The following is a 56,815-nucleotide window of genomic DNA, read 5'->3' on the forward strand; positions in this document are numbered from 1 at the left end:
AGACTTCCTGCGCCATATGATGCTCTATCGGGATCGAGAAGAGCGTGCGGAAGATCACATCCGCCGCCGCATGGGATGTCTCAGCCTCGATCTCGATCGGCGCGTCCGGTATCTCGTGCACCTGATCGCTGAGACGGGTAACAGCCGCCTCAGCGGCGGCGTGGATGGCCGGGTAGATCTGACGCAGCCGCCCCCCTTCAAAGGCGGGGTCGATGATCCGGCGCTGCCGCTTCCAGACCTCACCATTGGTGAGAAAGACCGAATTCCCAAGCAGAGGGCGCAGTCCCTCGCCAATGCGGTTCGATTTCGGGAACACCTCCGGGCGGTCTTTCAGAACCGTGCGAACCAGATCCGGTTGATTGACCAGAAAAGAGCGAAAGAAAGGCGTGCGAAACTCTGCCATCCAGGCACGATAAAGCTTGGCCGGCTGCGCCGACAGAAGATCCGCGCGAAACAGCCCCAGATAGCGCCAGAGCGAAACCCTGGCAGCGCGGGCCGCAGGCTTTGGCGGTATGATCGCGAGGCCTGCGACTGGCGCAACAGGCGCGCTGTTGGGATGGTCATCCGATTGCGGCAGATCAACCATCACCCACCAACCGAAGTATATTTGGACGCGGTCACATCAATGCGTGAGCGCGATGGGTTGCGGTTGCGATAGCGGCTTTCCAATGTGCGCGGCCCCGCCGTGATCTGGAAATAGTCGTAGTCTCCGGGCTGATCAAAAGCGCAGAGATATTGAAAATGCAGCCGGAAGAAGCGCCAGCGCAGCGCCGCCCATCGTGCCGGGCTGAGGGTTTGGGTAAAGGCCGCCGAGACGACCAGCGGCCAGCGCTTTTGCGGTGGGGAAACTCCCGTGACCGCGACCGGATCACACAGCGCAAAGGCGCAGCCATCCCCCGGTGCGGTGACATCGACCCAGCAGATATCCCCCCGCCCGGAGAGGTCGCGCAGATCACGGCGCAGGCGATGCGCGTCAGGCAGGAAGGAGACCATCGGCACCACCTGCCCCAGGCTCAGAAATCCCAGCACCGCATGGCGCGCCGCCAACCCGCTGCGCTGCACATCTGCCAGAACGCTGACACCGACATGCGCCCCGGAAGAATGCCCCACCACCAGCACCTCATCATAGTTGGGATCGCTGAGCGCCACGGCGATCTCACCTGCGAATTGGGCGATGCGCTGCTCCAGCTCGGGTGCATAGGCACCGCGCAGGGCTGCGGAATGGGCATAATCATGCATCAGATAATAGGCAAAGAGACGACCATCCTGCCGCCGGAACCAGCGCAACAGCGCTGCTGCCGCGACCAGACCAGCCGCCCAAAACACCAACGCCGCCAGCCCAGTTCCCAAGGGAGAGCTCAGCCCAAGCCGGGTAACACCACCCTGCCCCAGACGCGCAATGACCAGCGCCAGGAGGAAGGCCAGAACCGCCTGTAGCAACAGCATTCCCACCGGGTATAGCGCAGCAATGACCGGCCCCTTGCGCAGCCACATCAGCCGTCGTAGCGTTCCGGTGGAAATATAGATCCAGGCGGTACGCACCATCTGCCAATAGGTCTCGGCAATGGATGGATCCATGCTGTCCTGCACGATGTCGGACCAGACCAGCACATCAACATCGGTGTCGACCTCATGCCCCTCAATCTGCGCGTGGACCTGCCAGCCAAAGCCGCCTGCGCTATCCGTCTCCGTGGCGGTCTTGGGACGCGGCAGGAGAGACAACTGATAGCCGGAAATCTCGGCCTGCGCTGCGCCCTCGCTGCGGTACAGCTCCCGGTAGCGACGCGGCGGCATGGGATCGTAGCCCGGAATATAGAACAGTTTGCGGCGCCGCACCGGCGGATCCTGCGGCGCGGCGCTTGGATCCGGGTGCGGCCTTCTGGCTGCGGATGTCTGGGTGGTCTGCTCTTGCACGGATTGCGCGGCCCGATTTGCCTGTTGTTGTCTGCCCAGCTTAGCCGCGCTGCATCAAAAGCGTAAGCCCCGCCGGTTATCTGCCGAGCGGGGCGTAGGTTTGGTTCACAAGCCGTCCCGATACGCGCAGGTCAGCCGAGGGTCGCCAGTGCCGGGAAGGTCTCCAACAGCCAGAAAGAGAACTCAGAGAACAAGCCGGTGACCAGCATGAACCCGACAACAATCAGCAACCCGCCCATGAATTTTTCGATCACCCCCATGTAAGGCTTGATCCGGTTCATCAGCACCATTGAGCGGGTGAGGAAAATCGCTGCCAAGAGGAAGGGCACGCCCAACCCCAGCGCATAGATCCCAAGCAGCAATGTCCCGCGTGTCACAGACGCCTCTGTTGCGGCCAGCGACAGGATCGCGCCGAGCTGAGGGCCGATGCAAGGGGTCCAGCCAAAGGCAAACGCCAGGCCAAGAATATAGGCCCCAACCGCCGAGCCGCCGGACTGATCGGTTTCCATCCGCGCCTCACGGTCAAGCAGCGGAATACGGAACACGGAAAGGAAATGCAGCCCGAAGACAATCACAACAACGCCGGACACCTGCGCAAAAAGCTCCTGATTCTGCAGCACAAACGCCCCAAAGGCCGAGGCGGTGAAGCCCAGCAGCAGAAACACCGTGGACAAGCCCATGATGAAGAACAGCGCGGCCACAATGGCCTTGCGTCTGGCCCGTGCCGTTCCCTGTATCTCTCCAATGGAAACGCCGCTCATATAGGCCAGATAGGGTGGCACAATAGGCAGGACACAGGGTGACAGAAAGCTGACCAATCCAGCCGTCAGCGCCACCAGCATGGCAGGGATCAGCCCTGCGTCGATGATTTCAATTCCAAACATGCCCAACCCTTAGACCAGCCTCTGTCAAAGGTCACGGGGGGAGCTGGTCACAACCTTGTGGACAGGATGAAACAACCGGATTATCTGCAAGGCATGACCGACGAAAACGAGATCCTCGACGCCCTTGGGCTGCTCTGTCCTCTGCCTGTGCTGAAAGCACGTAAACGTCTGAAACCATTGGCCTCTGGCAGGGTTTTGGAGGTGCATGCCGATGACCCGGCTGCGGTGGTGGACATCCCGCATTTCTGCCATGAGGCTGGCCATGAGCTGTTGGAAATCCGCGACAATCCGCAGCATCAGATCTATGTGATCCGCAAGGGTGGCTGAGATCAGGGGAGCGGGTTTGTCGCCCCTTCCGGCAGGGCTTCGGTGTCCTGACTGAAGATATTGATCCAGCCGCCATCCTGACGCTGCCAGATCGAGCTGACATACATTGCGGCGCCTTTGACCTCCCCCTCTGTCTGCCCCGGACGGGTGTAGGTGGCGCGATACGCCAGCAGTGCTGTCTCGGGGCCAAGCGGCAGGACACGCGCATCCGCGATGCTGAATTCTGCCACCGTCGGTCCCTGTTCAAGCTGCTCGGTATGATCGTCCCGCCCGGCAAAGCCGCTTGGATAGACGCCCAGAAACTGCGGATGCAATGCGGCCCGGTCAGCCGCGATATCGCCCTGTTGCAATGCGGTCCAGACGGCGGTTTCTGCGGCTAGAAGCTCCCGCAGCAGTGTCTTTGTCCTGGTGGTTTCTGCCTGCATGTCGGTGTTCATGGCGGTCCTCATAGCGATCCGGGATCCTGACATGAAAAAGGCGGGCCAGATGCCCGCCTTTTCACTCTTTTACGATCAGCTGCCAACCGACCACCAGCCGCGCCGTTTCGGCTTGGGCGGGCTCGCCGGTTCGGCTTCGGCTGTGGCCAGTGCCGGTTCCGGGGCTGCCTCCGGCTCTTCCGTCGGAGCGTCTGCAGCTTGCGGCTCTGCAGCCGCTGGTGCTGATGCCTCAGCGGCTGGTGTGTCCTGATCCGCGACAACGTCTTCAGCGGTGGCCTCATCGGCCACTATCTGGGCCGGTGCGGCCTCCTCTGTCGCGGCGGCTGTCTCAGCTTCGGCAGCGGCGGGAACCTCTGCGGCGGCATCACCGTTGAGCACTGCCGGTTCCTCAGCGCCCTCGACCGGCGCCTCTGCGCTCGCAACCGGGGCTTCGGATTCAGCAGCATTGCTGTCCTCGGCCTTGGCCTCTGTCACGATTGCTTGGCCCTCAGGCTCTGCTTTGGCGTCTGTCTCAGCCGGGGCCTCAGCCTCTGCCGCGACTGTCTCGTCGGTCCTCTTCTTGCGGCTGCGCGAGCGGGTCCGGGTGCGGGTGCGTTTCTTCACCTCGCCGTCGCCCTCGGCCTCCTTGGCGTCGGAGCCCTCTGCAGGCTCAGCTTGGGCGTCGGCGTCGTCCGCAGCGGCGTCATCCGAAGCCTTCTGGTCGTCCGCGTTCGCATCACCCTGAGCGGTGTTATTGCTGTCATCCCCGTCAGCACCGGAGGACTTCCGCCGCCGCCGACGACGACGCTTGCGCTTGGGTTTGTTGTCCCCCTCGCCCTCATCACCTGCGGCCTGCACTTCTGCGACGTCGGTGTCATTGGCCTCGACCTCGGCCTCATCGGCCTCATCACTCGCCTCATCCGCATCAACCTGATCCATGATCGAGGTATCGACGGAGACCACCGGCGCTGTGGCAACAGGCACCACACGGGACGCGGTCTTGAACTTCTCAAGCGAGAAATCCGGGCTGACCAGATGCGGGTCCCCTTCGATCCGCACGGAAAGACCGTAGCGGGTTTCGATCTGGGCGATATGCTCGCGTTTCTGATTCATCAGATAGTTGGCAATGCTGACCGGGCAGCGCACCAGCACCTCGCGGGAGCGGCGGCGGGTGCCTTCCTCCTCGATCTGGCGCAGGATCGACAGTGCCAGCGAGTCATCCGACCGGATCAGACCGGTGCCATGGCAATGCGGACACGGGGCGGTGGTCGCCTCAATCATGCCGGGACGCAGACGCTGACGCGACATTTCCATCAGACCAAAGCCGGAGATCCGGCCTACCTGAATGCGGGCGCGGTCGGTCTTCAGCTTGTCCTTCATCCGCTTCTCGACGGCGGCGTTGTTCTTACGCTCGTCCATGTCGATGAAGTCGATGACAATCAGACCGGCAAGGTCACGCAGACGCAGCTGGCGGGCCACCTCTTCAGCGGCCTCCAGGTTGGTCTTGAGCGCGGTTTCTTCGATCGAACCTTCTTTGGTGGCACGACCAGAGTTCACGTCGATTGCCACCAACGCCTCGGTCACGCCGATCACGATGTAACCGCCGGATTTCAGCTGCACTGTCGGGTTGAACATCGCGCCGAGATAGCTTTCGACCTGGAAGCGCGCAAACAGCGGCAGCTGATCCTGATAGTTTTTCACGTTCTTGGCGTGGGACGGCATGATCATCTTCATGAAGTCCTTGGCGATGCGGTAACCCCGCTCACCCTCGACCAGAACCTCGTCAATCTCGCGGCTGTAAAGGTCGCGGATCGAGCGTTTGATCAGATCGCCCTCTTCATAGATCTTCGCAGGGGCGATGGATTTCAGCGTTAGCTCGCGGATCTGTTCCCACAGGCGCTGCAGGTATTCATAATCGCGCTTGATCTCCGATTTGGTGCGCTTTGCACCAGCGGTCCGCACAATGAGCCCGGCGCCAGTCGGCACGTCCAGTTCAACCGCGATATCTTTCAGCTTTTTGCGGTCGGCGGCATTGGTGATCTTGCGGGAGATGCCACCACCGCGCGCGGTGTTGGGCATCAGCACGCAGTAGCGGCCCGCCAGCGACAGATAGGTTGTGAGCGCAGCGCCTTTGTTGCCGCGTTCCTCTTTCACGACCTGAACCAGCAGGACCTGACGAACCTTGATCACTTCCTGAATTTTATAGCGACGTGGACGGGGTTTGCGTACCGGGCGAATGTCTTCGCTGTCATCCTCATCGGCGACGGATTCGATATTCTCATCCTTCGCCGTGGCATCTGCGGCAGCGTCCTTGTCAGCGCTGTCATCTGCGTCTGCGTCATCTGCGGCATCGTCTGCCTCAGTTGTCGCCGTATCAGCAGCGCCTTCAGCCTCACCGCTTTCAGAAGATGCGTCCTGCGCCTCGGGTGTGTCGGAGGCATCTTTGACGGCCTCTTCCACAACCGGCTCAGCAGCGGTCGCGTCATCAGCAGCGGCCTCAGTTTGAGCAGCCTCGGGGACGTCCGCCAGCTTGATCTCAGCAACCGCGACCTCATCGGTCAGGTCGATGGTTTCCATACCCGCGATATCAGCGCCGTTTTCAGCGGTCTCGGGGCTGACGTCCTTGGTCTCGACCACATCAGCGGATTTTACATCCGCAGCTTTGGTCCGGCCACGACGCGACCGCGACTGCCGTCTGGCAGGCTTGGCATCTTCTTCGTCATCACGAGCGCGCTGTGCCTCGGCATAGGCGCGTTCTTCTTCCATCAGCGCCTCGCGGTCGGCGACCGGGATCTGATAGTAGTCAGGATGGATTTCCGAAAAGGCGAGGAACCCATGGCGGTTGCCGCCATAGTCCACAAAAGCCGCCTGCAGCGACGGTTCGACGCGGGTTACTTTTGCGAGGTAGATATTGCCAGCAAGCTGGCGTTTGTTTTCGGATTCAAAGTCAAATTCCTCAACCTTGTTTCCATCGACCACCACAACGCGGGTCTCTTCCGCGTGGGTGGCATCAATAAGCATCTTCTTTGCCATGTGTCCTTGGTGCACCTGCCGCGCACGCGCGCATCTGGCCCGTTGCCGGGCGGACGTGAACGATCGGGGTGGTGTCTTGTCTGGGCGATGTCTTGTGGCGCGCGATTGGCCCATGCAGTACAGCGGTTAGCCCCGGAACATCTGTCCGGCCCTCCTGCCTGTCTGCTGTTCTCTCTCGCGCGCGTCATCGCGTTTCTTCTCCGACAGGTGGGAATATCCGCGCCCTGCCCTGATTATATCCCTGCTGAGAAACCTCAGTCAGGTGCTAAACTGCCCCGAAATACTGCGGGGCCAATCGGTCTGTCTCTGCTTTCTCGGATCTTGCCGGACAAAAACAAAGGCAGCGAATCTCATCAAGAGGGGCAGGATCACAAGGGTCCCGTCCCCATTTGGACAGCATAAGACCTGTGGATAGGTAATGACAATGGTCATTCGTCACCGCCGCAATCTAAATACTATCTGCTTGGTTCTTAGGTGAAAAATGGTGAATAATTCGTTAGTGAAACAACGAGGGCCGCACTCCGGAGAATGCGGCCCTGCCTGTGAATGTCTGCAGATCTGCACTCAGGACAGATAGTCGGAGCGTTGCAGGCCGTATTTGGCCATTTTTTCATTCAGCGTCCGGCGCGGCAGGCACAGTTCGTCCATGACACTGGCGATAGAGCCCTTGTGCCGCCGCATGGTGTTGTCGATCAGCATCCGCTCGAAGGCTTCGACATATTCTTTCAGCGGCTTGCCCTCGGTGGTCATCACCGGCTGCATATCCTCATGATCGGACATCAGCAGAGAGGCAATGGTGCCAGAGCCACGACGCGACTGCAGCACGGCCCGCTCGGCAATGTTGATCAGCTGGCGCACATTGCCCGGCCAAGGCGCCTGCAACAGCTGGGCCGCCTCCTGGGCGCTGACCTGCGGCGCATCACAGCCGTATTCCTCGGAGAACTGCTCACTGAGGCGGGTGAACAGGGTCAGAATATCCTCGCCGCGCTGGCGCAGCGGGGGCACCGTGATGCGCAACGCCGCCAACCGGTAAAAGAGATCCGGGCGCAACGCGTCCTCACAGGTCTTGCCTGCCTCCTGAAGGTTCGAAATCGCTACGATGCGGGTCTCGCCGGGAATGCCCTGCTCATTGATCACGCTAAGCAGCTTGGCCTGCAGCGTCTCGCTCAGCGCGTCGATATCTTCCAGAACCAATGTTCCGCCGCGGGCTTCCTCAATGGCGGGCAGCATACTGTCTTCGGGCAGCATCGGACCAAACAGGCGCTTGGACAGCGCCTCCTCCTCCAGTGCCGCACAGGAAACCAGCACGAATTTCTTGCCCGCCCGGCTACCCACCGCATGCAGCGCGTGGGCCACCAGCGTTTTGCCGGTGCCGGTCTCGCCGTCGATCAGGACATGACCGTCGGCCTGCCCCAGATCGAGGATATCCTCACGCAGGCGCTCCATCACCGGGCTGGAGCCGATGAGTTTCTTCATGATGGTGCTGCCATCAGACAGCTCGCGCCGCAGCACCCGGTTGTCCAGTGTCAGGCGGCGCGCGCCCGTGGCCCGTTTGGCCAGCTCTGACATGCGATCCGGGTTGAAGGGTTTTTCGAGAAAGTCGAAGGCCCCGACCCGCATCGCCTCAACCGCCATCGGCACATCGCCGTGACCAGTAATCATGATCACCGGCAAGGCAGAGTCGCTGCCCATCAGTTTCTTGAGGAACTGCATCCCGTCCATGCCGGGCATTTTGATATCCGAGATGACGATGCCGGGATAATCCGGCCCCAGCACTTTCAGCGCATCTTCGGCGCTGGCAAAGGTCTCGGTGTCATAGCCTGACAGTGCCAGCCATTGGCTGATCGACTGTCGCATATCCTGTTCATCATCGACGATCGCGATTTTCATGGCCTGTGCCATTCGCGTGCCCTCCATCCAGTGATACCGCGCTATTCTGCGGCCTCGATGCCGTCCACAAGGATCGGCAATTGCATTTCAAATACGGCGCCACCGTTCTGTCCGTTGCGGGCAGTCAGCCGACCGCCTAGGTCGTTCACGATACCGGAGGAGATGGCAAGCCCCAACCCAACCCCGTCCCCCGGCTGCTTGGTGGTGTAGAAGGGTTCAAACAGGCTGCCGAAATCCTTGATCCCCATCCCATTGTCGCGCACCGACAGGGTGGCGGTCTCCCCTGCGGCAAGCAGGATTTCGACCTCTGGATCTGCAACTGACTTTGTAGCATCTAGCGCGTTCCGCAGCAGGTTCACCATAACCTGTTCAATTCGCATCCGATCCCCCATCACATAGACCGGTTGTTCGGGCAGGATACGGGCGATTTTGACATGCCGCTGGCGCAGTTGCGGCTCCATCATCGACAGCGATGAGGCGAGCGCATCGCCCATATTTACCGGGCTAAACGCATCGCCGCCCTTGCGCGCGTAGGATTTCAGCTGGCGGGTGATGGCGCCCATGCGCTCAATCAGATCATCAATCCGACCAAAGGAGGCCAGCGCCTCTTCGGGACGGTTGCGATTGAGCAGCAGACGCGCGCCGGCAAGATAGGTTTTCATCGCCGCCAGCGGCTGGTTCAACTCGTGGCTGACGGCGGCTGACATCTCGCCGAGGGCGGCCAGTTTTGAGCTCTGTGCGAGGCTCTGTTCGGCGACCGCAAGCGTCTCTTGCATGCGTTCGCGTTCGGCAATTTCCCGCTGGAGCCGTGCGTTCAATACGCGAAGCTCTGCCGACTCCCGCTGGAACAACGCCATGCGCAGCGCGGTGCGGCGGCTCAGCGCATAGAAGGCCAGCGCCAGCAGGATGGCGAATCCCATGATTTCCAACGCCAATACCGTATTCACGCGCTCCCGGATCGACGCATAGGTGGTGAAGGACGTGAGCCGCCAGCCCTGAAACGGGATCCGCGACTCCAGACGCATCACCGCCTCGCCCTGCAGGTAAGCATCCGCAGGCAGGGCGGTCCAATCGGTGGTGGCACGGATCGCGCGCTGAATGGCCCCCTCCGGGGTCTGCAATTGCAGCGCATCCGCCTCCGACAGGCCGCGCCAGCGCGACTCTGTCGCCAGAATGATTGTACCGGTGCTATCGCTGACCATCACCGCATCGGAAATGCCCGCCCAGGCGCGCTCGAATTTCTGCAGATCGACCTCCACCACGATCACGCCGAGGATACCGGAGGTGTCGACAATGCGGCGCGAATAGGTGAAACGATAGCTGCCGACCTCGCTACGGATGGCCGAGAACACCGTGGTTTTGGAGCGCAGGGCGTCGACAAAATAGGCCGCATTGCGGTGGGTTTCACCCAGTCGGTTGCGGTCCGTCGCTGCCACGGTGCGCCCATCCTGCGCCATCAGCATGATGGAGGCGGCGCCGATTTCTTCAACAAACGAGATCAATCGCTGGGTGGAGAGCGAGAAGTCGTTGGACTGCAGCGCAGAGATCAGCGCCTGATCCCGCGCCAGGAGCTGTGGCACGATGGCATGTCGGCCCAGCTCACTCACCAGGTTGCCGGAGTAGAGCGCCAGACGCAGCTCAGCCCGGTTCCGGGTGCTTTCGGTGAACCGATCAGTCAGCGCCCGATTGGTGACCCAGACGGTCACCGCAGCGACCGCCATCAGTACCAGCAACGCAAGACGCACCCGCCACGATGTCGTGCGGGAGCGCGGTTTTTCAGAAGATATTGTTGCGTCACGCGCGGCAGTCATAGGCAAAACCTAACGCAAGCCGGCGCGGCTTAACAAGTCACGCCGCAGTGACAAGCCCAGCCAATGCGCGGAACACTGCCGCCCCATCGGTGCCGCCATGACCAGCATCCGCCGCCCGTTCGGGGTGTGGCATCATCCCCAGAACCCGACGATTTTCGGACAGGATGCCTGCGATATCGGCGACTGACCCGTTGGGATTGTCGACATAGCGGAACGCAACGCGATCCTGATCCTGCAGCGCAGCCACAGTCTCGGCATCAGCGTAGTAATTTCCGTCGTGATGCGCGATCGGAACGCCGATCACATCACCCGCACTATAGGCTTCGGTAAAGACACTGTCGGCGGTGGCGATTTCCAGATCCACGGTGCGACAGATGTATTTCAAACCGGCGTTACGTAGCAGCGCCCCCGGCAGGACACCGGTTTCGGTCAGAATCTGAAAGCCGTTGCACACGCCAATGGCATAGCCGCCACGGTTGGCATGATCGACAACCGCCTGACAGATCGGCGACTGGGCCGCGATGGCCCCGCAGCGCAGATAATCGCCATAGGAAAACCCACCCGGCACGCCAACGATATCGATGCCCTCAGGCAGCGCGCTATCCTTGTGCCAGACCATGGAAACCTCACAGCCCGCTTGCTCAAACGCCACCGCCAGATCGCGGTCACAGTTGGAGCCGGGGAAGACTACAACAGCCGCCTTCATCCCTGCATCTCGATGCTGTAGGATTCGATGACAGTGTTGGCCAGCAGTTTTTCGCACATCGCGGTGACATCGGCCTCGGTGGCATCATCGGCCAGATCGAGGTCGATCACCTTGCCCTGACGCACGCCGTCCACCTTGTCAAAGCCCATGGCGCCAAGCGCGTGGCGCACAGCCTCGCCTTGCGGATCCAGAACCCCGTTTTTCAGCATTACATGCACGCGTGCCTTCATCGCATTTTCCCTCAGGTTTCGATGGCAAAGCCCGGATTAGGGGCCTCTTCTTTAGATAGTCAAAATCCCGCCCCTCTTGTCAGGACGGGATCTATGGATCAGATCAGTTCACCAGCGTCGGCTTGCCGCCCGCGGGTGGGTTGTTCGGCATCACGCCCAGACGCCGCGCCACTTCGGTGTAGGCGTCGGTCAGGTTGCCAAGGTCGCGCCGGAAGACATCCTTGTCGAGCTTCTGACCGGTTTTGAGATCCCACAGGCGGCAGCTGTCTGGGCTGATCTCATCAGCGACCACAAGACGTTGGAAATCGCCATCATAGATGCGACCTATTTCGATCTTGAAGTCCACCAGCTTGATTCCGACGGCCAGCATCACACCGGACAGGAAGTCGTTCACCCGAAGTGCGAGGCTGAGGATATCATCCATATCCTGCTGACTGGCCCAGCCAAAGGCCGCGATATGCTCCTCAGTGACCAACGGATCGCCAAGCGCATCATCCTTGTAGCAATATTCCACAATCGGGCGCGGCAGTTGCGTGCCTTCTTCGATGCCAAGGCGTTTGGAGATCGACCCGGCGGCATAGTTGCGTACGATCACCTCCAGCGGAATGATCTCACAGCTGCGGACCAGCTGTTCGCGCATATTGAGCCGCTTCAGGAAATGGGTCGGCACGCCGATCTGCCCCAAGCCCTGCATAAAGAACTCACTCAGCAGGTTGTTGAGGACGCCCTTGCCTTCGATCACATCACGCTTTTCAGCATTGAAAGCGGTGGCGTCGTCCTTGAAGTACTGAACGATGGTGCCCGGTTCGGGACCTTCATAAAGTGTCTTCGCCTTGCCTTCGTAGATCTTTTTGCGACGTGCCATGCGGAGCCTTTCGGGAAAAAAGCGGGAATCTCATGCCCGGGAACTGCCGCCCTCATAAGGCAAGGGGGGCGCTGCCGCAAGCTTGGTCCCTGCCCGCCGCTCCTTGGCTGGGTCCGCGTCTGTGCTAAGCTGGAAATACCGAGGTAGAACCACGGTCAGTGCAAGGTCGGGCTAAGGTCTGGGCAATGGGCGGTAAACTATTGTGCCGACAGGATCCCACCTGCAGGCAAAGCGATCACAGCGACGGGCCGACAAACCCGCGTACAGCACTTGCGAGGTTGGCCCTGCGTTCACATATCATATTGAGATATAACCATTGTCACACCAGAGGGGGCCCCATGACCACATTCGACGACCGCGAGCACGCGTTTGAGGCAAAATATGCTCATGATGAGGAAATGCAGTTCAAGGCGCAGGCGCGCTGTAACAAGCTGCTGGGGCTTTGGGCGGCAGGTCTGATGGGCAAAACCGGCGCTGATGCCGAAGCCTATGCGCTGGAAGTCATCAAATCCGATTTTGAGGAAGCCGGGTTCGAAGATGTGCTGCGTAAGGTCAGCGGCGATCTGCAAGGGCGCGCCAGCGCGGATGAGGTGCGTGAAAAGCGAGCCGCCCTGCTGCCGGACGCCAAGGCGCAGGTCCTGAGCGACAACGGCTGATTTTGCGGCATCTTCACGGGTCGGCTGCCGAGATGCCGCAGCCATTAACCCTGTGACAATGCCTCGAGCGTAGGATCCGCAGACCGCGACAAGCTGTTTGCAACAAGGATCCGAATGCCCAGACGCCCGTCTTTTGCCGCCCGTGCCCTGACGCGGGCCGCCACGCGCGCCGCGCGTCTGCTGCTGCCCGTGGCGGTTATGCTCGGCTGTCTGGCGCTGTTGCAGACACATGTTACGCTGCCTGATCTGGCACAGCTGCGCAGTATTCTGGGCAGCCTTGCTGGCTGGCAATGGGCAGGTGCCCTCGTTGCCACGGGGGTCAGTTTCTGGGCGCTGGGGCGCTATGACAGCGTTGCGCATCGCCATCTTGGGACCGGACTGGACGGGCCTCAGGCCCGTCGCGCCGGCATTGTCGCCATCGCGGTTTCCCAGACCCTGGGATTTGGACTGATTACTGGTGCCTTCGCGCGCTGGCGCATGATGAAGGGGCTGCGGCCCTTGCGAGCCGCCCAGCTCACCGGCATGGTCGCCATCACGTTTCTGATAGCCCTGGCCGGGATCTGTGGCGCAGCCCTGCTGCTCAGCCCGCCGCCTGTCTCCAGCCCCTGGCTGGGCTCTGCCATCCTTCTGGGCACATGTGCGATGATCACAGTCATGGTGGGTGTGCCAGTGGTGCGGCTCGGTCGGATGACCCTGCGCTGGCCCTCGCTGACGGCCATTGCTGCGCTGGGGTTTTGGGCGATGATTGACGTGGTCGCCGCCGGCAGCGCCCTGTGGCTATTGCTGCCCGCGGGCGTCGACCTGTCGCTCGCGGTACTGCTGCCTGCCTATTTCCTGGCACTTGGCGTGGCTATCCTGTCCTCCGCCCCCGGCGGGGCCGGTGCGTTTGAGCTGGCGCTCTGTGCAATGCTGCCCACACATGCCACGGCGGAGATCATTGCTGCAATCCTTGCCTTCCGGCTGGTTTACTACCTTCTTCCGGCGGTGCTGGCCGGCCTGTGCCTGTGTTGGCCCGCGCTGACACGTCTGGCGCTGAACGCCACCAATACAGCCTCCCGCGCTGATGATCCGCAGGCGCTGAGTGGCAGTGCCATGCGACCGGCCTCACATCTGCCGCATAACCGACCCATCGCGGAAGCCGCCGTGATCCGGCAGAACGGCGGGCATATCCATGCCTTCGGCCTTAATCAGGTGGCGCTGGTGGACAGTCCCCAGGCCTCAATTGCGCTCTTTGGCGTGGTGAGCGGTCATTTGGCGGAGGTGCTGCCGGGGCTGCGCCAGCATGCCAGACTTCGCAACGCTGTGGCTTGCCTTTATAAATGCACCGCCCGCGATGCAGCCGTCTGCCGTCGTGCGCGCTGGCGGGTGCTGCGGATCGCACAAGAGGCAGTGCTGCACCCCGTAAAATTCAGCGAGAGCGGCTCCAGCCGCCGACAGCTCCGCCGCAAACTGCGGCAGGCCGAGAAAGCTGAGATCTGTGTCCTGCCCGCAGCGCCGGAATTGCCGATTGAACAGATGGCTCAGATCGACTCGGCTTGGCAGGCGGCGCATGGTGGGGCCAAGGGCACGACAATGGGGCGATTTCAGGCGGAATATCTGGCTCAACAGCAGGTTTTCATCGCCTGGCATCGGGAGCGCATGGTCGGATTTGTCAGCTTCCATGCCATCGCACATGAATGGTGCCTTGATCTGGTGCGCTTGCTGCCGGAGGCCCCGGATGGTACCGGCCATGCCCTGATCCGCGCCGCGATCGCCGAAGCCGCCGCGCTTCAGGTCCCGCGCCTGTCGCTGGCGGCCGTGCCCGACCACCGCTTCGCCAAACGTCTTGACCCTGGTTTGCGCCGTTTCAAAACCTGTTTCGCCCCAATGTGGGAAGACCGGTATGTCGCCGCACCCTCCATTCTGCATTTGACCATTGCCCTGGGAGAGCTGCTGCGGCTGGTGCATCACCCGGCGCCGCTGCCGCATTGGTCGACATCAGCAGAAAGCAGCCTTGCGGACGACAATCCAGCCACCGACGGGGCAAATTCCGCGTCACCGGGAAGCGTCACGCAGAGCGGTGCCAATTCAGTAAGCGTTACCGAGGAGAGCCTGTGGCGGACGTTTGAGCGGCGCGCCGCAGCGGCACGTAAACGACGCAGGGCCGCTACTGATCAGCGACAAGACGGAAGCGATGACGACAGGCCTCTGCATCACGGTGATCCGCCTCATAATGAAGATGAAGAAAATGAAATTGCCCTCACCCGCCGCGCATGACAGACCGGGCCATTACTGATCGCTGATCCGCCCCGCCGCAACAGGCAGGTCTTAGCGCAAACACAGAATATCACCCCCACAGGAACATCCCATGACAAACACTTTCACCACCCTGCTGGAGACCAAAGACGCCCTGCTTGCGGATGGGGCCACCGGCACCAACCTGTTCAACATGGGCCTCCAGTCCGGTGATGCGCCGGAGCTGTGGAATGTGGATGAACCCAAGAAAATCACCGCGCTCTATCAGGGGGCGGTCGATGCGGGCAGCGATCTGTTCCTGACCAATACCTTTGGCGGGACCGCCGCGCGGCTGAAGCTGCACGACGCCCACCGCCGGGTCCGGGAGCTGAACGTCGCGGGGGCCGAGTTGGGCCGCAACGTCGCGGATCGCTCTGAGCGCAAGATCGCCGTGGCCGGATCAGTCGGACCGACTGGCGAAATCATGCAGCCGGTGGGTGAACTGAGCCACGCGCTCGCCGTGGAAATGTTCCATGAGCAGGCCGAGGCGCTGAAAGAGGGCGGCGTCGACGTGTTGTGGCTGGAGACGATCTCCGCCCCGGAAGAGTACCGCGCCGCCGCTGAAGCGTTCAAACTGGCGGATATGCCCTGGTGCGGCACCATGAGTTTTGACACCGCCGGGCGCACCATGATGGGGGTCACCTCCGCCGATATGGCGCAGCTGGTCGAGGAGTTCGACCCAGCGCCTCTGGCCTTTGGTGCCAATTGCGGCACCGGGGCGTCCGACATTCTGCGCACGGTACTTGGGTTCGCCGCCCAGGGCACGACCCGCCCGATCATTTCCAAGGGCAATGCCGGGATCCCGAAATATGTCGATGGTCATATCCACTATGACGGCACGCCAACCCTGATGGGGGAATATGCAGCCATGGCAAGAGATTGCGGCGCCAAAATCATTGGTGGCTGCTGTGGCACCATGCCGGATCACCTGCGCGCCATGCGCGAGGCGCTGGATACCCGCCCCCGGGGCGAGCAGCCAACACTGGAGCGGATCGTTGAGGTGCTTGGTCCCTTCACCTCCGACAGTGACGGCACCGGTGAGGACACAGCCCCTGAGCGGCGCAGCCGTCGCGGTCGCCGTCGCGGCTGATCATGGACATAGCCCCAAGCCGAAGCGATGAGATCGTCGCTTCGGCCATAGAGCGGACTGCCAGCACCGCGTATCAGAACAGCGCGAGCTGATCCCCGGCCTGTGCCGGTTTTGCAAAGAGATCACAGCGCAAATCCGCTGACTTCTGCAGCAAACCCAGCCGCTTGCACGCTGTCTTGAACCGGTTGGCGATGACCTCCGCATATGGTCCTTCGCCGCGCATGCGGTGCCCCCAACGCGGGTCATAATCCCGCCCGCCGTGCATTTCGCGCAGCCGCGCCATCACCTTTTCGGCGCGCAGCGGCACATGTTCAGCCAGCCACTCCTGCCAGAGCGCCGACACCTCACGCGGCAGTCGCAACATGATCCAGCTGGCAGCATCCGCGCCCGCCTCAACGCCAGCCGCCAGCAACGCCTCCAGCTCATGATCGGTCAATCCGGGTACAATAGGCGAAGTCATGATCCGCACTGGCACATCAGCATCCGATAGGCGTCGAATGGTGGCGAGCCGCCGCGCGGGCGACGGCGCGCGTGGTTCCATCCGGCGTGACAGGTCGGGATCCAGCGTGGTGACTGAGATCCCGACCCGCACCAGCCCCCGCGCCGCCATGGCCGACAGAATATCCAGATCCCGCTCAATCAGCGTGCCTTTGGTGACGATGGCGACCGGATGGGAGAACTGATCCAGCACCTCCAGACAGGCGCGGGTCAGCCCGAGATCACGCTCGCAGGGCTGGTATGGATCGGTATTGGTCCCGATGGCGATGGGCGCCACCTTGTATCGCGGCTGCGACAGTTCGCGGCGCAACACCTCGGCCGCATTGGGGCGCGCGATCAGCCGGGTCTCAAAATCCAGCCCCGGTGACAGACCCAGATAGGCATGGCTGGGCCGGGCGAAACAATAAATGCAGCCATGTTCACAGCCACGATAGGTATTGATGGAACGGTCAAACGGCAGGTCAGGCGATTTATTGTAGGAAATCAACGACCGGGCCACCTCGTGGCGAATGTCGGTTTTTATCCGGGGCAGGTCAACGCCATCATGATCCGACACCGAATCCCGCAGGTCGCCCCAGCCGTCGTCGATGGCATCGCGTGTCATATCAAAACGCCCTGCCGCATTGCTGAGGCTGGCGCGCGCTTTGCGACGTTGTGGCGGGGACGGCAAAATCTCGGTCATGGCTCATTCTGCCGCAACCACAGGAACAAATAAAGAACAAACGCAAGAAACCGAAGATTTCCATGCGAAATCTTCATTATTATTCCGCTACTTTTGGACCTATACGTCGGTTCGGGCCAAGGCAATGTCGCAAACAATGCAGTCTCCTAGGGGCAATCTGGACCAATACAATTGAAACAAGGCCAAACCGGGGTCACCCCGCCCAGTCAAGGAATACACCCATGTCGGAAGACGCAGATGACATCATCCTGGCAGATCTCAATGACGAAGACCTCGTGCAGCAGATGTTCGATGACCTTTATGATGGCCTCAAGGAAGAAATCGAAGAAAGCGTAAACATCCTGCTGGAACGCGGCTGGGCACCGTATAAGGTCCTGACCGAAGCACTGGTCGGCGGCATGACAATCGTAGGCGCCGATTTCCGTGACGGCATTCTGTTTGTTCCGGAAGTTCTGTTGGCGGCCAACGCAATGAAGGGCGGCATGGCCATCCTGAAACCGCTGCTAGCAGAAACCGGCGCACCGCGCATGGGCTCCATGGTCATCGGCACCGTGAAAGGTGACATCCACGACATCGGCAAGAACCTTGTCTCCATGATGATGGAAGGCGCCGGTTTTGAGGTCGTCGACATCGGCATCAACAACCCCGTGGAAAATTATCTGGAAGCTCTGGAAGAGCATCAGCCGGATATCCTCGGCATGTCGGCCCTGCTGACAACCACGATGCCCTATATGAAGGTCGTGATCGACACGATGATCGAGCAGGGCAAACGAGATGATTACATCGTTCTGGTCGGCGGCGCGCCGCTGAACGAAGAGTTTGGCAAAGCAATCGGCGCCGACGGCTATTGCCGCGACGCCGCTGTGGCGGTGGAAATGGCCAAGGACTTCGTTGCGCGCAAGCACAACCAGATGAGCGCCTGATTTGGCACGCAAAGGACGCGCCGCCCGCCTGACTGAGCGGGCGGCGTTCCAACCGCCCACGGGGCGCTCGCTTGAGGAAACATCCCTCACCGAACGGGGTCTGGCTGCCCCGGAAAAAAAGACCGGCCGTATCCTGCTGATTGCCTGTGGCGCGCTGGCCCGTGAGATTCTGGCGATCAAGGACGTCAATGGGCTGGATCACATTGATCTGACCTGCCTGCCAGCCAAGCTGCATCTCTATCCTGAGCAGATCACCGAGGCCGTTGAGTGCGCGGTGGCCAAACATTCCGCAACCTATGACACCATCCATGTGGTTTATGCGGACTGCGGGACAGGTGGCATTCTGGAGCGCAAATGTGCCGAGCTCGGCGTTGAGATGGTCGCGGGCCCCCATTGCTATTCGTTTTTCGAAGGCAACGAGACCTTCGCCCGCCATGCTGATGAGGGCGAAATCACCGCCTTTTATCTTACCGATTTTCTGGTGAAGCAGTTCGATGCCTTTGTCTGGCGCCCGATGGGACTGGATAAGCACCCGGAGCTGCGCGACATGGTGTTCGGGAATTACACCAAACTGGTTTACCAGTCACAGATCAATGATCCTGCCCTGCTGACCAAGGCGCGAGACTGCGCCGACCGCATGGGGCTGGCGTTTGAGCATCGCCATACCGGCTATGGCGATCTGCAGAGCGCCATGTTGCGCTGGGGCGGCGGCGCACGGGACTGATCCCCGCGCGCGACCTGTCATTCATAGGGCTCAGGCGTCTTCCAACGTCTTCAGCGTGCTGAGCGCCTGTGCTTCAAACGCGCCGATCGCCTCACCGTCCAGACGACGGCCCACACGTTCCACCCAGGATTTGATGATTGCACTGTCGGGCATCAGATGCGGCGCCCACTGGAAAGGCGACGCCAACAGGATATCCGCGACACTGAGTGATGCACCAAGAAGGAAATCCCCTTCGCTCAGCGCAATTTCCAGCGCTGTACAGACCTCGCTCATGCCACGATAAGCTCCGGCAAGGGCCGGATGCTCCAATCCTGAAAACGCAGCCACCAGAACCGGATCCAGCACGCCGCCAGAATAGGCCATCCAGCTGAGGTAGGCGCCGCGGTCCGGGGCACCAATCGCCGGGCTCAGGGGCTGGCCAAACAGCTCATCCAGATACATCATGATCGCAGCACTTTCGCGGATGCCCTGCCCCTGATCTGTGACCAGATATGGCACCTTCCCCTCCGGGTGAGGGTTGCGTGGATCGGCACCGCCGCTGCCATCATGGCGCTGCACGTCGACGATTACGACATCTACTTCGTCCAGTTTTCCCATCAGCATCAGCTGGGCAATAACGCGAGAGGAGCGGCTATTGGGAGAGTGATAAAGGGTTGGCATATCAATGACCTTTCTACTTTTGAATTGCTGGTGGAGAGGATATGCCGCTACCCTCCTGCCAATTCCTGTCAGGATGTTGCGGGTATGAATCCTCATGTCAAAAACAGATCGCCTCTTCCGATTGCTCCACCTCATTCGAGGATTGCGCCCGCCTGTCACCGCCGCGCGGCTTGCCACGGCGATGGAGGTTTCGGAGCGGACTATCTACCGCGACATCGACAGCCTGCGCGCAGCCGGTGCGCGGATCGAGGGCGAGGCGGGTCTGGGGTATACAATGATCGAAGACCCTGCCCTGCCGCCGCAGACATTCACCCAGATTGAGCTGGAGGCCCTGACACTGGGGCTGGCGGATGTAAACCAGAGCGGCGATGCCGATCTGGCGCAGGCCGCCAATGATGCGCTGGTGAAGATCCTCGCCACGCTACCGGAACGCCAGCAACGACAGGCGATGCATGCAGTCAATCTGGTCCATCGCTTCTACAGGCCTGCGACGCCGACCATCGACATGACTCTGCTGCGCGAGGCGATGTGGGCGGAAGAGGCTCTGGACATCGGTTACCGTGACCTGAAGGATACCCGAACGGAGCGCCGCATCTACCCCCTGGCCCTGTCATACCACGACCGCAGCGTGATGCTGCTGGCCTGGTGCTGTAAACGGAAGGATTTCCGCAGCTTTCACGTCACACGGATCGACGGATACCGGAACACCGGCGAGAGTTTTCGCCCCCGCCGGGTGCCCCTGCTGCGCGAGTTCATAGGGCATATGCGGACAAGAGCCCGGGCCGCCGAGGTGGGGCCGGCCTGACATCAGGTTAGATCACGCAGCAGCCGCTGCCGCGGTTTCGCGAATGCGCTGTACCATGGCGGTCAGCCCGTTGGAGCGCTGCGCAGACAGGTGATCGTTGAGCCCCAACCGCGTCAGCTCTCCCCGCGCGTCCACCGCCAGCACCTCACCCACCGTCAGACCATTGTAGAGCGCGCGCAGGACCGCGATCAGGCCCCGCACAATCATAGCGTCACTCTCACCATCGAAGTGAAAGACGCCATTCTCAATGGTGGGATGCAGCCAGACCTGACTGGCACAGCCGTCCACCTTTGTTGCAGGCACCTTCAAGGCATCATCCAGCGGATCCATCGCCTTGCCCTGCTCGATGACATGGCGGTAGCGATCTTCCCAATCTTCGAGAAACTCGAAATCCTCGACGATCTCTTCAAAGGCGGCACTGGCCATGACGGTTTTTCCTCATTTGGTTTCTGCCCGGCGTCACAGCTGGACCTACGCCGCAAACAATGGCTTTTCAACTGCTTTTCAAGTGGCTTGCAATCGGGTAACCACATGCGAGGACATATCGAACGGGTGGACCATCATGCAAAGATCTCTCGCACTCCTTCTGGTGGGGGCCGTGGCACTGACTGGCTGCGGGTTTCGCGACTCGCGGGTAAACCCGTTGAACTGGTTTGGCGGCTCCGATGAGGTTGAAGTGGTTGAGACCACCGGTGAGCCGGTCAACCCGCTGATCCCGGTCCAGAACCGCGTCAGCGTCTTTGCCCGCCCCGATGCGGTCGACGAAACCGTGCTGGTGCAGAGCGTCACAGATATGCGGGTCGAACGTACGCCAACGGGCGCCATTGTCTACGCCACCGGCATTGCCGCACGTCAGGGCGCCTATGGGGTCGAGCTGCGTCTTGATGAGGCTGATCGCGACGCCCGCACCCGTGATGCGACACTCGATTTCACCTTCCGCGCTATTTACCCGGAAACCCGCACGGCCCTCGGCAGTGAGCGGACACGGACCTTGCGCGCGGCAGTGAGCCTCAGCCAGCAGCAGCTGGCCAGCGTGCGCAGCATTCGCATTGTTGCCGCCCAAAACGCCCGCGAAAGCCGTCGCTGATTGCGCTCATCCGCGCGGTTTTGACCGCAAAACCAAGTCCACTAACTGAATAGAAAAAGGCGCCGGATCCGGCGCCTTTTGTCATTTGTGCAATCTGGCGTTTTTGCAGCGCGGACACGGACCCGCCGTCAATCAGAGCGTGACAACCTTCACGTCCTGTCCCTTTGCCGCCAGAGCGATCTCACCATTGCACAGACGCAGCGCATCGGCGCCGAAGACCTCAAGACGCCAGCCTTTGAGCGCGGGAACATTCCGCTGACCCGCGGCAATCGCGTCCAGATCCGAACTGGGCGCAATCAGCTTCGCAGCGACGCCGGAGGCTTCCGTCTTGGCCTTCAACAGCACCCGCAGCAAATCGGCCAGCGCCGGGTTCACCTGCAGCTTTTCACGGCTACGATCCGGCTGCGGCTGCGATCCTGCCGGGCAATCCACGCCCCTGGCCACAGCCTGAAGGATCCCTTCGGCGATGGCGCCCTTGCGGGCTTCGCGTAGCAGCAGCCGCGAATTCCCGAGATCCGAAGCGTTCTTGGGCTTGGTCGAGGCCAGTTCAACCAGCGCATCATCCTTGAAGACCCGGTTGCGTGGCACATTGTTGGTCTTGGCGTAGGTTTCGCGGAACGCCGCCAATTCGCGCACAACGGCCAGAAACTTACCAGAGTTGGTGCGGGTTTTCACCCGCCGCCAGGCCTCCTGAGGGTCGACATCATAGGTCGCCGGATCCGTCAGCACCTGCAGCTCTTCCTCGACCCAACGGGCGCGACCGGTGCGCTTCAGCTCAGCGGCAAGATATTCATAGATCTGGCGCAGATGGGTCACGTCCGCCAGCGCATAGGTTTTCTGTGCGTCGCTCAGCGGGCGACGTGACCAGTCGGTGAAGCGTGACGTCTTGTCCAACCCCTGTTTGACGATCTTGCGCACCAAAGTCTCGTAGCCGACCTGTTCACCAAAGCCGCAGACCATGGCCGCAACCTGCGTGTCAAACAGCGGTTTCGGGAAGACCTGTGCATCAACCCAAAAAATCTCCAGATCCTGACGGGCGGCATGAAAGACCTTAACCACGGTCTCATTGCGAAACAGATCATATAGCGGTTCCAGCGACAGCCCGTCGACAAGAGGGTCCACCAGAACCGCGTTCTCATCCCCGGCCCCGGGATAGGCAAGCTGCACCAGGCATAGCTTGGAATAATATGTCCGTTCTCGCAGAAACTCGGTATCCACCGTGACATAATCATGCTGCGCCGCAGCTTCGCAAAAGGCCTGCAGGTCTTCGGTAGAGGTCAGAGTTTTCATCAATTACGGCTTTTTGGTTATCTGAATTGTTGCGCTGTGATACGCGCTTGTCCCGCTCATTGCAAACATGTGCGGGCGGTGTCAGAGGAAATCGGCTGCGCCGTGGTCCTCAGGGCGCAATGCTGTCGTATAATATCAATTTCCGTGAATATATTCAGGTCAAACATTCATTTTAAGAATGTCAAAGACAGCCCTAAGTTGGTGTCATAGCTTCACAGGAGACACTGACATGACCACGCTTGATCTCAGCCCAACGCTCTGCTCGCCCTCCGCAGGACGCGGAGTGGCGACACCCATTCTGGTCGCTGCTGTCCTGACTGTTCTGCTCGGCCTGCCCGCCCTAACGGCCCCCGGATCAAAGGCCCCGCTGACGGAGTGGCATGGCAATAGCGCAAGCTCACGCAGCACCCACTAAAGATCGCGACCTAGGGTATTTCTTGGAGGGATGGGCAGAAACGCGAAAGGGTTTCCCTCGCCGCACCTCAGGGCAGATAGACCGGTGTTTTATCGCCTGCCGCATATCGGCGCAGCACTGCGGGATAGAGTTTATGCTCTTCCACCAACACCTTAGCTGCTAGCGTTTCGGGGGTATCTCCGGCATCGACGTCGACCCGCGCCTGCCCCAGAATTGGTCCATCGTCGAGCACGGCCGTCACCTCGTGCACCGTGCAGCCATGCTGGCTGTCGCCCGCCTCCAGTGCCCGCGCGTGGGTGTGGAGACCCGTGTATTTCGGCAGCAGTGAGGGGTGGATGTTCAGCATCCGCCCCTGAAACTGCGACACAAACCCATCTGTCAGAACCCGCATAAACCCGGCGAGGCAAACGATATCCGCGCCAGCCTCAAGGATCGGCTTAACCAGTTCGGTCTCAAAGGCCGCGCGATCCTTGCCATAGGGTTTGTGGTCCACCACGGCGGTTGGAATGCCTGCGGCGGCAGCCTTTGTCAGGCCACCTGCGCTGGCGATGTTTGATAACACCAGACAGGGCCGCGCCGGGTGGTCACCCGTCATGCTTTCGACCAGCGACACCATATTGGAGCCGCCGCCCGAAATCAGGATCGCGACGCGCTTTTGGCTCACAGCAGCTTGCCCGAGTAGCGCATACCCGCACCAGCAGTCACGGTGCCCAGACGCGAGACTGTTTCGCCCTCGGCTTCCAGCACCTGAACCAGCTCATCTGCGCGCTCTGCAGAAACGGACAGGATCATGCCGATGCCGCAGTTGAAGGTCTTCAGCATTTCCGCCTCGGCGATACCGCCGGTTTCAGCCATCCATTTGAAGACGGGCGGCAGCTCCCAGGCGTTCAGATCGATGTCCGCGCCCAATTCCTCGGGCAGAACCCGCGGCAGGTTCTCGGTCAGACCGCCGCCAGTGATATGGGCCAGCGCATGCACGCCCCCAGCCCGCACGGCTGCAAGGCATTGTTTGACATAAAGACGGGTTGGCGTCAGCAGCGCCTCACCCAGGGTGCCCTCGCCGAACGGGCAATCTGCATCCCAGCCTAGGCCGGAGACCTCCACCAATTTGCGCACCAGCGAATAGCCGTTGGAGTGCACGCCATCAGAGGCGAGGCCCAGCAGCACGTCCCCTTCCTGCACATCTGCAGGCAGCGCGGTGCCACGCTCCATCGCGCCCACAGCAAAGCCCGCGAGGTCGAAATCCCCCTTGGGGTACATTCCCGGCATCTCAGCCGTCTCGCCGCCGATGAGGGCGCAGCCAGAGCGCACACAGCCCTCGGCAATGCCCTCGATGATGCGGGCGGCGGTTTCGGTTTCCAGTTTGCCAGTGGCGAAATAATCGAGGAAGAACAGCGGCTCAGCGCCCTGGCAGACCAGATCGTTAACACACATCGCAACCAGATCGATGCCCACGCCGTCCACGACGCCGGTGTCGATGGCAATGCGCAGCTTGGTACCGACGCCATCGGTAGCCCCCACCAGAATAGGGTCGCTGTAGCCTGCGTCCTTCAGATCGAACAGCGCGCCAAAGCCTCCAAGGCCACTCATCACACCAGAGCGGTTGGTCCGTTTCGCGGCGGGTTTGATGCGGTCCACCAAAGCGTTGCCTGCATCAATATCCACCCCCGCATCCGCGTAGGTCAAACCGTTCTTGCCGCTGGTCATCTCAGTGCTCCTTCAAAGACGTTGCGCAGCCTTTAGCGCAAGGCACGACAGAAAGAAACAAAGGAATCTGCCGCACCCCGGAGACCGGGATGCGACCGCTGGATCCGGGCGTGTTCAGAGCCCGGAATTCGACGCAATCACAGTGAGAACTGCCAGGGTGCCTGATCGAAGCCATAGGCATCGCCATCCCGCTCCACCCGGCCGAGACCGGGAAAATCAAGATGCATGCCGGTGACCAGCAGACCTTCACTGGCGGCACGGTCCAGCATCATGGTACGGCTCTTCACGGTCTGCTCCGGATCCATATCAAAGGCCAGCGTCCAATCGGGACGCGCAAATTGCAGCGCTGTGCTGTGGATCAGATCCCCCCAGATCAGCAGCGGAGCCGCGCCGGTCTCAAGCAGGAACCCACAGTGCCCCGGCGTATGGCCCGGCAGCGGCACGGAGCGCAGCCCGCTCATCACATCTGCTTCGCCCTCGAACATTTTCAGGCGATCCTGATAGAGCGCAACCGCCCCTCGTGCGATATCAAAGAAGCCGCGCGAGTCCTGCGGGACCCCCGCATAGACCGCGTCATTATGCCAGAAATCATACTCGCCCTGCCCTACGACAATCTCCGCATTGGGGAAACGCGCGGTACCATCGCTCTTGAGCAGGCCGCCGATATGATCCGGGTGCAGGTGAGTGACGACCACGCTGGTGATCTCTTCCGGTGTGCGGCCAGCCGCACGCAAGGCCGCCTCCAAACCGCCCAGGATCGGCCCGAAGAGATCGGCGGTGCCTGCATCGATCAGGGTCACAGCCTCGCCCTGCTCCACCAGATAGCCGTTCACCGGCAGTGACATCTGATCGTCCTTGATACGATAGAATGTTCCGTCCAGAACCGTGTCTGCCTCAGCCTGATCAAACCCGTTGATCTGGCTGGTGTTCAGCAGAAAATGCCCGTCCAGCAGCGCTGTCACCCGGGCCGAGCCGATCTGAAAACTGTGATAGGCCACCGGCAGGTCAGGCGTCGCACTTTCAGCCGCACTATGGCTGGCGGCCCGTAGCAGGGAAGGACTGGCGAGGGTTGCAACCGGGGCGGCGGCAAGGGCCCCAAGAAGATGTCTGCGAGAAAGCGTCATAAGAAACTCCGGTATCCAGTTCAGCAAATATAGCGTGATACAGAACCTAGCGCGTGAATGTCTCTGGCAACAGGCATGCACGCGCGATATGAGATATTAGCCGTGCTTATAAGGATCCTGACCATGGACCGTCTGACGCTTCTGGAAACCTTTGCCATTGCGCTGGACGAAGGCAGCATCAACCGCGCAGCGCAGCGCCGGGGGTTGACCCAATCAGCCGCCAGCCAGCAGATCAAATCGCTTGAAACGTTGCTGGGGCACGCGCTGATGCTGCGCACACCGCGTGGCGTGCGGGCCACCCGCGCCGGGGAGTTGGTCTATGCCCATGCGCAAAACCTTCTCGGTGGTTATGACCAGCTCACGGCTGAGCTGGACGCCCAGAGCGATCAGATCTCGGGACGGTTCAAGGTGAGCACAAGCCGATTCATGGCACAGGCCGTGCTGGGTCCGATGCTGATGGATCTCGACACGCCTTATCCGGATCTCAATATCGTGATGCGGATTGAGGACCGTCTGGTGGATGTGGTGCGCGAGAACTACGATCTCGCCATCCGTACGGGATCACTTGGCGATACGGATGGTGTCGGGCGCAAGATCGCGGAACTGGAGACGGTGCTGTTTGCAACGCCCGCCTATCTGGATCGGGTTGGCCGTCCCAGCTGCCCGCAGGATATGCAGCGGCTGAAGTATATTCAGCACCACGAAGACCACACGATGGGGTATTTTCCCCTGACCCGTGATGGCGCCGTGCATCAGGCCCCGATCCGGGTTGGTTTCACCGCCGATGATACGGATCTGATCATGCGCGCGGTCAGCAAGGGATCAGGCTATACCCGCGCCCCGCGACTGCTGGTCGAAGAGGCGCTGAGCGCAGGCGAGTTTGAGCAAATCCTGCCGGGCTACACCGCGCCGAACAAGGATATCTTTGCGGTCTACCCCTCGCGCCACGCGCTGGACCGGCGCCACGAAGTTGTGATTGATGGGTTTCTCGACCATCTGCGCTGCCGCACCGCCGCACAGACAAATGTCGACGCACCTGATCCGACACGATCACCGCTTGACCTCCTGCCCGCGATTTCCTAACCAACCTGTGGCGGGCCTGTAGCTCAACGGTTAGAGCAGAGCGCTCATAACGCTTTGGTTGCAGGTTCGAATCCTGCCGGGCCTACCATTTTCCGCCACCGACCTCAGACTGCCCGCATCACGCGTTGCGACTGTCAAATTTGACGCGCGTCAACTAACGTGACACAGTCCGCCTCCCATCTCCCCGCTCAAGGGACCGGTTTTCAGGCCGCCCGGACGACAAGGACAGCCCGCGATGAGTGATCCCAAAATCAGGAACATGGATGAATTTGCCTCGGTGAGCGGAATTTCCAGACCGACGCTATCCAAGTTCTTCAATGATCCGGACAGCGTGCGCAAATCGACCCGGGAGCGGATTGAAGAGGCGCTGGAAAAATTCGACTATCGCCCGAATCTTTATGCGATGAACCAGAACCGGCGGCTGACCAAGACCATCGGCATTGTGGTCCCGAACCTCACCGACCCGTTTTTTGCCAAGATCGCCCGACACATTGAGGATCACGTTATCGCGGCCGGCTACCGGCCTGTTTTACTGGGATCCAATGGCACCCCGGCGCAGGAGTTGGAGAACCTCAACAACCTGCGCCTGCTGAAACCAGCCGGCACGTTGCTGGCCCCGTTGGGTCGGGTCTCAGAAACGCCGCAGATCCGGGAATTCTGCAACGAGGTGCCAACAGTCCTGTTTGATGCCAATCTGGAAAACACCGGCGAGGCCTTCATCGGTTCCGACAATCAGCAAAGCGTCACTACCATCGTAGAGTATCTTTGTCGCACCGGTGACGCGCCGGTCTTCTTTGAGATGAAGACACCAACCAACCCCAATGCAGTCAAACGGCGCAACGCCTATATCTCATCTATGGAACGGCTCGGGCACCGGCCCGAACTGATCCAGGTCGATGGCGATGGCTGGGACTTCGAGGAGATTGGGTTTCGTGAAGGCACCCGATTGCTGTCGGGGCAACGGTCGGCAACAAATACGATCCTGTGCAGCAACGACCGCCTTGCGATCGGGCTGCTGTCAGCGGCCTATCAGCTTGGGCTGCGCGTCGGCCTTGGGGATGGGTGCGCGTTGCGGGTGGCCGGACACGATGATCATCCGTTTTCCCGTTATACCTGCCCGACCCTGACCACGGTCTCCCAGGATTACACCGCGATTGCCCGCACCAGCGCAGAGACCCTTGTCGCCCGAATCGAAGGCAATGCACTGGCTGATTCTCGCCAGGACATACTGTTCGACGGGCAATTGGTGATGCGCGGCTCAGCTTAAATCATTCTGGTCATGCGATTTTCTTGAAACTTTACGCGCGTTAATTTTAATTTGACGCGCGACGCCATACTCCGCTATCCTCTCATGGCAACATCCAATCATGGGAGGATAAGGATGTACCTTAAGAGCGCATTGCGTGCAGCAACGGCATTGACCGTATTTGCCAGCACCGCCGCCTTTGCCGACACGATCACCATCGCAACCGTGAACAACGGCGACATGATCCGAATGCAAGGGCTGACAGAGGATTTCACAGCCAAAACCGGCCATGAGGTGGAATGGGTCACCCTTGAAGAAAACGTGCTGCGCCAGCGCGTCACCACCGATATCTCGGCCAAGGGTGGTCAGTTCGACATCATGACCATCGGCATGTACGAAACCCCAATCTGGGGCAAGAATGGCTGGCTTGTGCCGCTAAACGATCTGCCTGCCGATTATGATGTAGACGATATTCTGCCCGCGATGCGCGGTGGCCTGTCGCATGATGGCACGCTCTTTGCGGCGCCATTCTATGGCGAAAGCTCCATGATCATGTATCGCACCGACCTGATGGAAAAGGCCGGTTTGGAGATGCCCGCAGCGCCGACGTGGGACTTTGTGGCCGATGCAGCCCGCCAGATGACCGACAAGGACAATGAAACCTACGGCATCTGCCTGCGCGGCAAGGCCGGTTGGGGCGAAAACGCAGCCTTCATCACCGCCATGTCCAATTCGTTTGGCGCGCGCTGGTTCGATGAAAACTGGGCGCCCCAGTTCGATAGTGAAGCCTGGTCGAACACGCTCAACTTCTACATCAACCTGTTGAATGATGCAGGTCCTCCGGGCGCGTCCAACAACGGGTTCAATGAAAACCTGTCGCTGTTCCAGCAGGGCAAATGCGGCATGTGGATCGACGCAACCGTTGCGGCATCGTTCGTGACCAACCCCAATGACTCCACCGTCGCGGACAAGGTCGGTTTTGCACTGGCACCTGACACCGGATTGGGCAAGCGCAGCAACTGGCTCTGGGCCTGGGCTCTCGCGATCCCTGCAGGCACCCAGAAAGAGGCCGCCGCAAAGGAGTTCATCCAGTGGGCCACCTCGAAAGACTACATTGAGCTTGTAGCCGAGAACGAAGGTTGGGCAAATGTTCCTCCGGGTGCGCGGATCTCGCTTTATGAGAACGCGAACTACAAGGATATCCCCTTCGCCAAAATGACACTGGAGAGCATTCTGTCGGCAGATCCGAACAACCCGACGGTTGATCCGGTGCCTTATGTCGGCATCCAGTTTGCGGCCATCCCGGAATTTGCGGGCATTGCAACACAGGTTGGCCAGGAGTTCTCTGCGGCACTCGCCGGACAGCAAACCGCTGAAGAGGCCCTCGCCAAAGCGCAGGCGCTGACTGCAGACGAAATGGAAGCGGCAGGTTACTGACGCCTCCTCCCTCCCAGAGGGTGGCCCGTTAATTCGGCTGCCCTCTGGCTCCTTCTCCCCGAACAAGCCAATATTTGTCACGACGGCTCAAGAACCGGCGACAATGGAGATTTGCCATGGCGACCCAACATTCCCGGTCGGCAGCACGCATCATGATGGCCCCCGCAGTGATCCTGCTTCTGGGTTGGATGCTGGTCCCGCTGACGATGACACTCTACTTTTCGTTCAAGAAATATCTGCCCCTACGTGGTGGCGACCTGGGCTGGGTGGGCTTTGACAATTATGCCCGCTTCCTGTCCTCCAGCGCCTTCTGGCCAAGTGTACAGGCAACGCTGGTCATCGTGGGTGGCGTCCTTGCCATTACCGTGATCCTCGGCGTGTTCCTTGCTTTGCTGCTTAATCAGCCGATGTGGGGACAGGGCATTGTCCGCATTCTGGTGATCGCGCCCTTTTTCGTCATGCCGACGGTGTCAGCGCTGGTCTGGAAGAATATGTTCATGGACCCTGTGAACGGTCTCTTTGCTCACCTGTGGAAGGCCTTCGGAGCGGAACCCGTTTCATGGCTCTCTGAGGCCTCGCTGCAGTCGATTATTCTCATCGTCAGCTGGCAGTGGCTGCCGTTTGCAACGTTGATCCTGCTGACTGCAATTCAGTCGCTGGACAGTGAACAGCTGGAGGCCGCTGAAATGGATGGCGCTCCGCCGGTGGCACGGTTCGGCTATATCACCCTGCCGCACCTGAGCCGGGCCATCACGGTTGTTGTGCTGATCCAGACGATTTTTCTGCTGTCCATCTTTGCCGAGATCTTTGTCACCACCCAAGGCTCGTTCGGGACCAAGACCCTCACCTACCTGATCTATCAACGTGTTTTGGAAAGTCAGAACGTCGGATTGGGATCCGCCGGTGGTGTCTACGCCATCATCCTCGCCAATATCGTTGCCATCTTCCTGATGCGCATCGTTGGCAAGAACCTCGACGCATAGGAGGCCACCATGGCACGAGCCGTTACACCAAGACGCAAAGCCATCAATACTGCGCTGGCCTGGGCTGTTGGGTTGCTGATCTTCTTTCCAATCCTCTGGACCATTCTCACCAGCTTCAAGACCGAGGCACAGGCCATCAGCGATCCGCCCGTCTTCCTGTTCTTTGACTGGACGCTGGAAAACTACAGCGTTGTGCAGGAACGCTCCGACTATATGCGGTTCCTGTGGAATTCGGTGATCATTGCCGGTGGCTCGACCATTCTTGGCATTATCATCGCAGTGCCGGCTGCTTGGTCGATGGCCTTTGTTCCGTCGAAACGCACCAAGGATATCCTGCTGTGGATGCTGTCAACCAAGATGCTGCCTGCGGTCGGCGTACTCTACCCGATCTATATCCTGTTCATCAAAATGGGACTGCTGGACAACCGCTTTGGTCTGGTTGTGGTGCTGATGCTGATCAACCTGCCGATCATTGTCTGGATGCTTTACACCTACTTCAAGGAAATCCCTGGAGAGATCCTTGAGGCGGCGCGAATGGATGGTGCCACCCTGAAAGAGGAGATCCTCTATGTGCTGACACCAATGGCCATTCCCGGCATCGCCTCGACCCTGCTGCTGAACATCATCCTGGCCTGGAACGAAGCCTTCTGGACGCTAAACCTGACCGCCGCCAAGGCCGCACCACTGACCGCGTTCATCGCCAGCTATTCCAGCCCCGAAGGCCTGTTCTACGCCAAGCTGTCAGCGGCTTCGACAATGGCCATCGCGCCGATCCTCATCCTTGGCTGGTTCAGCCAGAAACAACTTGTCAGCGGCCTGACCTTCGGCGCCGTGAAATAAGGAAGACACCCATGGGACAGATCAAACTTGAAAGCGTGACCAAGAATTTTGGCCCCGTTGAGGTCATCCCGCCGCTGGACTTGACCATTGAAGATGGCGAATTCACCGTCTTTGTCGGCCCGTCCGGTTGTGGCAAATCCACGCTGCTGCGCCTGATTGCGGGACTGGAGGATATCACCTCGGGCACCATCCGCATCGATGGCGAGGATGCAACCGACATCCCCCCGGCGAAACGCGGACTGGCGATGGTCTTTCAATCCTATGCGCTCTATCCGCATATGTCGGTGCGCAAGAACATCGCCTTTCCGATGAAGATGGCGGGCATCCCGGCGGATGAGCAGAAGCGCCGGATTGACAATGCTGCTGCGGCGCTGAACCTCACCGATTATCTGGATCGCCGCCCAGGCCAGCTGTCGGGCGGTCAACGTCAGCGCGTCGCTATTGGCCGTGCCATCGTGCGTGAACCGGCGGCGTTTCTGTTTGACGAACCGCTGTCCAATCTGGATGCCGCCCTGCGCGTTGGCATGCGGTTGGAAATCTCGGAGCTGCACAAACGACTTGCAACCACCATGATCTACGTGACCCATGATCAGGTTGAGGCGATGACCATGGCTGACAAGATCGTCGTCTTGCAGGCTGGCGTGATCGAACAGGTCGGCAGTCCGATGGAGCTGTATCGCGCGCCACGCAATGTATTTGTCGCGGGCTTTATCGGATCGCCGAAGATGAACCTTCTGACCGGCCCGCAGGCTGCGCAGCACAATGCAGCCACCATCGGCATCCGGCCCGAACATCTTAGCATCTCTGAAACGGAGGGGATGTGGGCGGGAACCATTGGTGTCTCTGAGCATCTGGGATCCGACACTTTTTTCCACGTGCAATGTGACGCCTTTGACGACCCACTTACAGTGCGGGCCAGCGGGGAGCTGGATCTGGGCTACGGCGCACGGGTGTTTCTAACACCTGACATGACGCATCTGCATCGTTTTGGTTCCGACGGGCTGCGGATCGAATGAAACGCCTAAACGGAAAACGCGCTCTGATCACGGGTGCCGCCCGTGGCATCGGGGCGGCCTTTGCCGAAGCCTATGCGAATGAGGGCGCGCGCGTGGTCATCGCCGATATTGATACTGCCCGTGCAGAGGCAACTGCCGCGCAAATCGGAGCGGCCGCGATTGCCGTCGAACTGGATGTCACGGATCAAGCCAGCATTGACCGCGCCCTCACCCGCGCCGTTGAAAGCTATGGTGGCCTCGACATTCTGATCAACAACGCCGCTGTATTCACGGCCGCGCCGCTGACCGAGGTGACCCGAGAGTCCTACCAACGCACCTTTGACATCAATGTTTCCGGTACGTTGTTCATGATGCAGGCTGCGGCACAACAGATGATCACCCAGGGCACCGGCGGCAAGATTATCAACATGGCCAGCCAGGCCGGCCGTCGGGGAGAGCCGCTGGTGTCCGTCTACTGCGCGACGAAGGCGGCGGTGATCAGCCTCACGCAATCTGCCGGGCTGAACCTGATCTCACATGGCATCAATGTGAACGCCATCGCCCCCGGTGTCGTCGACGGTGAACATTGGGACGGCGTCGATGCTTTTTTTGCCAAATATGAGGGCAAGGCCCCCGGCCAAAAAAAAGCCGAGGTGGCGCAATCTGTTCCCTACGGGCGAATGGGCACTGCAGCAGATCTGACCGGGATGGCCGTCTTTCTGGCCAGCGAGGACGCCGACTATGTTGTGGCTCAGACCTATAACGTCGATGGCGGCCAATGGATGAGCTGATGCGGGAACACAGGTGGGAGGCAGCAGCCATGAAACTCTCGAATGATACATTGAGCCAACTGCCACAGACGATTGGCCGGCCCAGTTATGACCGCGCCGAAATCAGCCCCGGCATCGTCCATATCGGGCTTGGCAATTTCCACCGCGCGCATCAGGCGTGGTATCTGCATGCCCTGATGCAGCGGGGCTTGGCGATGGATTGGGGTATTATCGGGGCCGGTGTGCGCGCTGCCGACGCAGGAATGCGGGATCGGCTGCTGGCACAGGACTGTCTGACAACACTGATCGAATTGGATCCGACCGGGCGTTCAGCCGAAGTGATCGGGCCGTTGATCGATTTCCTACCGGTCGAGGCTGACAATGCCAGCCTGATCCGTTGCATGGCAGGCAGCCCAATCCGTATCGTTTCGCTGACTGTGACCGAAGGTGGCTATTATCAGGACGCACAGCACAAGGGGCTGGATCTCAACCATGAGGATATCCGGCATGACATTGCCCGGCCCGATCGCCCACGCACCGTGTTTGGCGCCATTGTTGAAGCGCTGCGGCTGCGCCGGGGTCGTGGTCTGCCCGCCTTTACCGTGCAAAGCTGCGACAACCTCCAGGGCAACGGTCAGATCACCCGCACTGCAGTGGTGACGCTGGCGCAGCAGACCGATCCGGAGCTTGCCGCATGGATCGATCAAACCGGGGCCTTTCCAAATTCCATGGTGGATTGCATCGTGCCCGCCACCGGTCCGGCTGAGATTGCTCTGGCCCGGGGTTACGGGATTGAGGACACCGCCCCCGTGACACATGAGAATTACCGGCATTGGGTCATTGAGGATGAATTCTGCGCCGGGCGCCCTCCTTGGGATCTGGCCGGGGCCATCTTCACCGACGATGTTCACGGCTACGAAAGCATGAAGATCCGCGTGCTGAACGCAGGCCATCAGGTGCTGGCCAACGCGGGTGAACTGCTGTCGATCGCGACCATCGCCGACTGCATGAAAGATCCCTTGCTGGCGGCCTTCTTTCGCACGGTTCAGACGGCAGAAATTCTGCCCCATGTCATCGCAGTACCCGAGATGGCCCCGAAGGATTACCTCACCCTGATTGAGGCGCGCTTCTCCAACCCCGAAATCCGCGACACCACGCGGCGTGTGGCTTATGACGGCTCATCGCGCCATCCGGGGTTTGTAATGCCGATCCTGCGCGATGCCGTGCGGAGCAAGGGCGCAATTGACGGGCTTTGCCTTGTGGAGGCGCTCTGGGCGCAGATGTGTACCGGGCTGCGTGAGGATGCCAGCGAGATCGCGCCAAACGACCCCGATTGGGAAACCCGCAAATCCGCAGCGGAACGCGCGCAGAAAAACCCTGAGGTCTGGTTGCAGCAAAGCCAGATCTATGGGGATCTATCAGAGCAGCCGGGCGTGGTTGAGCGGTTTTCTTACTGGCTCTCCATGATCCGGTCACAGGGCTGCCGCGCTGCGCTTAGCGAGTATATTGGGCACTGACAGTCCGTTTGCGCCGACGAGCAACGCACGCGGAGTTACGGCTCATCCAATGTTCAGCGCTTTGCCCCATCAACGGGCAGGCCGCTGGGAACGGCGGAGGGGACAGACGATTGCTGTGCGCGTGCTTTTTCGCCGGTCAGCGCCGTGAGAAAGGCGACCAGCGCTGCGATATCCTGATCGCTGAGATCCTGGCGCAGATATATGTCGCGGGCTCGCGACTGTCGCGCCATCTCGAACCGGTCCTGCTGCACCACAAAATCTGTGGCGGCCAGCCAGGGCACATCTGGCAATTGCAGATCGTCAGGCGTCCACGCCGAACGGCTTGCGACTGGATCGAGATGGTGCCGGATCATCCGCTCCAGTGTCGGGAAAGCTCCGTTGTGGCCATAAGGGCCGGTCAGTTCCACATTGCGCAACATAGGCGTGCGGAACCGGTAGGCGTCTGCCAGATCATCGCTTTCGCCCATACGACCGACGTCCCGGGCATAAGGGTCAAAGCGGCGCGCGCGACCGGGGCCGAAGGCCGGCAGACCGAGGGCGTAGAAGTTCTGATCCGAAAACAGCGGCCCAGCATGGCACCCGCTGCATCCGGCAGAGCCAAAGAACAGGTCCGCCCCGGCTTTCTGTCGCGCGGTCAGGGCGGTGTCATTCCCCGCCAGATAGGCATCAAACGGGCTATCAACCGAGGTGAAATCCTGCACCATGAACTGGGCAAGCGCCTCGGCAATATCTGTGACTTCCACATCCTCCGGTACTGAGATGTGATCAAAGGCAGCAACGAACCCCACTCCATAGTCCGGAAGACTGCGGACGCGTTTGGCGATGATCGGCCAGGCCAGATCAATCCGGTCGCGGGTGGCCCCTATCACCTCGTTCTCGCCGACATTGCCTGCCATCTCGACGCTGGAAGTCATCGGGAATAAGGCCTGCGCAGCCAGCAGCGATTGCAGCCCCCCAAGCAACCATTCCTCGGCTGGGGTGTTGAAGCTATTGCCGTAAATGGGATCTGCACTGATCCGCCCATCATGCATCAGCACGCGAATGGACTTCGCCCCGAGGTTCCAAAGTGCTGGCGCATTGCGCGGCACACGTTTCTGCACCCGGCTTGCGCCGCGGCCGGACAGGCGCGCAGGTCCCAGCCCCTCAGCCCCCTCACCCAGCCCCAGCGACAGCCCGTCAGATGTACCATGACGCGGATGATGGCAGGTGCCGCAGCTGATATTTCTGTTCCCCGACAGGATCTTGTCATAAAATAGCAGTCGCCCCAGTTCCGCTTTTGCCGGGTCTATGGGAATAAAATCGCCGGGCCCCAGCGATGACGGCAACTGCGGTTCCTCTGCGACGACCGTCCCCGCACAAAGGCCAAGCGCCAACACGACACAGGAGAGCACATGCGCAAGAGATGGAAACCGATTCTGGTCGCGGTGGCGCTGTCCATGACCGGCCTGACGATAACTGCGCCTCTGCCAGCCTGGGCCGAAATCGAACAGGCCCGGGATCTGATGGAGGCCGGAGAGTTTGCGGCAGCGCGCGATGCGCTCTGGCCTGCGGCGCGATCCGGCAATGCCGATGCGGAAGAACTGATCGGGATTATGTACGCCATGGGGCTGGGTGTTGAGCAGGACGATGTCCGTGCGTTTGAGTGGTACCTGCGCAGCGCCATGAAAGGGCATCCGGGCGCCCAATCCGGAATTGGCTGGTACTATGAAATCGGTCGCGGAATGCCAGCCCCCGATCTGGTGCGCGCCTATATGTGGTACACGCTGTCGGCCATCGGCGGCGATCCCGATGCGGCCATCAGCCTGGAAGAAGTGGTCAAGAAGATGACCCCGGCAGAGATCGATAAGGCGCATGTTCTGGTCGAAGATTACAAGGTCTGGATGTACCCATTCCGGTGAGGGACCGGCAGGCGGCGCAAGGTGACCCCGCGCCGCCCGGTATTTTCTCAAGACGGTATCAATTCAGATCCGCCGCGCGAGCCGCGCTGACGTCGGCTTCTGCCTCGGCCACGGCCTCCGCCAATGCAGTGAAGATCTCATCACCGCGGGTCACGTTAGACTTGAACCAGTCATAAACCGGCTCGGCGGCGGATTTGAAAGCGGCCTTCTGATCCGGCGTGGGCACATAGAGATCGCCGCCGCCCGCAACAAAATCCTCATAGGCCTGGATCGACTTGCGCTTGGGCGAGGCAAAGGTCGCTTGCTGCAAAGCATAGAACCCATCAACCACGACCTGCCGCATGTCTTCCGGCATATCCATGAAGGTCTTGTTCGACATCCACCACAGCGCGCCCATATAGGCGTGACCGTCCAGCGTCACATATTGCAGGCCAGCATCCGGGAACTTCATGCCCATGATATCGGTGATGCCGTTCTTGGACCCTTCGACCACACCGGTCTGGAACGAGGTAAACAGCTCAGGCCAGGGGATCGGTGTCGGGGAGGCCCCCAGCGCCTTCACCAGCTCTTGCGGCAGGTCCGCAACGACAGTTCGGATTTTCAGACCTTCCATGTCGGCAGGTTCCGCGACCCGGCGTTTGGTATTGGCAAAGTTCCGCCAGCCGCCGGTATTGCCAATGGTCATCAGTCGAATGGAGTCGCCGGAATCCTCCAGCGCCATCTGGCGCATGGCACGGGTAAAGTCACCCGACAAGACATGTTCGGCGATCCGGTCATCCGCCATCAGATAGGGCAGATCCAGCACCTGCACATAAGGGAACAGCCCCGACGCGCCGCCGGAGGTGGAGATATAGACATCAATCGAGCCATCCGCGACGCCTTGCAGACATTCCGCCCCGTTGGAGCAAAGCTGCGTGCCGATGAACAGCTCAACCTCGATTGCGCCGTTTGAGGCCGCCTCGACGTAGTTTTTGAACACCACCAGACCGTCGTAATCCTCGTCATTTTCGTTGGAATTCGCGGTTGCGCGGATCTTATAGTCCGCAGCATAGGCCGACAGGGCTGTGCCTGCCATCAGGGCTGACAGGGCCACTGTCTTTGCCAATTTCCTGAGCATTCTTATCTCCTCCTGTTGCTCTTTTATTTGGTTTTTCGGTCGTCCTTAGTTCAGAAACCCGGTCAATCGCGGAATGGTCAGTGAGATGGCCGGAACAAAGGTGATCAGAAAAATCACCGCTATTTCAATCGCCAGAAACGGCAGGATCGCCTTTGCAATGGTGGTGACACGCTCCTGTGAGACGGCAGCGGCCACAAATAACACCAATCCCATAGGCGGGGTCGCAAGGCCGACTGTCAGGTTCACACACATGATGATGGCGAAATGCACAGATTCAACGCCGAGATCGGTGAACACCGGCCCAAGGATCGGACCAAGGATGATGATCGCAGGTCCTGCATCCAGAAACATGCCGACGACAAACAGCAGCAGATTGATCAGGAACAGCAGGATCAGCGGATTTTCCGAGAGGGTCAGGATGAAATCGGCCAGTTGCTCCGGCGCGTGACTGAGGCTGACCACGGTCTTGAACGACATCGCCGCACCCACCAGCAACAGCACCACGGCAGAGGTGATCCCCGCGCGCGAAAACACCTGCGGCAGATCCGCCAGCCGCATCGATCCCAGCACCAGAAAGCTGATCAGCAGCGCATAGGCGACAGCTACAGCGGCGGCCTCCGTTGGGGTGAAGACGCCAGCGAGAATGCCGCCAAGGATCAGGACTGGCGTTTGTAATGGCACCACGGCCCGTTTGCAGATGGTGCGAAACGCGGGGCTGACCACCCGACGCAGCCCCAGCATCAGCCCATGGGCAAACAGCACCGCCCCAAAGAAGGCAAGCCATTTCATCTGCGCCCCGGCCCCCTCGGCCAAGGGGACAAACTGCGCCAACAGCAGACCAAGGTTCAACCGCACCAATCCGAAGGAGAACCAACGCTCCATCACGCCGATCTCAACACTGTCGAAGACCACCCGCCGCGCGGCCGGCAGCTCATACCGGTCGGCCATGGCGCGGACCATGATCATCAGGCCAACGCCCACCAATACACCCGGCACAATCCCTGCGAGGAACAGCGCAGCGACGCTTTCGCCCATGACATAGGCATAGATGATCATAATGCCCGAGGGCGGAATGATCGGCCCGATTACCGAACTGGCAGCGGTCACGGCCGCCGCGAATTTCCGGCTGTACCCTTCGCGCTCCATTGCAGGGATCAGCATGGAACCCAGCGCCGAGGTATCCGCCACGGCAGAGCCAGAGAGCCCCGCAAACAGGATCGACGACAGAATATTCACCTGTGCCAGCCCACCGCGCAGATGACCCATCAGCGCCTGCGAAAACTCGACCAGCCGCACGGTGATGCCCCCCCGGTTCATCAACTCCCCTGCAAGCATGAAAAACGGGATCGCCATCAGCGGAAAGCTGTCCATCCCGTTATAAAGATTGCGATACAGCAGGGTCAGATCACGCTCCTGCCCATTTAGCCACAGCAGTGCCCCGGGGGCGGCCAGAAGACAGAAAAAGACCGGCAGACCGATCAGCAGAAGAAACAGAAACAGCGGCAGGAACCAGATCAGCATCACTCAGCCCCTCCGATGGTCATGCCCGGGCGTTCTGGCAGGCGATCGCCCTGCCCGAATAATCGCACGATGCGTTCCAGGATCAGCTCGATATTCACCAGAATTAACAGGCCCAGCCCCACCACAAGCGAGAGCATCATCCAGCTGCGCGGCACCCGGAACCAGTTGTCGAACCCCAGCGAGGTCGGCAGGTAGAGCGAGGCCGTGGCAAAGCGTCCGCCAAGCCCAGTAACCTCCTTATAGCCAATCTGGATCCCAACGATCAGCACGGTCAGGCCAATCATCAGAAGCAGCAGTTGCAAGAGATGAAACAGCCAGCCGCGCAGCAGAGAATCGACAACATCAATAGCGACAAAACCACCACTGCGCAGCGCCGTGGGCGCCATCAGGCCGGTCATCCACAACATGCAGAACCGCGCAGCCTCATCCGGCCAAGGCAAGGCGCTGCCCAGTACATAGCGAAAGAAGACCTGAATCAGGATTGCCAGAACCATGAGACCAATGGCAAAAACGCCCACCCAACGACCGGCTGCAAGCAGGCCGGTGTTGAGCGGGCGCAGTATATTCAGGACAGATAGAACTGCCGTCATCGCGTCTCTCTCCTCCCCTTGAGCCGCCCCGACCTCCCTCGGTGCGGACAACCGGCCGCTAACTTGAGGCGGCGATCTGGCCCATCTGACCTTTGTAGAATGTCAGTGCATCCCCTTCTTCGCGCATGGTGGCGCGGTCCACATGTCCCAGCACGATGGCGTGGTCCCCTCCGTCATGGATGGCTGAGCGAGTGCATTCGAAACGCGCCAGACAGTTCTCCAGTAGCGGCACACCGTGCTCGTTCTGCGCAAGCTGCAAATGGTTCAGCCCAAAAGCATCTTTTGCGACCTGCCAACACAGATCATCCTGATCCGCCGCCAACACATGGATGGCGTAGTGGCGGGCCTCCTCAAAATAGGGAAAGCGGCGCGAGTGACGGTCTGGCGACCACAGCACCAGTGGCGGCGTCAGCGAAACCGAGGTAAAACTATTGGCGGTGATCGCCACCACACCCTGCTCGGACGCCGCTGTCACGATGGTGACGCCAGTTGCGAACCGACCAAAAGCGTCGCGCAGCAGTCGTGTGTTATCTGGTGCTGGGACAAAGCTATGTTTCCCCTGCCCTGCATGCGCAGACATCATGCGACCTCCCGGCCCAATGCCGCCTCATACAATTTGAACCAGGTCGGACGGTCCAGCTCGACCTTCAGCGCGTCAGAGGCCTGTTTGATCCGCGCCAGGTTGTTGGTACCCAACACCGGCAGGATCCGAGCGGGATGCCGCAACAGGAAGGCTATGGCGACGGCGGCGCGGTCAACGCCCTGCGCTGCGGCAATCTCATCCAGCCGTTCAGCCAATTGGCCACGGCCGGTCATTAAGCCGCCACCGCCAAGCGGCGACCAAGCCATCAACGGATGGCCCTGCCGTTGATGAAAAGCCAAATCGCCATTGGTGAAGGGCGTGATCTCAGAGAGCGAAATCTCAATCTGATTGGTGGCCAGTGGCGTCTTCATCCCCGATTGCAGCAGTTCCCAATCCCAGGGCCGGAAGTTCGAAACCCCCACGGCGCGCAGTTTGCCTGCGGCGACCAGCGCGTCCAGCGCAGCCCCCGTCTCGGCATGATCCATCAGCGGATCCGGGCGGTGGATCAGCAAGAGGTCGATATGATCGATGCCCATCTCCGACAGCGAGGTTTCCACTGACCGGGTAATATGAGCCGAGGAAGTGTCGTAGTGCTTGACCGCTGCATCCGCATAGCGCCCGACCGGGGCCACGATATCGCATTTGGTGACAATCTCCATCCGATCCCGCAGAGCTGGATTTGCCTTCAGCGCCTGACCCAGAATGCCTTCGGCGGCATACCCGCCATAGATATCGGCCTGATCAAAGGTGGTGATCCCCTGCGCCAGACAGGCTTCAATCTTGGCCTCGACATGGGCGGTTGATGTATCGCTGTCATCGCCCAGACGCCACATGCCATAGACCAGACGGCTGAACTCCAGCCCTTCTGCGATCTTGATCCGTTCCATCAACGACGTTCTCCGTTCCCTAAGGGTGTAGCCGGGGTCGATTGCGGCACCCGACCATATTCATGCGGCAGTGAGCAGGTTTTCAGATGTGGCATCACCCGCGCCCCGAAATGCCGCGCTTCCTCCAGATGCGGATAGCCCGACAGAACGAAGGCGCGAATGCCCATTTTCTGATAGGCTTCCAGCTTGGACATGATCTGATCGGTGGATCCGACCAGCGCCGCCCCGCAACCAGAGCGTGCCCGCCCTATCCCTGTCCAGAGGTTCGGTTCAATAAACCCGAATTCATCCGCAATATCGCGGTTCTTGGCCTGATGCGCCACGCCCAGCGAGGTGGCATCCAGCGCCCGATCCCGAATGGCTTTGCCCTGTGCATCATCCAGTTTCGACACGAGATGATCAGCGTATTCATAGGCTTCCGCCTCAGTATCGCGGACAATGACGTGCACCCGAAGACCATAATCCAGCGCGCGACCATAGGTTTCCGCAACATTGTGGACCGCCTGCATCCGACCGGCCAGATCTTCCATCTTTTCCGGCCACATCAGGTAGACATCGCAATGTTCACCGCAGAGCTCCAGCGCCGCCGGGGAATAGCCACCGAAATACAGCAGCGGCCCGCCGGTCTGATAGGGTTTCGCCGGATCGGTTGTGAGCCCCTCGAACTGATAAACCTCGCCATTGTGGTTGATCTCATCGCGGGTCCAGGCTTGTTTCAGGATCTCCACCACCTCGCGCGAGCGTTGATACCGGAACGCGCTGTCGGCTTTCTCGCCTGGAAAATCGGAGGAGATGATGTTCACCGTCAGCCGCCCCTCCAGCATGTGGTCCAGCGTGGCAAGAGTGCGCGCCAACATGATCGGCTGCATCTCCCCGCAGCGTACCGCTGCCAGCATATTGATCCTGTCGGTAATCGGCGCGCAGCCTGCCACAAAACTAAGCGTATCCTGACCCACCTGATAGGACGACGGACAGAGGATATTGCGAAATCCCTGCGCCTCGGCCTCTTTCACGATGTCAGAGCAATGCGCCCAGGAGGACCGCAGATCGCCATCCGGCACGCCAAGGAACTGGTAGTCATCGGAGCAGAGCGCGGCGAACCAAGACACTTCAACCGCATCAAGATCCGCAGATGTTACCGGAACAACGCTCATTGGCCTCTCCCTCATCCTTTGCAACTTAACTCTTGCATAACCCGCGCCTTGATGTAGATCAATGGTGTATCAATTATTTCCCTATCGTGACGATTGGCCTCATGCCCACCCCCCGCACCTCCGGCACCGCGCTGCCACTATATCTGCAGATCAGCGAAGCGCTGACCCGCGAGATCGCGGCCGGGAGGTTGGCAGACGGGGAGCGTCTGGCACCTGAACGGCAGCTGGCCCAAACCTATGGGACAACAGTAAGGACCTTGCGTAAGGCACTGTCAGAACTGGAAAATCAGGGCATGCTGGAGCGCATTCAAGGATCGGGAAACTATATCCGCACAACGCAAACCCTGCCGAGCGTCTACTCAATGTTTAGGCTGGAACTACCAAATGGCGGCGGCCTGCCAACTGCAGATATCATCTCTGTCACGGAATGCGACAAACCTGAGGACCTGCCGCAGTTTGGCACCAGCGCCCGGGGCACTCGTATCCGCAGATTGCGCTATCTGGACAGCACGATCATCGCCGTTGAAGAGATTTGGCTGGATGCTGGAGCGGGCCGTGTGGATGTCGCGCAGCTCTCTGATTCCCTTTATCGCTACTACCGGCTGCAATTGGGGTTCTGGATCAGCCGCGCTGAGGATCGCGTCTCGCTCGCGCCGGTGCCCGACTGGGCGCCGGCGCTCTTCACCAAGCCCCCCGGCACCACGGTTGGGTATATCGAACGGCTAAGCTGGGCCCAGGATCTGGCCCCGGTTGAATTTTCACGCACCTGGTTTGACACGGAAAAGGCGCTCTATGTGCAGCGCCTGACATAGGAGGAAACATGTCCGGACCCACCACCTATGGGATCATCGGCTGCGGCATGATGGGCCAGGAACATCTGCGCAATATTGCCCTGCTGGACAACACGCGGGTCGGCGCGATCTATGAACCGAACGCCGCCATGCGTGAGATTTCGGCTGAACTGGCGCCAGAAGCCCTGTTCATGGACAGCCTTGAGGCTCTGCTCAGCCACCCCGACCTTGATTGCCTGCTGATTGCCAGCCCCAACTTCCGCCACTTGGAACAGCTGGAAGCGCTGGCTGCACATCGCGCCCTGCCAGTGCTGGTCGAGAAACCGCTGTTCACCAACCTTGCGGATCTTGGGCGGCTGGATGTCTTTGCCGCGCGCTATGATGCGCCGGTTTGGGTGGCGATGGAATATCGTTACATGCCGCCAGTCGCCGCCTTCCTGCGCGATGTCGAAGCAGCCACCGGCGGAATTAGAATGTTAAGCATCCGCGAACATCGCTTTCCGTTTCTGGAAAAGGTTGATGACTGGAACCGCTTCGACGCCAAATCCGGCGGCACCTTTGTTGAAAAATGCTGCCATTTCTTTGATCTGATGCGGCTGGCCCTGGGATCAGAGCCCGTCCGAGTGATGGCCAGCGGTGGGCAGGATGTGAACCATCTCGATGAACGCTACAGCGACGGTGTGCCTGACATCCTCGACAATGGCTACGTGATCGTCGACTTCCGCTGCGGCGCGCGCGCCATGCTGGACCTGTGCATGTTTGCCGAAGGCGCGGAGTATCAGGAAGAGATTGCCGCCGTTGGCCCCACAGGCAAGGTCGAAGCCTTTGTGCCCGGACCGGGGCGGTTCTGGCCCCCGCATTTGGGCAGGCCTCCGCTACCGAAGCTGGTGACCTCGCCACGCAGTCCCAAAGGTCCCGAAACACAAGAGATCCCGGTTGATCCCGCGCTTCTTGAGGCCGGAGATCACAATGGATCCACTTTCTATCAGCATCAAAAGTTTCTCGAACTGGTTCGCGGTCAACGCGTCGCTGCAGAGGTGACCCTTCATGATGGGCGGATGGCAGTGCTGATGGGGATGGCGGCACAGATCTCCATTTCCGAGCGGCGCAGCGTAGAGATATCAGAGCTGATCTGAGCGCGCCCAGGTGACAGGGGTATTACAGGCCAATCACGATATCGGCCTGTAACCCGCCCAATGCTGCGCTTTGTTCCAGCCGCAGCGTACCACCATGGGCGCGGGCGATATCCGTCACGATGGCAAGTCCGAGACCTACGCCACTGCCCAGATCCTGATTGCGCGCCGGATCCAGCCGGGTGAAGGGGCGCGTCGCCTCAGCCCGGTCGGCCTCGGCGATACCGGGGCCATCATCCTCAACCCGGATACGCAGAAATTTCTCGGTCATGGCCACGGACACCCGCGCCCGCGTGCCATAGCGTACTGCGTTGGAGATCAGGTTTTGGACCGCACGCCGTATCGCAGACCCGCGCAGCATCACCTTGCCCTTGCCGCTCATCTCACCCAGCATCACATCCTTACCCTGTCGGCGCCAGCCATCCACCAGCAGCGTGATCATCACATATGGGTCGACCTCCTCCGGCTCACTGGTCGAAACCCCACGCGAAAAATCAAGAAACGCATCCAAGAGCGCCTGCATCTCATCCACATCCTGCCGCAGCGGTTCGGCGTCCTCCTCGTCCAGCATCGACAGGCCAAGTTTCATCCTTGTGAGTGGGGTGCGCAGGTCGTGGCTCACTCCCGAGAGCATCAAGGTCCGCTGCTCCATCTGCCGCTCGATCCGTGCGCGCATGTCCAGAAACGCGCTGCCGGCCGCCCGCACCTCATTCGCGCCGTGCGGCGAATAAGGCTCCGTCCGCCCCCGCCCAAAGGCCTGCGCGGCATCGGCGAGTTGTTTGATCGGACGCAGCTGATTACGCATGTAGACAAAGGCGATAATCGTCATCAAAAAACCAAAGGCGATCACTGTCACGATCAGCTGGTGCGGTGCCGCCGCGGTCACCCGGCGCCGATCAAATACCAGAGCCATCGGGCCGTGATCACTCGCAAGCACCAACTGTACCCGGCGGGTGTTGGGGAACTGGGCCGAAATGAACTGCGGCGCAGTCGCCTGCAACGTATTGCGCACCACCCGCCCGGAAAATTCCAAGAGCCCCATCTGATCCAACGGCACCGGCTCCCCTGGTTCCAGAAACCGGATCTGCATCTGCAAGGGTTGCAACAGAGGTTCTGCCAGCAACAACGCCTCCTGCTGACTGGCAGCCGGCGCCATGGTCTCCTCCAGCAGTCGCAATTCCCGCAGCATGGTCAGGGTCATCTGGACCGTCAGGTCCTCAAGATCGCGTTTGATGAACACAACCGACACCACCAATTGCAGCGTCACAATCGGCACCAGTAGAATAAGCGCTGCCCGCCCGTACAGGCTGCGCGGCATATAGTGTTTGAGCCATTGAAAGAACATGCGCTACACCTACCCCGCGACCCCGCCGCTGAAAAGCAAAACGCGCATCCCCTGCGCCCCGTTTGTTACCAAGGATCAGACCTGATGCAGGCACCCGATGATTTCAATCCCCCCGCCGGGATCGCCGAAACGCTAGAGCCCGGATTGCGCCGTATTCTGGCCCCGAACCCGTCGCCGATGACCTATTGTGGCACCAACACATATCTGCTCGGCGACACTGATGTTGCGGTCATTGATCCCGGTCCGGCGAATGAGGCACATCTGCAATCAATTCTCGCGGCCTTGGGACCGGGTCAGCGCATCAGTCATATTCTGGTCAGCCACAGCCATCTGGACCACTCCCCTCTGGCACGTCCGCTGGCAGAGGCCACCGGCGCGCCGGTCTATGCCTTTGGCGATGCCCTCTCAGGGCGCAGCGCAGTGATGACATCGCTCGCCGAAGCGGGGCTGGCCGGTGGTGGCGAGGGCATCGATATCAACTTCGCGCCGGACATCTCTCTGAGCGATGGGGAGACATTAACCGGACCCGACTGGCAGCTGGAGGTGATCCATACCCCCGGCCATCTCGGCAACCATATCGCCTTGGCTTGGGGGGATGCCTGTTTCACCGCTGATCACGTGATGGGTTGGGCCAGCTCTCTGGTCTCGCCCCCGGATGGTGATCTGACCGATTTCATGGCTTCTTGTCGGCGGCTGGCCGCCCGCGACTGGCGGGTGTTTTACCCCGGCCATGGGGCACCGGTTGCCGCCCCCGCCACCCGGCTCGCCTGGCTGATTGACCACCGCACGGGGCGAGAGGCCGCGATCCTTGCCGAACTCACCGCCGGTCCCGCCACCGTCACCGAGCTGACAGCGCGGATCTACACCGAAACCCCGCCTTCCCTACGCGTCGCCGCTGAGCGTAATGTCTTCGCACACCTCGTTGATCTTGCCGGGAAATCCCAGGTTGCAGCCGATGGCCCTCTGTCATTTGGCGCGCGTTTCAGAAATCTGCGCTGACCGTGCCGGGGGGATGCGTTTTTTTCCAAAAAACTGCAAAACGACTCTGGACGCCAACAGATCGCACCGCTATACGGCACAGACCGTTCCGGCGTAGCTCAGCGGTAGAGCAGTTGACTGTTAATCAATTGGTCGTAGGTTCGATCCCTACCGCCGGAGCCAAAGAATTCAAGGGGTTAGAGGGATTTCTCTCTAACCCCTTTTCTTTTGACAATGGTCTGAGATGCTTTTCCCCTGATATCAGCGTGCCAGAATAGATGGCAGATCACAGATAAATGGCCGCCCTCTATGGTCGGCTGATTGGATCAGCAGATGCCGAAACACAGGTCCGCCGCAATCCGGGAATGCTCAGTCTGACGAACGGTTATCGTGATCCCTGAGACGCAAGACCAGCGGCGCCAATGCCAGAACCAGCACTGCCGCGACCAGGAATGGCGCGCCCGGGAGGTACCATTCGGCTTCACCGACAAATCGCTCGAACACCCCTGTCAACACCAGCGGCGCCACAACGGCTGCGACGGATGACAGCGACGCAATGACCCCCTGCACCACACCTTGCTGGTCTTCGCCAACCCGGTTGGCCGCAAAGGCGGTGATCAGCGGTGGCGCCATATCGGACAGGGCAGCAATCGGCAGAAAGACCACCACAACCCAGATTGCGCTGGCGAGACCGAAGCCGATCATTGCGATCACCGCCGCCACCATCGCGATGATCAAGGTTTTATAGTCCCCTAGTCGTTTGGTCATCTGCGGCAGGATTCCAGCCTGCACCACAGCAATCAGGACGCCATAGGCAGACAGGGTCACACCAATGGTAAACCCATCCCAGCCAAACACCTCACGGCCCCAAAAGGACCAGAGCGTCGGGTAAACCAGATTGGCGAACTCAAAGACGAAGATGCAGATCAGCGGGATCGCCAACCCCGGAATGACGAAGGCGCGGATCAGCGTTCCAAAGGGGTTGAGATCGCGTTTACCAAACGGCCGACGGTTCTCAGGTTTCAGGGACTCCGGCAGGATAACGATCCCAAACACCACGTTGAGAGCGGAGAGACCGGCTGCAATCCAGAACGGCGCGCTGATATGCAGGCCCGATGCCAACCCGCCAAGCGCTGGCCCGAGCACAAAACCAATGCCAAACGCCGCCCCGATCATGCCAAACGCAGCGCCGCGTTCTGTTGGCTTGGCAATGTCGGAAATATAGGCAGTTGCCGTGATATAGGTCGCGCCCGCCATCCCCGCGATGACGCGCCCGATCAACAGCATCCAATAGGTCTGCGCCAGCGCCATGATCACATAGTCAATGGTGAGCGTCACCAGCGCAAGGATCAGAACCGGCCTGCGCCCGTAGGAATCAGACAGGCTGCCTACAATCGGGCCAAACAGAAACATCGCGGCGGCATAGGCTGACATCATGATGCCGCTCCACAAAGCGCCTTCGGCCGTGCTTTGCGCGCCGACCCTCAGCATCAGGTCTGGCATGATCGGAAACACGATGCCAACGCCGATGGCATCGATCATCAATGTGGCCAGAATAAACAGGAAAGGGCCGGTTAACTTCATGTGGGCAGTCTTTATCAATCAGGATTGGTGCGGGCAGTGCCCCGTGTCGCGTTGGTAGCAATGCAGTGCCAGCACCGATAACGCTATTTTCGTCACGCAGTTCGTTTTTCCGACAATGGTACAAAAACACCCCCGCCAAGACGCGAGGCACCGGATGGCCCTCAGCTGCTCAGGGCTGAGGAAACCGCACCTCAATGCGCAACCCGCGTTCGTCCGCAGTGTACATCAGCGCCAGTTCAGCCTCGTGTAGTTCAGCGATGGCCTTCACCATGGCCAACCCCAGACCCGCCCCGGCAGTGTTGCGACTGCGGTCAAGCCGATAGAGCGGATCCAGCACGCGCCCCCGCTCAGCCTCCGGGATGCCGGGACCATCATCCGTCACCACAAGCCGACTGCCGGAGAGGTCAATGGCAATCCTGGCCCCCTCACCTGCGTGGCGAATGGCGTTTTCGATCAGATTGGCCAGCAACTGCATGATAAGGCTGCGGTCGGCATGGATGGTGGCGGCGTTGGTGATCCGACAGGACAGGCTTTGTCCCGCGTCCTGTGCCACCGCCTCATAAATCTCATGCACCTGCTCAACCACCACACCCAGATCTACTGCGGCAAATCCATCGCGTCGTCCCTGGCTTTGCATGCGGGCAATCCGCTGGATCGCGCCAAAGATGGCGATGATGTCATCCATCTGCGCAATTGCGGCCTCCCGGTGCGCGGTCTGGTCTTCGGCCTCATCGGCCTGATCCAGATGCAGCCGCAGACGCGTCAGCGGTGTGCGCAGGTCATGGGCAATATTGGCCGAGAAATCAGACATCTGCCGAATGGAAGCTTGCAGGCGTTCCGTCGCGCCATCAATACGCGCGGCCAGCTCGTCAATATCGTCGCGGATCACCTTTGGTGCCAGCCGTAGGTCCAATTCGCCATCCGCAATACGGTCAAACCCGGCTCCGATCCGGTTCAGTCGACGCTGCGCCCGGATGCCAAAGATTAGCCCGATGATCAGCGCAGGTAGCGATAGGATGACCACAAAAACCAAGATAACGCTGGTCAGATCGGACCCAAAGGCGCTGACGCCCGGTGCATAGACCACAAGATGTCCGTCCAGAACCGCGCCACTGTAAATCCGCCAGCCAAGATCCGCCTCGCTCTCAAAGGCCACATCAAAGGCAAGCTGCCCCGCAGCGGTCTCCTCGGCCGCGGGTCCGCTGTCGGAGAGCTCTTCCTCATCATCTTCGTCGATCAGATCAAAGATCCGGTCAAGCGTCTCAAGCGCCTTAGGCTGAAACAGGGCTTCGGCCTCAAGAATATCAAATCCCTGGCTGTCAAAGGCGCCGCGCAGGACCGGTCCCAGAACTTTGCCGTCAGCCCGCAGCACCGCATAGCCGACGCCACTGTCCGAGAAGACTTCGGCGGTCACGATTTCCTCAGGAAACCGTCCCTCGCGCGTCAGTCGGTCACTAATGCGCTGATATTCCTCGCGCAGAGCCTCCTCGGTCTCGGCGCGGAATTCTTCGGTGATGACGTCATCCAGAAGCAGCCCGCCAAGGGTCAGCAGAACCAGGAAGGCCAGCGACAAGGCAATCGCCTGCCGCAGCGCACTCATCCGGAAGAGGCGCTTAAAGAAGGATCTAATCAATGAACATATACCCTGACCCGCGCACGGTTTTGATGAACTCCAGCCCAAACGGTTTTTCAATCTTGTTACGCAGGCGGCTCATATGGGTTTCGACAACACTAGTGGACGGATCGAAATTGATATCCCAGACCCGCTCCAGCAGCATCGCCCGGGTCTGGATCCGCCCCTTGGAGCGCATCAGAACCTCTAGCAGGCGAAACTCCTTGGGGTTCAGCAAAACGGTTGTCCCGTTGCAGGCGCAGGTCTGACTAAGCAAATCCAGATCAAGCCCGCGATGCGAGAGCCGCGTCGCTGTTTCTGCGGCCTCGGCCCGCCCGCGACGACCAAGGGCGGTGATCCGGGCCAGAAGCTCGGTCATGGCAAAGGGCTTGCTGAGATAGTCATCCGCGCCGGCCTCAAGCCCCTCGACCCGGTCCTCCACTGCACCAAGGGCGGTGAGCAGGATCAAGGGCGTGGTAATGCGCGCCGAGCGCAATGTTTTCAACGCCGACAACCCGTCCAAGTCCGGCGTCATCCGATCGAAGACCAGCACATCGTAGTCCCGCGTCGTCGCGGCCAGCAGCGCCTCACGGCCGTTTTCAATCCAATCAACCACATGGCCTGCGGCCGTGAGGCCCTTGACCGTCCAGGTCCCGATTTCGGGATCATCTTCCAGCAAGAGTATTCGCATCAAGCCACCGCCAGTTTCGGGAGAGCGACCAGAGATCCGCCGAAACGGCCCCTAGGTGCTGAAGTCGGGTCATGCCCGATTTTGACTGATCACATCCGAGCATATGCCCCCCGACGCCGCAAGCCATAGCGGTACAGCGCCGGGTCTTGGCGTCATGCCAGAACGCGGTGCCCACGTCCCTGCATACAACGGATCAGAATGGTGCGCCGCTGTTCATCCCGCTCGCTCTGCCCCTCAAGGGCGCCAACGCCACCGCCAAGCACCGCGCCAACCAGCGCATCATCCGCGCGGTCGCCATCCTTGCTGTCCACGGCACCAATGATGCCGCCAATAACCGCGCCTGTGACAGCACCGGATTGCAACGTCTTCTCCGTATGCCCTTCCGCCAAAGCCCGGCATGCCCCCAGATCTGCCTCATATCCAACCTGTCTGGGGCCGTCTGTGAGGAGTGGCTCATCAAAGCTATTGCTACACGCAGCAACAGTCACAAGCATCGCACATCCTGCAAAAATCATCTTCATCGTCGTCTCTCTCCGTCGTCCGGATTGCCGTACCTCTGGGTGCCTCGGGTGTTCGGCAAATCGCTGTGACCGCATCCATCGCGGTCTGAAATCGCATGTCTTTTAAGTCGCTTCTGCTGTCCGGTTGCTCCGAGCATCGGGCGTCAAACCCTGCGCCCCGGACAGCAGCTAAATCCAAGCGGTGGCTTAGCCCTTGTCGTCCGTCACGGCGCAGTGTCCATCTTCGTCGTCATCATCATCGTCGTGACGGTCACCATTGAACATCGCGCCATCCATCAACGCTGCGAATTCCATCACATCTTCGATGTCTTCTTCGATCAACTGCTGCATTAATTCAGGGGTCGCCGCAGTCTGACGCGCGGTGCTGAGAACGGCCCCATCACCGGCGCTGATGATGACTTCCGTCAGACTGGTGGGCGCGGCGATGGTGGCCTCATAGACAGGCTTGCTGTTGAACTCTTCCATGCTGAGCTCGATCACACGCCCTTTTGCCTGTTCCTTGGCGATGGACATGGCCTGCTCAACACCGATGGGGGCGTTCAGCATCTGTTCATAGGTCAGGTCCGGTTCAAAAATCGTCTCGGCGCGCGCTGTCTGTGCTGCAAAGCCAAAGGCGATCAGCGTGGCAGTCATGACGATACCGGTGGTGGTCTTGGTAACCATGGGGTGTCCTCTCTTGGTGGGACCGGGGCGATCACTGCACCCCGGTTGATGAGAGGAACTTGGCGGTTCAGACTTACATGGTCTCTTCCGCTGCCTTACAAATTTGTAAGCTAGGCAAAAACATCAGGCGAGGCTGGGCAGCCACAGTACAATTGACGGGAAGGCAACCAGAATCGCGATGGTGATCCCATCCGCAATGAAGAACGGTGTCACACCTTTGAACACATCCTGCACCGTCAGATCGTCGCGTACCCCCGCCACAACGAAACAGTTCAGACCAATGGGCGGGGTAATCAGACAGAATTCGGCCATTTTGACCACCAGAATACCAAACCAGATCGCACACATCGGACCGGACATGCCAAAGGTGCTCTCCGCCGCTGAAACATATTCGCCGCCATTGAGCGCCATCACAGCCGGGTAGACCACCGGCAGAGTGAGCAGCAGCATACCAATCGCATCCATGAACATGCCAAGAACCGCATAGGCCAGCAGGATGCAGATCAGGATCAGCATCGGCGAGAGCGTCAGCGAGGTGATCCAGTCGGAAAACGCCGCCGGCAGCTCGGCGAAGCCCAGAAAGCGCACGTAAATCAGCACACCCCAGATGATGGTGAAGATCATCACCGACAGTTTGGCCGTCTCCAACAGCGCGTCTTTCAGCTCCGCCCACCGCATGCCGCGATAAAGCGCCATCAGAAACACCACAAAGGCCCCGATTGCGCCGCCTTCGGTTGGCGTACCCCAGGCATCGCCACCAAAGGGGTTGTAAACAAACAGGATAATTGTCGCGACGACGAAAAGGATCGGCAACGCAGGCGGCAAAGAGACAAGCCGCTCCTTCCAGGTGAAGCCGGTGACGGCGGGGCCAAACCCCTTGATCGTCATCGCCATACCTATGATCAGCAAACCGTAAACCACCGCTGAGAAGGCACCTGGGATAAAGCCTGCAAGCAGCAGTTTTCCCACGTCCTGCTCAACGATGATCGCATAAATCACCAAAATGGCCGATGGTGGAATGAGCGAGGCCAGCGTGCCCCCAGCCGCAACCACGCCCGCCGCGAAGCGTTTGTCATAGCCAATTTTCAGCATCTCCGGGATGGCGATGCGCGCAAAGACAGCGGAGGTTGCAACCGACGCGCCAGAGACCGCGGCAAAGCCAGCGGTGGCAAAAACGGTGGAAACCGCAAGACCACCCGGCACCCATGCGAGCCAGCGCTTCGCAGCCTCAAACAGCGCCTTGGTGAGCCCCGCATAATAGGCAAGATAGCCGATCAGGATAAAGGTCGGGATAAGGCTGAGCGCCTGACTGGAGACCTTGGAATGAGGCACTTGTCCGGCGGTCTTCACCGCAATGGTCACCGCCTTGGTGAAACGCTCAGGATCATAGCCAAACTTGGCCCAGAAAATCCAGACGAGGCCAACCAGCCCGGCAAGGCCGGCGGCAAAAGCGACCCGCATTCCCAGAAGTACCGTCGCCAGAAGAAAGCCGCTGACCCAGAGGCCGATTTCGATAGGTTCCATTACCTGCCCCCTTAGTCGCGGTCGCTGGCGGAGGTTGACACTCCGCCCAGATGTTCAGCTTCTGCCGCGGCCTGTTCAGCCGCGCTTTGCACCAGTGGCACTGCGGCGGGGCGCGCCAGCCCCAGCACCAGCGCCCGACCGTAGCCCCAAACCTGCAGCAACAGCCGAAGGCACAGCACTGCAAACGCCACAGGCGCCAGCAACTTGGCAGGCCAGATCGGCAGGCCAATATCGATCGAGCTGTCGCGGCTCCATAGCGGTGCGGCAAAATCAAAGGAGCGGAGAAAATGTGACCAGCTCCCCCAAAGCAGCGCGAGCATGAGAGCCAGGATCAGCAGGACAGAAATCAATTCAAACAGCCAAAGCGCCCGCCCACGCAAGGCAGAGATCACCAGATCCATCCGGATATGGCTGCCATCCCGCTGCACAAAAGAAATACCCATGAAGGCAATCAGCGGCATCACCTGTTCGATCCAGTCAACATACCCCGGCAGGGGCGCGTTGAACGCGTTGCGCCCGCCAACCGATACCACCGCCAGCACCATCAGTGAAAACACCGCAAGGCCACTGATCAACGCCATCACGCGTTCCAACCGCAGCAGTTGCCTGTCCCATCTGCTGATCAGGCTGCCATCTTCCAGCACCGCCGCACTGCCTGCCATGCCCTGCCCCCGTTTTCTCTAGTCTACATTCACGCAATAAAGGGCCGGCGCAGAACTGCCCGGCCCCCTTTGCAACTATATAAAGATCAGCTGCCTGACCGCTGATCGCTCAGGGTTTTCTGCACCAGATCATAAAGCTCCTGTGCAGGCAGGCCTTGAGCGCTCATGTCTGCAATCCACTGTTCGCGGATCGGGTCGGCGGCCACTTTGCGGAACTCTGCCAGCTGGTCTTCGGAAATGGTGACCTTTTCGACGCCTTTTTCGGCCAGAACACTGTCCCATTTCTCAAGCAAGGCACCGTAGTTGGCGAGGTAATGTGCGATCGCCTCGTCCACGGAGCTGTCGAGCGCCTCGCGCTCAGCATCGCTCAGCGCCTCATAGGCATCGGTGTTCACAACAACCGGGCAGTTCACGGTGCCGGGGTTGAGGTTCTCAGTCCACCAGTCGGCCTTGTTGATGGTGCCAAAGCTCAGATGTGCATGCTGGGCAAAGGCAACGGTGTCAACCACGCCGGATTCCATCGCATTATACGCCTCGGTCGCGGTTACGGAGGTAGGCACGGCACCAACGGCAGAAAACGCCTTACCGATGCCACCGGTGGCCCGCACACGCATATCCTTGAATTCGCCCAGCTCATCACGGGCCTCACCTGTGCCGACGATATTGTACTGCGGCATCGGCGAGGTCATCAACAGCTTCGCGTTCCAGCGCGCCAGATCTTTCTGCACGGCAGGATGTGCATAAACCGCGTGGCTGACGGCCACCTCTTCCTCAAGGTTTGCAACACCTAGGAATGGCAATTCTAGCACGGTAATCGTCGGGTTTTTATCCCGGTGATACCCGGCGCAGAACTGCGCCATCTCGAAGGCACCGATGGAGATCCCGTCGAGATTCTCTTTGTTCTTTGACAGGCCACCATAGCTGATGTTCATGGTGAATTCGCCGCCGGTCTTCTCAGAGACCAGCTCAGCCAGTTTTTCAACATGTTCGGTAAAGGCGCGCCGCTTGCCCCAGACGGAGACATTCCATTCGGTGGCGGCCGCACTGCCTGCAATGGACAGGCCCGCAATCGCCGCAGTTGCGACGGTCAGATAAGTGTTCATGAGTTCCTCCCAGTTTGTACTCTTGCCTCATTGTCCCCCTGCCAGCCGCTCAAGCACCTGAGCGCAGGCCTGCCCACAATCATCAGATCACGGTCCCTTGGAGGTACAAAGCGACGAGCATCTGGCACCACGCTAGCGCCAAGCCAAGGCGCTGCCAACCCCACAAGACAGCCGTGCGGCATGGGCACAAAACCTGCTCACATCGTGGGCACATGGATCATTTCTAGCCACCAAGAGCGCACCAGGCACGGTCTGACGCGCGACAGCCTGGCACAGTTTGCCGCAGGCGATGGGGCCAGTCGCCGCTGGCTGATAGCGCCAGCACTGCGCCCTGCTTCGAATTACAGCCTCACGCGCGAGGCCAAGGATTTACAGCCAACACTATGATAAACAACACATCACCCTCATATAAACCCACAAAATTTACAATCAAACCTCTGAAAGAGAAATAGATTTACAGGTAAACCCTTATTCCATGGACACTTATTTCCTTATTTTCAAGCTTGGGTATTATCGCTGCGGAGGACGGAAAGGGTTTGACACATCTCGCTGTGCGCTGTGGTGTGCCATTCCGAGAACAGACTGGAGGGAGGGACACAAGATGACCCAGGAGAGCGACAGCAAAGCCTATGCGCCGTCGGAGGAGACGGTTGCGCGTGCCCATGTTAACGCCGCACAATATGATGAGATGTACGCCGCTTCTATGCAGGATCCAGAGGGTTTCTGGCGTCAGCAGGCGGAGCGGATCGACTGGATCAAACCCTTCACCCAAGTGAAGGACGTGGACTTCACGCTCGGTAATGTCTCGATCAACTGGTACGCAGACGGCACGCTGAATGTCGCCGCCAACTGCATCGACCGCCACCTTGACACCCGCGGCGATCAGACGGCGATCATCTGGGAGCCCGACAGCCCCGATGAGGCTGCACAGCACATTTCTTACAAGCAGCTCCACACCCGCGTCTGCCGTATGGCCAACGTCCTGGAGACCATGGGCGTGCGCAAAGGGGATCGCGTGGTGATCTACCTGCCGATGATCCCCGAAGCCGCCTATGCCATGCTGGCCTGCGCCCGTATCGGCGCAATTCACTCCATTGTCTTTGCCGGTTTCTCGCCAGATGCCCTGGCGGCGCGGGTCAATGGCTGCGATGCCAAGGTCCTCATCACCGCGGATGAGGCCCCCCGTGGTGGCCGCAAGACCCCGCTGAAATCCAACGCCGACGCCGCGCTCCTGCACACCAAGGACACTGTGAAATGCTTGGTGGTCAAGCGCACCGGCGGCCAGACCACGTGGATCGACGGGCGCGACTATGACTACAACGAAATGGCGTTGGAGGCGGACGACTACTCAAAACCCGCAGAGATGAATGCCGAGGACCCGCTGTTCATCCTCTACACCTCCGGCTCCACCGGCCAGCCCAAGGGGGTTGTACACACCACCGGCGGCTACTTGACCTATGCCGCGATGACCCATGAGATCACCTTTGATTACCATGACGGCGACATCTACTGGTGTACGGCGGATGTGGGCTGGGTAACCGGCCACAGCTATATCGTCTATGGGCCGCTGGCCAAT

Annotated in this window: 55 protein-coding genes and 2 tRNA genes (2 of these 57 cut by a window edge); 24 read left to right on the forward strand and 33 right to left on the reverse strand. The window is 60.1% G+C overall.

The genetic code is table 11. The annotated features are described in order from the left end of the window. The 3 genes from INHI_RS0109095 to INHI_RS0109105 form a co-directional block, all read right to left on the reverse strand. Positions 1–586, reverse strand: partial view of a cytochrome P450 gene (locus INHI_RS0109095; protein WP_081698692.1) — the beginning only. Its footprint begins 845 nt before the window's first position; the window shows 586 of its 1,431 coding nt (coding positions 1–586); its start codon is at positions 584–586; the stop codon falls past the left edge of the window. Next, positions 586–1,836, reverse strand: a complete 1,251-nt coding sequence (locus tag INHI_RS0109100; RefSeq protein ID WP_027247455.1) for a hypothetical protein — start codon at positions 1,834–1,836, stop codon at positions 586–588. The genes INHI_RS0109095 and INHI_RS0109100 overlap by 1 nt, the downstream gene beginning before the upstream one ends. A 209-nt stretch (positions 1,837–2,045) precedes the next feature. Continuing rightward, positions 2,046–2,798: a cytochrome c biogenesis CcdA family protein gene (locus INHI_RS0109105; protein WP_014874467.1), complete on the reverse strand. Its 753-nt coding sequence runs from the start codon at positions 2,796–2,798 to the stop codon at positions 2,046–2,048. 66 nt (positions 2,799–2,864) lie between these two features. Here INHI_RS0109105 and INHI_RS0109110 point away from each other — a divergent pair, with 66 nt between their 5' ends. Then, positions 2,865–3,125 (forward strand): sulfurtransferase TusA family protein, encoded by a 261-nt coding sequence (locus tag INHI_RS0109110; RefSeq protein ID WP_254656867.1) that lies wholly within the window; start codon positions 2,865–2,867, stop codon positions 3,123–3,125. 2 nt (positions 3,126–3,127) lie between these two features. Here INHI_RS0109110 and INHI_RS0109115 read toward each other — a convergent pair whose 3' ends face one another. The 7 genes from INHI_RS0109115 to purC all read right to left on the reverse strand — a co-directional run bounded on the left by INHI_RS0109115 (position 3,128) and on the right by purC (position 12,076). Continuing rightward, positions 3,128–3,562 (reverse strand): nuclear transport factor 2 family protein, encoded by a 435-nt coding sequence (locus tag INHI_RS0109115; protein WP_014874466.1) that lies wholly within the window; start codon positions 3,560–3,562, stop codon positions 3,128–3,130. 75 nt (positions 3,563–3,637) lie between these two features. After that, on the reverse strand, positions 3,638–6,574 hold the full coding sequence (locus tag INHI_RS0109120) for an Rne/Rng family ribonuclease (protein ID WP_027247458.1): 2,937 nt from the start codon (positions 6,572–6,574) through the stop codon (positions 3,638–3,640). A gap of 564 nt (positions 6,575–7,138) precedes the next feature. Next, positions 7,139–8,476, reverse strand: a complete 1,338-nt coding sequence (locus INHI_RS0109125) for a sigma-54-dependent transcriptional regulator (protein ID WP_014879832.1) — start codon at positions 8,474–8,476, stop codon at positions 7,139–7,141. 29 nt (positions 8,477–8,505) lie between these two features. Next, complete coding sequence (locus tag INHI_RS0109130) at positions 8,506–10,275, reverse strand: ATP-binding protein (protein ID WP_014874463.1); 1,770 nt, start codon at positions 10,273–10,275, stop codon at positions 8,506–8,508. Positions 10,276–10,312: 37 nt separating this feature from the next. Continuing rightward, entirely contained in the window at positions 10,313–10,981 is a 669-nt protein-coding gene (purQ, locus tag INHI_RS0109135; RefSeq protein WP_027247459.1) for a phosphoribosylformylglycinamidine synthase subunit PurQ, read from the reverse strand. Then, positions 10,978–11,211 carry a phosphoribosylformylglycinamidine synthase subunit PurS gene (gene purS / locus INHI_RS0109140; protein WP_014874461.1) on the reverse strand — a complete coding sequence of 78 codons (234 nt, stop codon included), beginning with the start codon at positions 11,209–11,211 and terminating at the stop codon, positions 10,978–10,980. The genes purQ and purS overlap by 4 nt, the downstream gene beginning before the upstream one ends. Positions 11,212–11,314: 103 nt before the next feature. Further along, positions 11,315–12,076 carry a phosphoribosylaminoimidazolesuccinocarboxamide synthase gene (purC, locus tag INHI_RS0109145; protein WP_014874460.1) on the reverse strand — a complete coding sequence of 254 codons (762 nt, stop codon included), beginning with the start codon at positions 12,074–12,076 and terminating at the stop codon, positions 11,315–11,317. A 338-nt stretch (positions 12,077–12,414) separates the two neighbouring features. On the opposite strand from purC, the gene INHI_RS0109150 reads away from it, so the two are divergent. The 3 genes from INHI_RS0109150 to bmt all read left to right on the forward strand — a co-directional run bounded on the left by INHI_RS0109150 (position 12,415) and on the right by bmt (position 16,096). After that, complete coding sequence (locus INHI_RS0109150) at positions 12,415–12,732, forward strand: DUF1476 domain-containing protein (protein WP_014874459.1); 318 nt, start codon at positions 12,415–12,417, stop codon at positions 12,730–12,732. Positions 12,733–12,846: 114 nt separating this feature from the next. Next, complete coding sequence (locus tag INHI_RS0109155; RefSeq protein WP_027247460.1) at positions 12,847–14,988, forward strand: phosphatidylglycerol lysyltransferase domain-containing protein; 2,142 nt, start codon at positions 12,847–12,849, stop codon at positions 14,986–14,988. A gap of 91 nt (positions 14,989–15,079) precedes the next feature. Then, a complete protein-coding gene (gene bmt / locus INHI_RS0109160; RefSeq protein WP_027247461.1) occupies positions 15,080–16,096 on the forward strand; it encodes a betaine--homocysteine S-methyltransferase in 1,017 nt (338 codons plus the stop codon). A gap of 73 nt (positions 16,097–16,169) precedes the next feature. On the opposite strand, the gene INHI_RS0109165 is transcribed toward bmt, so the two are convergent. After that, entirely contained in the window at positions 16,170–17,276 is a 1,107-nt protein-coding gene (locus tag INHI_RS0109165) for a PA0069 family radical SAM protein (protein WP_027247462.1), read from the reverse strand. Between the two features lie 221 nt (positions 17,277–17,497). Between INHI_RS0109165 and INHI_RS0109170 the strand changes: the two genes are divergently transcribed. Then, positions 17,498–18,199, forward strand: coding sequence for a corrinoid protein (locus INHI_RS0109170; protein ID WP_014879825.1), 702 nt, complete (start codon positions 17,498–17,500; stop codon positions 18,197–18,199). Position 18,200: 1 nt separating this feature from the next. Beyond that, positions 18,201–18,923 carry a DUF1638 domain-containing protein gene (locus INHI_RS0109175; protein ID WP_027247463.1) on the forward strand — a complete coding sequence of 241 codons (723 nt, stop codon included), beginning with the start codon at positions 18,201–18,203 and terminating at the stop codon, positions 18,921–18,923. 30 nt (positions 18,924–18,953) lie between these two features. Here the strand turns inward: INHI_RS0109175 and INHI_RS0109180 are convergent, their stop codons facing one another. Further along, positions 18,954–19,583: a glutathione S-transferase family protein gene (locus INHI_RS0109180; RefSeq protein ID WP_027247464.1), complete on the reverse strand. Its 630-nt coding sequence runs from the start codon at positions 19,581–19,583 to the stop codon at positions 18,954–18,956. A 94-nt stretch (positions 19,584–19,677) separates the two neighbouring features. Here INHI_RS0109180 and INHI_RS0109185 point away from each other — a divergent pair, with 94 nt between their 5' ends. Next, on the forward strand, positions 19,678–20,388 hold the full coding sequence (locus INHI_RS0109185; protein WP_027247465.1) for a helix-turn-helix transcriptional regulator: 711 nt from the start codon (positions 19,678–19,680) through the stop codon (positions 20,386–20,388). A gap of 12 nt (positions 20,389–20,400) precedes the next feature. On the opposite strand, the gene INHI_RS0109190 is transcribed toward INHI_RS0109185, so the two are convergent. Continuing rightward, complete coding sequence (locus tag INHI_RS0109190) at positions 20,401–20,814, reverse strand: SufE family protein (RefSeq protein ID WP_014874451.1); 414 nt, start codon at positions 20,812–20,814, stop codon at positions 20,401–20,403. A gap of 136 nt (positions 20,815–20,950) precedes the next feature. On the opposite strand from INHI_RS0109190, the gene INHI_RS0109195 reads away from it, so the two are divergent. After that, positions 20,951–21,475 carry a hypothetical protein gene (locus INHI_RS0109195; RefSeq protein WP_014879821.1) on the forward strand — a complete coding sequence of 175 codons (525 nt, stop codon included), beginning with the start codon at positions 20,951–20,953 and terminating at the stop codon, positions 21,473–21,475. Between the two features lie 132 nt (positions 21,476–21,607). Here the strand turns inward: INHI_RS0109195 and rnd are convergent, their stop codons facing one another. Beyond that, entirely contained in the window at positions 21,608–22,765 is a 1,158-nt protein-coding gene (gene rnd, locus INHI_RS0109200; RefSeq protein WP_027247466.1) for a ribonuclease D, read from the reverse strand. A gap of 229 nt (positions 22,766–22,994) precedes the next feature. Between rnd and INHI_RS21065 the strand changes: the two genes are divergently transcribed. Further along, positions 22,995–23,180, forward strand: coding sequence for a hypothetical protein (locus INHI_RS21065; RefSeq protein ID WP_155805586.1), 186 nt, complete (start codon positions 22,995–22,997; stop codon positions 23,178–23,180). A gap of 67 nt (positions 23,181–23,247) precedes the next feature. On the opposite strand, the gene purN is transcribed toward INHI_RS21065, so the two are convergent. The 3 genes from purN to INHI_RS0109215 all read right to left on the reverse strand — a co-directional run bounded on the left by purN (position 23,248) and on the right by INHI_RS0109215 (position 26,011). Beyond that, entirely contained in the window at positions 23,248–23,844 is a 597-nt protein-coding gene (gene purN / locus INHI_RS0109205) for a phosphoribosylglycinamide formyltransferase (protein WP_014874448.1), read from the reverse strand. Then, a complete protein-coding gene (gene purM / locus INHI_RS0109210) occupies positions 23,841–24,887 on the reverse strand; it encodes a phosphoribosylformylglycinamidine cyclo-ligase (RefSeq protein WP_014879818.1) in 1,047 nt (348 codons plus the stop codon). The genes purN and purM overlap by 4 nt, the downstream gene beginning before the upstream one ends. Positions 24,888–25,024: 137 nt before the next feature. After that, a complete protein-coding gene (locus tag INHI_RS0109215) occupies positions 25,025–26,011 on the reverse strand; it encodes an MBL fold metallo-hydrolase (protein ID WP_027247467.1) in 987 nt (328 codons plus the stop codon). 123 nt (positions 26,012–26,134) lie between these two features. Here INHI_RS0109215 and INHI_RS0109220 point away from each other — a divergent pair, with 123 nt between their 5' ends. The 9 genes from INHI_RS0109220 to INHI_RS0109260 all read left to right on the forward strand — a co-directional run bounded on the left by INHI_RS0109220 (position 26,135) and on the right by INHI_RS0109260 (position 34,882). Next, on the forward strand, positions 26,135–27,094 hold the full coding sequence (locus INHI_RS0109220) for a LysR family transcriptional regulator (RefSeq protein ID WP_027247468.1): 960 nt from the start codon (positions 26,135–26,137) through the stop codon (positions 27,092–27,094). A gap of 12 nt (positions 27,095–27,106) precedes the next feature. Next, a tRNA-Ile gene (locus INHI_RS0109225) sits at positions 27,107–27,182 on the forward strand. A gap of 147 nt (positions 27,183–27,329) precedes the next feature. Then, on the forward strand, positions 27,330–28,361 hold the full coding sequence (locus tag INHI_RS0109230) for a LacI family DNA-binding transcriptional regulator (RefSeq protein WP_027247469.1): 1,032 nt from the start codon (positions 27,330–27,332) through the stop codon (positions 28,359–28,361). A gap of 114 nt (positions 28,362–28,475) precedes the next feature. Next, positions 28,476–29,777 (forward strand): ABC transporter substrate-binding protein, encoded by a 1,302-nt coding sequence (locus INHI_RS0109235; protein ID WP_014879814.1) that lies wholly within the window; start codon positions 28,476–28,478, stop codon positions 29,775–29,777. 116 nt (positions 29,778–29,893) lie between these two features. Further along, on the forward strand, positions 29,894–30,760 hold the full coding sequence (locus INHI_RS0109240; RefSeq protein WP_014874442.1) for a carbohydrate ABC transporter permease: 867 nt from the start codon (positions 29,894–29,896) through the stop codon (positions 30,758–30,760). Positions 30,761–30,769: 9 nt separating this feature from the next. Beyond that, positions 30,770–31,600, forward strand: a complete 831-nt coding sequence (locus INHI_RS0109245; RefSeq protein ID WP_014874441.1) for a carbohydrate ABC transporter permease — start codon at positions 30,770–30,772, stop codon at positions 31,598–31,600. 11 nt (positions 31,601–31,611) lie between these two features. Continuing rightward, complete coding sequence (locus tag INHI_RS0109250; protein WP_014874440.1) at positions 31,612–32,616, forward strand: ABC transporter ATP-binding protein; 1,005 nt, start codon at positions 31,612–31,614, stop codon at positions 32,614–32,616. Then, positions 32,613–33,386, forward strand: coding sequence for an L-iditol 2-dehydrogenase (locus INHI_RS0109255; protein ID WP_027247470.1), 774 nt, complete (start codon positions 32,613–32,615; stop codon positions 33,384–33,386). Before INHI_RS0109250 ends, INHI_RS0109255 begins: the two co-directional genes overlap by 4 nt. A gap of 29 nt (positions 33,387–33,415) precedes the next feature. After that, positions 33,416–34,882: a mannitol dehydrogenase family protein gene (locus INHI_RS0109260; RefSeq protein WP_027247471.1), complete on the forward strand. Its 1,467-nt coding sequence runs from the start codon at positions 33,416–33,418 to the stop codon at positions 34,880–34,882. A gap of 53 nt (positions 34,883–34,935) precedes the next feature. Here the strand turns inward: INHI_RS0109260 and INHI_RS0109265 are convergent, their stop codons facing one another. Next, positions 34,936–36,207 carry a cytochrome-c peroxidase gene (locus INHI_RS0109265; protein WP_211233565.1) on the reverse strand — a complete coding sequence of 424 codons (1,272 nt, stop codon included), beginning with the start codon at positions 36,205–36,207 and terminating at the stop codon, positions 34,936–34,938. Between the two features lie 111 nt (positions 36,208–36,318). Here INHI_RS0109265 and INHI_RS0109270 point away from each other — a divergent pair, with 111 nt between their 5' ends. Continuing rightward, entirely contained in the window at positions 36,319–36,780 is a 462-nt protein-coding gene (locus INHI_RS0109270; RefSeq protein WP_036767273.1) for a tetratricopeptide repeat protein, read from the forward strand. 58 nt (positions 36,781–36,838) lie between these two features. Here INHI_RS0109270 and INHI_RS0109275 read toward each other — a convergent pair whose 3' ends face one another. The 6 genes from INHI_RS0109275 to INHI_RS0109300 are packed head-to-tail and all read right to left on the reverse strand — an operon-like array spanning position 36,839 to position 42,632. Next, complete coding sequence (locus tag INHI_RS0109275; protein ID WP_014874436.1) at positions 36,839–37,897, reverse strand: TRAP transporter substrate-binding protein; 1,059 nt, start codon at positions 37,895–37,897, stop codon at positions 36,839–36,841. Positions 37,898–37,942: 45 nt separating this feature from the next. Next, entirely contained in the window at positions 37,943–39,418 is a 1,476-nt protein-coding gene (locus tag INHI_RS0109280; protein ID WP_014879809.1) for a TRAP transporter large permease, read from the reverse strand. Further along, positions 39,418–40,008 carry a TRAP transporter small permease gene (locus tag INHI_RS0109285; protein WP_027247474.1) on the reverse strand — a complete coding sequence of 197 codons (591 nt, stop codon included), beginning with the start codon at positions 40,006–40,008 and terminating at the stop codon, positions 39,418–39,420. The genes INHI_RS0109280 and INHI_RS0109285 overlap by 1 nt, the downstream gene beginning before the upstream one ends. Before the next feature lie 58 nt (positions 40,009–40,066). Continuing rightward, positions 40,067–40,588, reverse strand: a complete 522-nt coding sequence (locus INHI_RS0109290) for a flavin reductase family protein (RefSeq protein ID WP_027247475.1) — start codon at positions 40,586–40,588, stop codon at positions 40,067–40,069. Then, the gene (locus INHI_RS0109295; protein ID WP_014879806.1) at positions 40,588–41,478 is read right to left on the reverse strand and encodes an aldo/keto reductase; all 891 of its coding nucleotides are present in this window, start codon (positions 41,476–41,478) and stop codon (positions 40,588–40,590) included. The genes INHI_RS0109290 and INHI_RS0109295 overlap by 1 nt, the downstream gene beginning before the upstream one ends. Next, complete coding sequence (locus INHI_RS0109300; RefSeq protein ID WP_027247476.1) at positions 41,478–42,632, reverse strand: LLM class flavin-dependent oxidoreductase; 1,155 nt, start codon at positions 42,630–42,632, stop codon at positions 41,478–41,480. The genes INHI_RS0109295 and INHI_RS0109300 overlap by 1 nt, the downstream gene beginning before the upstream one ends. Before the next feature lie 101 nt (positions 42,633–42,733). On the opposite strand from INHI_RS0109300, the gene INHI_RS0109305 reads away from it, so the two are divergent. After that, positions 42,734–43,444, forward strand: a complete 711-nt coding sequence (locus INHI_RS0109305) for a GntR family transcriptional regulator (protein WP_027247477.1) — start codon at positions 42,734–42,736, stop codon at positions 43,442–43,444. Between the two features lie 8 nt (positions 43,445–43,452). Then, positions 43,453–44,559, forward strand: a complete 1,107-nt coding sequence (locus INHI_RS0109310; protein WP_027247478.1) for a Gfo/Idh/MocA family protein — start codon at positions 43,453–43,455, stop codon at positions 44,557–44,559. A 22-nt stretch (positions 44,560–44,581) separates the two neighbouring features. On the opposite strand, the gene INHI_RS0109315 is transcribed toward INHI_RS0109310, so the two are convergent. Continuing rightward, positions 44,582–45,901, reverse strand: coding sequence for an ATP-binding protein (locus INHI_RS0109315; protein WP_027247479.1), 1,320 nt, complete (start codon positions 45,899–45,901; stop codon positions 44,582–44,584). Positions 45,902–45,985: 84 nt separating this feature from the next. Here INHI_RS0109315 and INHI_RS0109325 point away from each other — a divergent pair, with 84 nt between their 5' ends. Both INHI_RS0109325 and INHI_RS0109330 read left to right on the forward strand, forming a co-directional pair. Continuing rightward, complete coding sequence (locus tag INHI_RS0109325; RefSeq protein ID WP_014879801.1) at positions 45,986–46,900, forward strand: MBL fold metallo-hydrolase; 915 nt, start codon at positions 45,986–45,988, stop codon at positions 46,898–46,900. Positions 46,901–46,987: 87 nt separating this feature from the next. Then, positions 46,988–47,062, forward strand: a tRNA-Asn gene (locus INHI_RS0109330). Between the two features lie 186 nt (positions 47,063–47,248). Here the strand turns inward: INHI_RS0109330 and INHI_RS0109335 are convergent. The 8 genes from INHI_RS0109335 to INHI_RS0109370 all read right to left on the reverse strand — a co-directional run bounded on the left by INHI_RS0109335 (position 47,249) and on the right by INHI_RS0109370 (position 55,239). After that, a complete protein-coding gene (locus INHI_RS0109335; protein ID WP_027247480.1) occupies positions 47,249–48,463 on the reverse strand; it encodes a tetracycline resistance MFS efflux pump in 1,215 nt (404 codons plus the stop codon). A 169-nt stretch (positions 48,464–48,632) separates the two neighbouring features. Further along, a complete protein-coding gene (locus INHI_RS0109340) occupies positions 48,633–50,063 on the reverse strand; it encodes a sensor histidine kinase (RefSeq protein ID WP_036767000.1) in 1,431 nt (476 codons plus the stop codon). 25 nt (positions 50,064–50,088) lie between these two features. Further along, positions 50,089–50,766, reverse strand: a complete 678-nt coding sequence (locus tag INHI_RS0109345) for a response regulator transcription factor (protein WP_014874424.1) — start codon at positions 50,764–50,766, stop codon at positions 50,089–50,091. A gap of 152 nt (positions 50,767–50,918) precedes the next feature. Then, positions 50,919–51,287, reverse strand: a complete 369-nt coding sequence (locus INHI_RS0109350; protein ID WP_027247482.1) for a glycine zipper domain-containing protein — start codon at positions 51,285–51,287, stop codon at positions 50,919–50,921. Positions 51,288–51,473: 186 nt separating this feature from the next. Then, on the reverse strand, positions 51,474–51,950 hold the full coding sequence (locus INHI_RS0109355; RefSeq protein ID WP_027247483.1) for a PepSY domain-containing protein: 477 nt from the start codon (positions 51,948–51,950) through the stop codon (positions 51,474–51,476). A 123-nt stretch (positions 51,951–52,073) separates the two neighbouring features. Then, the gene (locus INHI_RS0109360; RefSeq protein ID WP_014879798.1) at positions 52,074–53,474 is read right to left on the reverse strand and encodes a TRAP transporter large permease; all 1,401 of its coding nucleotides are present in this window, start codon (positions 53,472–53,474) and stop codon (positions 52,074–52,076) included. A gap of 11 nt (positions 53,475–53,485) precedes the next feature. Further along, complete coding sequence (locus tag INHI_RS0109365; RefSeq protein WP_014879797.1) at positions 53,486–54,136, reverse strand: TRAP transporter small permease subunit; 651 nt, start codon at positions 54,134–54,136, stop codon at positions 53,486–53,488. Positions 54,137–54,222: 86 nt separating this feature from the next. Beyond that, entirely contained in the window at positions 54,223–55,239 is a 1,017-nt protein-coding gene (locus INHI_RS0109370; protein WP_014879796.1) for a C4-dicarboxylate TRAP transporter substrate-binding protein, read from the reverse strand. 601 nt (positions 55,240–55,840) lie between these two features. Between INHI_RS0109370 and acs the strand changes: the two genes are divergently transcribed. Further along, positions 55,841–56,815, forward strand: partial view of an acetate--CoA ligase gene (gene acs, locus INHI_RS0109375; RefSeq protein WP_027247484.1) — the beginning only. It continues 987 nt past the right edge of the window; the window shows 975 of its 1,962 coding nt (coding positions 1–975); the start codon lies at positions 55,841–55,843; its stop codon lies beyond the right edge, outside the window.

This window comes from Phaeobacter inhibens DSM 16374, assembly GCF_000473105.1.
Lineage (GTDB): Bacteria > Pseudomonadota > Alphaproteobacteria > Rhodobacterales > Rhodobacteraceae > Phaeobacter > Phaeobacter inhibens.

Coding starts and splice junctions, on each gene's coding strand:
- INHI_RS0109185 (WP_027247465.1), top strand. CDS start 19,678: ATGTCAAAAACAGATCGCCTCTTCCGATTGCTCCACCTCATTCGAGGA.
- INHI_RS0109295 (WP_014879806.1), bottom strand. CDS start 41,478: ATGGAACGGATCAAGATCGCAGAAGGGCTGGAGTTCAGCCGTCTGGTC.
- purM (WP_014879818.1), bottom strand. CDS start 24,887: ATGACCAGCGGCAAGAACGGTTTGACCTACGCGGATGCGGGGGTGGAT.
- INHI_RS0109335 (WP_027247480.1), bottom strand. CDS start 48,463: ATGAAGTTAACCGGCCCTTTCCTGTTTATTCTGGCCACATTGATGATC.
- INHI_RS0109315 (WP_027247479.1), bottom strand. CDS start 45,901: ATGTTCTTTCAATGGCTCAAACACTATATGCCGCGCAGCCTGTACGGG.
- INHI_RS0109300 (WP_027247476.1), bottom strand. CDS start 42,632: ATGAGCGTTGTTCCGGTAACATCTGCGGATCTTGATGCGGTTGAAGTG.
- INHI_RS0109285 (WP_027247474.1), bottom strand. CDS start 40,008: ATGACGGCAGTTCTATCTGTCCTGAATATACTGCGCCCGCTCAACACC.
- INHI_RS0109170 (WP_014879825.1), top strand. CDS start 17,498: ATGTCGGAAGACGCAGATGACATCATCCTGGCAGATCTCAATGACGAA.
- INHI_RS0109165 (WP_027247462.1), bottom strand. CDS start 17,276: ATGACCGAGATTTTGCCGTCCCCGCCACAACGTCGCAAAGCGCGCGCC.
- INHI_RS0109230 (WP_027247469.1), top strand. CDS start 27,330: ATGAGTGATCCCAAAATCAGGAACATGGATGAATTTGCCTCGGTGAGC.
- INHI_RS0109355 (WP_027247483.1), bottom strand. CDS start 51,950: ATGGTTACCAAGACCACCACCGGTATCGTCATGACTGCCACGCTGATC.
- INHI_RS0109360 (WP_014879798.1), bottom strand. CDS start 53,474: ATGGAACCTATCGAAATCGGCCTCTGGGTCAGCGGCTTTCTTCTGGCG.
- INHI_RS0109345 (WP_014874424.1), bottom strand. CDS start 50,766: ATGCGAATACTCTTGCTGGAAGATGATCCCGAAATCGGGACCTGGACG.
- INHI_RS0109115 (WP_014874466.1), bottom strand. CDS start 3,562: ATGAACACCGACATGCAGGCAGAAACCACCAGGACAAAGACACTGCTG.
- purQ (WP_027247459.1), bottom strand. CDS start 10,981: ATGAAGGCGGCTGTTGTAGTCTTCCCCGGCTCCAACTGTGACCGCGAT.
- INHI_RS0109180 (WP_027247464.1), bottom strand. CDS start 19,583: ATGCCAACCCTTTATCACTCTCCCAATAGCCGCTCCTCTCGCGTTATT.
- INHI_RS0109275 (WP_014874436.1), bottom strand. CDS start 37,897: ATGCTCAGGAAATTGGCAAAGACAGTGGCCCTGTCAGCCCTGATGGCA.
- INHI_RS0109215 (WP_027247467.1), bottom strand. CDS start 26,011: ATGACGCTTTCTCGCAGACATCTTCTTGGGGCCCTTGCCGCCGCCCCG.
- INHI_RS0109120 (WP_027247458.1), bottom strand. CDS start 6,574: ATGGCAAAGAAGATGCTTATTGATGCCACCCACGCGGAAGAGACCCGC.
- INHI_RS0109235 (WP_014879814.1), top strand. CDS start 28,476: ATGTACCTTAAGAGCGCATTGCGTGCAGCAACGGCATTGACCGTATTT.
- INHI_RS0109110 (WP_254656867.1), top strand. CDS start 2,865: ATGAAACAACCGGATTATCTGCAAGGCATGACCGACGAAAACGAGATC.
- purC (WP_014874460.1), bottom strand. CDS start 12,076: ATGGCACGTCGCAAAAAGATCTACGAAGGCAAGGCGAAGACACTTTAT.
- rnd (WP_027247466.1), bottom strand. CDS start 22,765: ATGAAAACTCTGACCTCTACCGAAGACCTGCAGGCCTTTTGCGAAGCT.
- INHI_RS0109105 (WP_014874467.1), bottom strand. CDS start 2,798: ATGTTTGGAATTGAAATCATCGACGCAGGGCTGATCCCTGCCATGCTG.
- INHI_RS0109325 (WP_014879801.1), top strand. CDS start 45,986: ATGCAGGCACCCGATGATTTCAATCCCCCCGCCGGGATCGCCGAAACG.
- INHI_RS0109260 (WP_027247471.1), top strand. CDS start 33,416: ATGAAACTCTCGAATGATACATTGAGCCAACTGCCACAGACGATTGGC.
- INHI_RS0109350 (WP_027247482.1), bottom strand. CDS start 51,287: ATGAAGATGATTTTTGCAGGATGTGCGATGCTTGTGACTGTTGCTGCG.
- INHI_RS0109250 (WP_014874440.1), top strand. CDS start 31,612: ATGGGACAGATCAAACTTGAAAGCGTGACCAAGAATTTTGGCCCCGTT.
- INHI_RS0109255 (WP_027247470.1), top strand. CDS start 32,613: ATGAAACGCCTAAACGGAAAACGCGCTCTGATCACGGGTGCCGCCCGT.
- bmt (WP_027247461.1), top strand. CDS start 15,080: ATGACAAACACTTTCACCACCCTGCTGGAGACCAAAGACGCCCTGCTT.
- INHI_RS0109155 (WP_027247460.1), top strand. CDS start 12,847: ATGCCCAGACGCCCGTCTTTTGCCGCCCGTGCCCTGACGCGGGCCGCC.
- purS (WP_014874461.1), bottom strand. CDS start 11,211: ATGAAGGCACGCGTGCATGTAATGCTGAAAAACGGGGTTCTGGATCCG.
- INHI_RS0109125 (WP_014879832.1), bottom strand. CDS start 8,476: ATGGCACAGGCCATGAAAATCGCGATCGTCGATGATGAACAGGATATG.
- INHI_RS0109240 (WP_014874442.1), top strand. CDS start 29,894: ATGGCGACCCAACATTCCCGGTCGGCAGCACGCATCATGATGGCCCCC.
- INHI_RS0109280 (WP_014879809.1), bottom strand. CDS start 39,418: ATGCTGATCTGGTTCCTGCCGCTGTTTCTGTTTCTTCTGCTGATCGGT.
- INHI_RS0109245 (WP_014874441.1), top strand. CDS start 30,770: ATGGCACGAGCCGTTACACCAAGACGCAAAGCCATCAATACTGCGCTG.
- INHI_RS0109370 (WP_014879796.1), bottom strand. CDS start 55,239: ATGAACACTTATCTGACCGTCGCAACTGCGGCGATTGCGGGCCTGTCC.
- INHI_RS0109220 (WP_027247468.1), top strand. CDS start 26,135: ATGGACCGTCTGACGCTTCTGGAAACCTTTGCCATTGCGCTGGACGAA.
- INHI_RS0109365 (WP_014879797.1), bottom strand. CDS start 54,136: ATGGCAGGCAGTGCGGCGGTGCTGGAAGATGGCAGCCTGATCAGCAGA.
- INHI_RS0109190 (WP_014874451.1), bottom strand. CDS start 20,814: ATGGCCAGTGCCGCCTTTGAAGAGATCGTCGAGGATTTCGAGTTTCTC.
- INHI_RS0109310 (WP_027247478.1), top strand. CDS start 43,453: ATGTCCGGACCCACCACCTATGGGATCATCGGCTGCGGCATGATGGGC.
- INHI_RS0109195 (WP_014879821.1), top strand. CDS start 20,951: ATGCAAAGATCTCTCGCACTCCTTCTGGTGGGGGCCGTGGCACTGACT.
- INHI_RS0109270 (WP_036767273.1), top strand. CDS start 36,319: ATGACCGGCCTGACGATAACTGCGCCTCTGCCAGCCTGGGCCGAAATC.
- INHI_RS0109340 (WP_036767000.1), bottom strand. CDS start 50,063: ATGAGTGCGCTGCGGCAGGCGATTGCCTTGTCGCTGGCCTTCCTGGTT.
- INHI_RS0109305 (WP_027247477.1), top strand. CDS start 42,734: ATGCCCACCCCCCGCACCTCCGGCACCGCGCTGCCACTATATCTGCAG.
- INHI_RS21065 (WP_155805586.1), top strand. CDS start 22,995: ATGACCACGCTTGATCTCAGCCCAACGCTCTGCTCGCCCTCCGCAGGA.
- INHI_RS0109130 (WP_014874463.1), bottom strand. CDS start 10,275: ATGACTGCCGCGCGTGACGCAACAATATCTTCTGAAAAACCGCGCTCC.
- INHI_RS0109290 (WP_027247475.1), bottom strand. CDS start 40,588: ATGTCTGCGCATGCAGGGCAGGGGAAACATAGCTTTGTCCCAGCACCA.
- INHI_RS0109150 (WP_014874459.1), top strand. CDS start 12,415: ATGACCACATTCGACGACCGCGAGCACGCGTTTGAGGCAAAATATGCT.